48 protein-coding genes and 1 pseudogene (2 of these 49 only partly in view) are annotated in these 57,671 nt (G+C 45.6%); 24 read left to right on the forward strand and 25 right to left on the reverse strand.

What is annotated here, in order from left to right:
- On the forward strand, positions 1-1,252 hold the 3' portion of the coding sequence (locus HB364_RS13390) for an ABC transporter permease (protein ID WP_167288475.1). The gene continues 1,133 nt to the left of window position 1, outside the view; 1,252 of the gene's 2,385 nt are visible here — the last part of the coding sequence; the start codon falls outside the window, past its left edge; the stop codon is at positions 1,250-1,252.
- A 108-nt stretch (positions 1,253-1,360) separates the two neighbouring features.
- Here HB364_RS13390 and HB364_RS13395 read toward each other — a convergent pair whose 3' ends face one another.
- From HB364_RS13395 to HB364_RS13415, 5 genes are all read right to left on the reverse strand, one after another.
- Positions 1,361-2,299, reverse strand: a complete 939-nt coding sequence (locus tag HB364_RS13395; RefSeq protein WP_167288476.1) for a DUF4249 domain-containing protein — start codon at positions 2,297-2,299, stop codon at positions 1,361-1,363.
- A gap of 95 nt (positions 2,300-2,394) precedes the next feature.
- Complete coding sequence (locus HB364_RS13400) at positions 2,395-3,333, reverse strand: DUF4249 domain-containing protein (RefSeq protein WP_167288477.1); 939 nt, start codon at positions 3,331-3,333, stop codon at positions 2,395-2,397.
- A 10-nt stretch (positions 3,334-3,343) separates the two neighbouring features.
- Positions 3,344-5,971, reverse strand: coding sequence for a TonB-dependent receptor (locus tag HB364_RS13405; RefSeq protein WP_167288478.1), 2,628 nt, complete (start codon positions 5,969-5,971; stop codon positions 3,344-3,346).
- A 22-nt stretch (positions 5,972-5,993) separates the two neighbouring features.
- Positions 5,994-7,001 (reverse strand): FecR family protein, encoded by a 1,008-nt coding sequence (locus HB364_RS13410; protein WP_167288479.1) that lies wholly within the window; start codon positions 6,999-7,001, stop codon positions 5,994-5,996.
- 80 nt (positions 7,002-7,081) lie between these two features.
- Positions 7,082-7,663, reverse strand: coding sequence for an RNA polymerase sigma factor (locus HB364_RS13415; protein WP_167288480.1), 582 nt, complete (start codon positions 7,661-7,663; stop codon positions 7,082-7,084).
- Between the two features lie 120 nt (positions 7,664-7,783).
- Here HB364_RS13415 and HB364_RS13420 point away from each other — a divergent pair, with 120 nt between their 5' ends.
- Positions 7,784-9,007, forward strand: coding sequence for a right-handed parallel beta-helix repeat-containing protein (locus HB364_RS13420; RefSeq protein ID WP_167288481.1), 1,224 nt, complete (start codon positions 7,784-7,786; stop codon positions 9,005-9,007).
- 66 nt (positions 9,008-9,073) lie between these two features.
- The gene (locus HB364_RS13425) at positions 9,074-9,418 is read left to right on the forward strand and encodes a hypothetical protein (protein ID WP_167288482.1); all 345 of its coding nucleotides are present in this window, start codon (positions 9,074-9,076) and stop codon (positions 9,416-9,418) included.
- A 12-nt stretch (positions 9,419-9,430) separates the two neighbouring features.
- Here HB364_RS13425 and HB364_RS13430 read toward each other — a convergent pair whose 3' ends face one another.
- The 9 genes from HB364_RS13430 to HB364_RS13470 form a co-directional block, all read right to left on the reverse strand.
- Positions 9,431-10,435 carry a phosphotransferase enzyme family protein gene (locus HB364_RS13430; RefSeq protein ID WP_167288483.1) on the reverse strand — a complete coding sequence of 335 codons (1,005 nt, stop codon included), beginning with the start codon at positions 10,433-10,435 and terminating at the stop codon, positions 9,431-9,433.
- Positions 10,436-10,452: 17 nt separating this feature from the next.
- The gene (locus HB364_RS13435; RefSeq protein WP_167288484.1) at positions 10,453-10,896 is read right to left on the reverse strand and encodes a heme-binding protein; all 444 of its coding nucleotides are present in this window, start codon (positions 10,894-10,896) and stop codon (positions 10,453-10,455) included.
- Positions 10,897-11,047: 151 nt separating this feature from the next.
- The gene (locus HB364_RS13440) at positions 11,048-11,347 is read right to left on the reverse strand and encodes a hypothetical protein (RefSeq protein WP_167288485.1); all 300 of its coding nucleotides are present in this window, start codon (positions 11,345-11,347) and stop codon (positions 11,048-11,050) included.
- Between the two features lie 211 nt (positions 11,348-11,558).
- Positions 11,559-12,275, reverse strand: coding sequence for an ABC transporter ATP-binding protein (locus HB364_RS13445; RefSeq protein ID WP_167288486.1), 717 nt, complete (start codon positions 12,273-12,275; stop codon positions 11,559-11,561).
- 7 nt (positions 12,276-12,282) lie between these two features.
- On the reverse strand, positions 12,283-13,518 hold the full coding sequence (locus HB364_RS13450; protein WP_167288487.1) for an ABC transporter permease: 1,236 nt from the start codon (positions 13,516-13,518) through the stop codon (positions 12,283-12,285).
- 3 nt (positions 13,519-13,521) lie between these two features.
- On the reverse strand, positions 13,522-14,673 hold the full coding sequence (locus tag HB364_RS13455; RefSeq protein ID WP_167288488.1) for an efflux RND transporter periplasmic adaptor subunit: 1,152 nt from the start codon (positions 14,671-14,673) through the stop codon (positions 13,522-13,524).
- Positions 14,670-15,992: a TolC family protein gene (locus tag HB364_RS13460; RefSeq protein WP_167288489.1), complete on the reverse strand. Its 1,323-nt coding sequence runs from the start codon at positions 15,990-15,992 to the stop codon at positions 14,670-14,672. The genes HB364_RS13455 and HB364_RS13460 overlap by 4 nt, the downstream gene beginning before the upstream one ends.
- Before the next feature lie 119 nt (positions 15,993-16,111).
- Positions 16,112-16,873 (reverse strand): LytR/AlgR family response regulator transcription factor, encoded by a 762-nt coding sequence (locus tag HB364_RS13465; RefSeq protein WP_167288490.1) that lies wholly within the window; start codon positions 16,871-16,873, stop codon positions 16,112-16,114.
- Positions 16,874-16,875: 2 nt separating this feature from the next.
- Positions 16,876-17,898 (reverse strand): sensor histidine kinase, encoded by a 1,023-nt coding sequence (locus HB364_RS13470; protein WP_167288491.1) that lies wholly within the window; start codon positions 17,896-17,898, stop codon positions 16,876-16,878.
- Between the two features lie 188 nt (positions 17,899-18,086).
- Here HB364_RS13470 and HB364_RS13475 point away from each other — a divergent pair, with 188 nt between their 5' ends.
- The 6 genes from HB364_RS13475 (at position 18,087) to HB364_RS13500 (ending at position 28,768) form a co-directional block, all read left to right on the forward strand.
- Positions 18,087-20,429, forward strand: a complete 2,343-nt coding sequence (locus HB364_RS13475; RefSeq protein WP_167288492.1) for a TonB-dependent receptor — start codon at positions 18,087-18,089, stop codon at positions 20,427-20,429.
- Between the two features lie 9 nt (positions 20,430-20,438).
- Positions 20,439-21,221 carry a DUF4249 domain-containing protein gene (locus HB364_RS13480; RefSeq protein ID WP_167288493.1) on the forward strand — a complete coding sequence of 261 codons (783 nt, stop codon included), beginning with the start codon at positions 20,439-20,441 and terminating at the stop codon, positions 21,219-21,221.
- Between the two features lie 16 nt (positions 21,222-21,237).
- Complete coding sequence (locus HB364_RS13485; protein WP_167288494.1) at positions 21,238-22,704, forward strand: hypothetical protein; 1,467 nt, start codon at positions 21,238-21,240, stop codon at positions 22,702-22,704.
- 684 nt (positions 22,705-23,388) lie between these two features.
- Positions 23,389-24,750 (forward strand): tyrosine-type recombinase/integrase, encoded by a 1,362-nt coding sequence (locus HB364_RS33515; RefSeq protein ID WP_167288495.1) that lies wholly within the window; start codon positions 23,389-23,391, stop codon positions 24,748-24,750.
- Positions 24,751-25,079: 329 nt separating this feature from the next.
- Positions 25,080-27,104 carry a hypothetical protein gene (locus tag HB364_RS13495; protein ID WP_167288496.1) on the forward strand — a complete coding sequence of 675 codons (2,025 nt, stop codon included), beginning with the start codon at positions 25,080-25,082 and terminating at the stop codon, positions 27,102-27,104.
- Positions 27,068-28,768, forward strand: a complete 1,701-nt coding sequence (locus HB364_RS13500; RefSeq protein WP_167288497.1) for a hypothetical protein — start codon at positions 27,068-27,070, stop codon at positions 28,766-28,768. Before HB364_RS13495 ends, HB364_RS13500 begins: the two co-directional genes overlap by 37 nt.
- Positions 28,769-28,965: 197 nt before the next feature.
- Here the strand turns inward: HB364_RS13500 and HB364_RS13505 are convergent, their stop codons facing one another.
- Positions 28,966-31,797: a tetratricopeptide repeat protein gene (locus HB364_RS13505; RefSeq protein WP_167288498.1), complete on the reverse strand. Its 2,832-nt coding sequence runs from the start codon at positions 31,795-31,797 to the stop codon at positions 28,966-28,968.
- Positions 31,798-32,283: 486 nt separating this feature from the next.
- Here HB364_RS13505 and HB364_RS13510 point away from each other — a divergent pair, with 486 nt between their 5' ends.
- Both HB364_RS13510 and HB364_RS32905 read left to right on the forward strand, forming a co-directional pair.
- The gene (locus HB364_RS13510; protein ID WP_167288499.1) at positions 32,284-32,604 is read left to right on the forward strand and encodes a helix-turn-helix domain-containing protein; all 321 of its coding nucleotides are present in this window, start codon (positions 32,284-32,286) and stop codon (positions 32,602-32,604) included.
- Between the two features lie 285 nt (positions 32,605-32,889).
- Positions 32,890-33,240: a hypothetical protein gene (locus tag HB364_RS32905; RefSeq protein ID WP_208419950.1), complete on the forward strand. Its 351-nt coding sequence runs from the start codon at positions 32,890-32,892 to the stop codon at positions 33,238-33,240.
- Positions 33,241-33,405: 165 nt separating this feature from the next.
- On the opposite strand, the gene HB364_RS13515 is transcribed toward HB364_RS32905, so the two are convergent.
- Positions 33,406-33,657 (reverse strand): hypothetical protein, encoded by a 252-nt coding sequence (locus HB364_RS13515; RefSeq protein WP_167288500.1) that lies wholly within the window; start codon positions 33,655-33,657, stop codon positions 33,406-33,408.
- Positions 33,658-33,993: 336 nt separating this feature from the next.
- Here HB364_RS13515 and HB364_RS13520 point away from each other — a divergent pair, with 336 nt between their 5' ends.
- From HB364_RS13520 to HB364_RS13535, 4 genes are all read left to right on the forward strand, one after another.
- A complete protein-coding gene (locus HB364_RS13520) occupies positions 33,994-34,818 on the forward strand; it encodes a hypothetical protein (RefSeq protein WP_167288501.1) in 825 nt (274 codons plus the stop codon).
- A 6-nt stretch (positions 34,819-34,824) separates the two neighbouring features.
- Positions 34,825-35,262 carry a hypothetical protein gene (locus HB364_RS13525; RefSeq protein ID WP_167288502.1) on the forward strand — a complete coding sequence of 146 codons (438 nt, stop codon included), beginning with the start codon at positions 34,825-34,827 and terminating at the stop codon, positions 35,260-35,262.
- 38 nt (positions 35,263-35,300) lie between these two features.
- Positions 35,301-38,492 (forward strand): caspase family protein, encoded by a 3,192-nt coding sequence (locus HB364_RS13530; protein WP_167288503.1) that lies wholly within the window; start codon positions 35,301-35,303, stop codon positions 38,490-38,492.
- A 232-nt stretch (positions 38,493-38,724) separates the two neighbouring features.
- Positions 38,725-39,096, forward strand: coding sequence for a helix-turn-helix domain-containing protein (locus HB364_RS13535; protein ID WP_167288504.1), 372 nt, complete (start codon positions 38,725-38,727; stop codon positions 39,094-39,096).
- Between the two features lie 165 nt (positions 39,097-39,261).
- On the opposite strand, the gene HB364_RS13540 is transcribed toward HB364_RS13535, so the two are convergent.
- Both HB364_RS13540 and HB364_RS13545 read right to left on the reverse strand, forming a co-directional pair.
- Positions 39,262-40,071 carry an RNA polymerase sigma factor gene (locus HB364_RS13540; protein WP_167288505.1) on the reverse strand — a complete coding sequence of 270 codons (810 nt, stop codon included), beginning with the start codon at positions 40,069-40,071 and terminating at the stop codon, positions 39,262-39,264.
- A gap of 222 nt (positions 40,072-40,293) precedes the next feature.
- The gene (locus HB364_RS13545; protein WP_167288506.1) at positions 40,294-41,973 is read right to left on the reverse strand and encodes a DUF4365 domain-containing protein; all 1,680 of its coding nucleotides are present in this window, start codon (positions 41,971-41,973) and stop codon (positions 40,294-40,296) included.
- Between the two features lie 286 nt (positions 41,974-42,259).
- Between HB364_RS13545 and HB364_RS13550 the strand changes: the two genes are divergently transcribed.
- The gene (locus HB364_RS13550) at positions 42,260-42,877 is read left to right on the forward strand and encodes a hypothetical protein (protein WP_167288507.1); all 618 of its coding nucleotides are present in this window, start codon (positions 42,260-42,262) and stop codon (positions 42,875-42,877) included.
- 91 nt (positions 42,878-42,968) lie between these two features.
- Here HB364_RS13550 and HB364_RS13555 read toward each other — a convergent pair whose 3' ends face one another.
- On the reverse strand, positions 42,969-43,211 hold the full coding sequence (locus HB364_RS13555) for a hypothetical protein (RefSeq protein WP_167288508.1): 243 nt from the start codon (positions 43,209-43,211) through the stop codon (positions 42,969-42,971).
- A gap of 285 nt (positions 43,212-43,496) precedes the next feature.
- Between HB364_RS13555 and HB364_RS13560 the strand changes: the two genes are divergently transcribed.
- Entirely contained in the window at positions 43,497-43,736 is a 240-nt protein-coding gene (locus tag HB364_RS13560) for a hypothetical protein (protein WP_167288509.1), read from the forward strand.
- A gap of 79 nt (positions 43,737-43,815) precedes the next feature.
- On the opposite strand, the gene HB364_RS13565 is transcribed toward HB364_RS13560, so the two are convergent.
- Positions 43,816-44,658, reverse strand: a complete 843-nt coding sequence (locus HB364_RS13565; protein WP_167288510.1) for a hypothetical protein — start codon at positions 44,656-44,658, stop codon at positions 43,816-43,818.
- Between the two features lie 395 nt (positions 44,659-45,053).
- On the opposite strand from HB364_RS13565, the pseudogene HB364_RS33650 reads away from it, so the two are divergent.
- Positions 45,054-45,284, forward strand: a pseudogene (locus HB364_RS33650) (DNA cytosine methyltransferase); the annotation flags it as partial.
- Here HB364_RS33650 and HB364_RS33115 read toward each other — a convergent pair.
- The gene (locus HB364_RS33115; protein WP_246228488.1) at positions 45,195-45,425 is read right to left on the reverse strand and encodes a hypothetical protein; all 231 of its coding nucleotides are present in this window, start codon (positions 45,423-45,425) and stop codon (positions 45,195-45,197) included. The pseudogene HB364_RS33650 and the gene HB364_RS33115 sit on opposite strands and share 90 nt — an antisense overlap.
- Positions 45,426-45,615: 190 nt before the next feature.
- Between HB364_RS33115 and HB364_RS33120 the strand changes: the two genes are divergently transcribed.
- From HB364_RS33120 to HB364_RS13600, 6 genes are all read left to right on the forward strand, one after another.
- Positions 45,616-46,059, forward strand: coding sequence for a hypothetical protein (locus HB364_RS33120; protein WP_167287792.1), 444 nt, complete (start codon positions 45,616-45,618; stop codon positions 46,057-46,059).
- A gap of 846 nt (positions 46,060-46,905) precedes the next feature.
- Positions 46,906-47,490, forward strand: a complete 585-nt coding sequence (locus HB364_RS13580) for an RNA polymerase sigma factor (RefSeq protein WP_167288511.1) — start codon at positions 46,906-46,908, stop codon at positions 47,488-47,490.
- A gap of 181 nt (positions 47,491-47,671) precedes the next feature.
- Entirely contained in the window at positions 47,672-48,856 is a 1,185-nt protein-coding gene (locus HB364_RS13585) for a FecR domain-containing protein (RefSeq protein WP_167288512.1), read from the forward strand.
- 692 nt (positions 48,857-49,548) lie between these two features.
- The gene (locus HB364_RS13590) at positions 49,549-53,097 is read left to right on the forward strand and encodes a SusC/RagA family TonB-linked outer membrane protein (RefSeq protein WP_167288513.1); all 3,549 of its coding nucleotides are present in this window, start codon (positions 49,549-49,551) and stop codon (positions 53,095-53,097) included.
- An 18-nt stretch (positions 53,098-53,115) separates the two neighbouring features.
- Positions 53,116-54,501 carry a RagB/SusD family nutrient uptake outer membrane protein gene (locus HB364_RS13595; RefSeq protein ID WP_167288514.1) on the forward strand — a complete coding sequence of 462 codons (1,386 nt, stop codon included), beginning with the start codon at positions 53,116-53,118 and terminating at the stop codon, positions 54,499-54,501.
- A 10-nt stretch (positions 54,502-54,511) separates the two neighbouring features.
- Positions 54,512-56,065, forward strand: coding sequence for a TlpA family protein disulfide reductase (locus tag HB364_RS13600; protein ID WP_167288515.1), 1,554 nt, complete (start codon positions 54,512-54,514; stop codon positions 56,063-56,065).
- On the opposite strand, the gene HB364_RS13605 is transcribed toward HB364_RS13600, so the two are convergent.
- The 4 genes from HB364_RS13605 to HB364_RS13620 form a co-directional block, all read right to left on the reverse strand.
- Positions 56,049-56,381, reverse strand: a complete 333-nt coding sequence (locus HB364_RS13605) for a hypothetical protein (protein WP_167288516.1) — start codon at positions 56,379-56,381, stop codon at positions 56,049-56,051. The genes HB364_RS13600 and HB364_RS13605 overlap by 17 nt on opposite strands.
- Positions 56,382-56,450: 69 nt before the next feature.
- Positions 56,451-56,750: a hypothetical protein gene (locus tag HB364_RS13610; RefSeq protein ID WP_167288517.1), complete on the reverse strand. Its 300-nt coding sequence runs from the start codon at positions 56,748-56,750 to the stop codon at positions 56,451-56,453.
- A gap of 495 nt (positions 56,751-57,245) precedes the next feature.
- Positions 57,246-57,545: a hypothetical protein gene (locus tag HB364_RS13615; protein ID WP_167288518.1), complete on the reverse strand. Its 300-nt coding sequence runs from the start codon at positions 57,543-57,545 to the stop codon at positions 57,246-57,248.
- 59 nt (positions 57,546-57,604) lie between these two features.
- A protein-coding gene (locus tag HB364_RS13620) for a MauE/DoxX family redox-associated membrane protein (protein WP_167288519.1) crosses the window boundary here: on the reverse strand, positions 57,605-57,671 show its end. Its footprint extends 407 nt past the window's final position; 67 of the gene's 474 nt are visible here — the last part of the coding sequence; the start codon falls outside the window, past its right edge — the gene reads right to left on this strand; it ends in the stop codon at positions 57,605-57,607.

Below are 57,671 nucleotides of genomic sequence, written 5' to 3' on the forward strand. Positions count from 1 at the left end.
TCCCCTCATAGCATTTATCCTGGTGGCCATCATTATGACCACCTTGTTGTCGGGCTTTTACCCCGCCATCATCCTGTCGGGGTTTAAGCCCATCACCGCACTGAAAAATAAATTAACCGGCAGAAGGACAGGAGGGCTTTCTATGAGAAGGGCATTGGTTGTTTTTCAGTTTGCCATTGCCCAGGCTTTGATCATAGGGACATTGGTGGTGGTGAGCCAGATGAATTTTTTCACCAATACAGCTATGGGTTTTGATAAGGAGGCCATCATTACGGTGCCCATTCCCAACAGGTCTAAAATAGATGCCCTAAAAACACAGTTGCTGGCGCAGGCCGGGATAAAAAATGTAAGCGTTAGTGCGTACAGCCCCGCAGATGATTCAAATTGGGGGAGCGATTTCAGGTTTGACAATGCCATAAAACCCACCGATTTTGAAGCTGATCTTAAATGGGCCGATGCTGATTATTTTAAAACGTACAATATTCAGTTCATAGCCGGCCGGCCTTATGAACAATCCGATACCGTAAAAGGATTTGTAGTGAATGAATTGCTGGCAAGAAAATTAGGTTTCAGGGATCCGGAGGATATGCTCGGTAAAAGGATAAACTTTTGGGACAAAGTAGAGGCTCCTGTTGTGGGGGTTATAAAAGACTTTAATGGTCATTCGTTGGAAAATGCCATAAAGCCAACCGTGCTGGGTTCATTAAAGCGGTCGTACCAGTTGATCAACATAAAAATACAACCGCAAAATGCAACACAGACCCTCGCCTCGATAGAAAACCTTTGGCGCCAGGCTTATCCGGATTTTATCTATGAATACCAGTTTCTCAATGATAAAATTGCCGGTTTCTATCAACAGGAACGTCAGCTTTCCCAACTGTATACCCTATTTGCCGGCATTGCCCTGTTGATTTCCTGCCTTGGGTTGTACGGCCTTGTTTCATTTATGGCAGTGCAGCGTATCAAAGAAGTAGGTGTCAGGAAAGTATTGGGGGCCTCAGCAATGAACATCATCTACCTGTTTTCAAAAGAATTTACGGTGCTGGTTGCCCTTGCCTTCTTAATTGCCGCGCCGTTCGCTTATTATTTCATGCACCAGTGGCTCCAAAACTTTGCCTACAGGATAAACATAAGCGCAGGGATATTTCTGTTGACGATATTCGCTTCAGTAATCATCGCCTGGCTTACGGTGGGCTATCAATCAATAAAAGCCGCATTAGCCAACCCGGTAGATAGTTTGAGGAGGGAGTGACACGAAGCAGCGGGAACATAAATTGGCGGGGAAGATTCCCCGCCACTGGCGTAAGTATGCCGCCCAACTTTATGCAACGGCATACTTGTGTCCATCAAAACAATACATTTACGGCCGGTACACTTTATGCGAAACATTGGCCGCCCAGAAAAGCCCCAGTGCGCCGCCGCTGATATTGCCGGTAGGGGAAGCCGGCGTCGGCCGGTATACATTGCCATCATCCAGGAATTGCTTTTCCAGTGCCTTGAGATAGTCGTAGGTATTCCTGGTCAATGAAGACAACCGCACTTGCAGCGAGTCCCCGGGTGTAAACCAGTAAGGCTCCATCCTGTTATTGCCAAAATTATCGGCAAAAATGGTACGCAATTGCATGCCTTCCACATAAGGCGACAAAGTCTTGTCATCGAAAACGTAGAGGGGAAAGACCGAAGTATAACTAAAATATACGCGGGCAGCTTCAAAAGCGGAGTCGGCAATAATATTATGCTGCAACAGGTAATAATTGAGCTCATCCCGCGGTTCTTTAAAATAAGCAAAAGCGGCATCGCCCCGCTGGCCGGAGGGATCGGCGACAGGATCTTTTTTCAACACCACAGAATCAATAACCGGCGCCGTGGCCGGCATATAGGCCGATGCCTGGAACACTTTGCTGCCAATATGCACCTGCAGGTAATACGTATGTCCCGGTATACCGGTCAGCCTGGTGGTTCCATAATACCCACGATCTCCCATATACAAAGGATTATACCGGCGATTACTTTGGGGCACAGGTCTGAGTGTATCCGTCATACCCATATCATCCCTTATAATCACCAGGGCTCCTGTTATCGCTTCGGCATTATCTACGCCGGATAGAGGAGGCATGTCCGTGCCCAGCCTGTTGGCGGCTTTGGTGACCCGTACATAATGGGGTCCCCGCATATTGCTGATCTTTCCTTCAATAACATATTGGGGGGCCGCTTCTCCAGGATCAATATCAAAATCCTTTGTACACCCGGTCGCCAATAAAAACAAAATACCCATTAAATAATAGAAGCGCCTGTTCATAGGGAGTTGCTTAAAATTTGAAGTTTATTTATCCCCGCAGCGTCTCCCAAAGAGCTTGCCCCGCTCTGCGGGGGGACGCTGCGGCTTAACGTATGTTACCGTGGTGCCACCTTATGCGAAACGTTAGCCGCCCAGAAAAGCCCCAGCGCGCCGCCGCTGATATTGCCGCTGGCAGAGGCCGGTGCTGGTTGGTAGACATTGCCATCAACCAGGAATTGCTTTTCCAGTGCTTTGAAATATTCGTAGGTATGCCTGGTCAATGAAGACAACCGCACTTGTATGGGATACCACCAGGGCATAACCCAGTAAGGCGACAGGCGCTTACGGCGATAATCATCGGTAATAATAGTATGCACTTCCATGCCTTCCACATAAGGCGGTAAAGCTTTGTCATCGAAAACATAGAAGGGAAAGACTACCCCATCAGCATAAAATCCGCGGGCAATGTCATTGGAAGAATCCCTGATGTTATTAAGCTGTAGCAGGTAATAATTTTGCTCATGCTGGGGTTCTTTAAAATAAGCAAAAACGGCATCGCCCATGATTCCGGAGGGGTCTGCGATAAGATCTTTTTTAAACACCACTGAATCAATAACCGGCACCGTGGCCGGCATATAGGCGGATGACTGAAACACCTCATGGCCAATACGCACCTGCAGATGATAAGTATGCCCCGGAATACCGGTGATCCTGGTGGTTCCGTAATAACCACGACTTCCTCCAAAGATAGGATTATACCTGGGGTCACGATGATCCACAGGACTGAGCGTATCAGCCATGCCCCTATCATCAGTCATAATGACCAGGGCGTCATTTACTGCTTCGGCATTATGATACCAGAGCGTAGTAACGAACGTATCTAATCCTATCTTGGCGGTTTTTGTGACCCTTACATAGTAAGGCCCCTGCATATTGCTGATCCTTCCGTCAATAACGTATTGGGGAGCTGCTTCCCCGGGGTCAATATCAAAATCCTTCGTACACCCTGTTGCTAACAACACGATACTCATTAATAAATAGAAACACTTGCTCATAGGAAGTTGCTTAAAATTTGAAATTGTAGGATACGGTGGGCAGCATGCCGGTCAGGTATACCATTGAGGCTTTTACCTTGGAAAAATCAAATATGTTCTGGCGTACATATAGGGCGAATACATTCTTCCGGTGATAAACATTATAAACGCTCAACACCCATTCACCCTGCCATTTTCTTTTTGGGTGCGACTTGCCGCTTAAAGTCATACTGAGGTCCAGCCGGTGATAAGCCGGCAGGGTATACCCGTTCCTGGTACTATAATACAGGAAACGGGCATTGTTGAAAACATAACTTCCTATAGGCATCGTCGTGCGTCCGCCGCTCCGGTACACCCAATTGGCCGATAAGCTCCACCTTTTACTGATAGCCTGGTTGTACACGAGGGAAACATTATGCCGGTGATCATAATTGGCCGGGTACCATGCGTTATTATTCACCCCATTGATCTGGCGCGATGATTTGGAATACGTATAGCTGATCCAGCCATGGGTGACGCCCTTGTTCTTTTTCAACAGGAATTCAAGGCCATATCCCTGGGCTTGTCCGGTCAATACCTGCGTTTCAATTTTATCATTCAGAAAAACTTCCGCATTGTCCCTGAAATCAATAATATTTTTCGATTCCCGGTAATACAATTCTACGCTTCCTTCATACATACCGTCGCGGAATGTTTGATAAAAACCGGCGGCAAGCTGATCGGAATATTGAGGTTTAAAATAAGGATCGGAAGGCATCCAGATATCCGTGGGCAATCCAACGGAAGAATTCGTGAGTAAATGCTGGAACTGGTAATTCCGCCCATACGATAACTTCAGCGAAGCCACAGGGGACAATAAAAGGCGGGCAGTCACCCGCGGTTCTGCTCCAAAATAAGCTTTGATCACTTTTCCTTTCGGGTAATAGGTGCTGTCAACAACGGCTGTCGTATCCGCATTATACTGGTATACGAGCGCATCGCCCAGCGCCAGGAAGCTGGTTGCCCGCAACCCATAGGAAATGCTAAGGCTTTTGCTGATCCTTTGCTCATTACTGATATAGGCAAACAACTGCGCGGAACGGCGGTCATTCAGGGATACTTCCTTTGTAACAGCACCGGTATCCATCGGCGTCATCTTGCCGGGAGATACCGCCTGACCGGTGATGCCCGCTCCCCACCTTAACAGGTTATTGGTATTGACCATCCATTCCATGTCTGTTTTTAAGGTGACTTCCTGCAGCTTGCTGTCCAGTTTAAAACGCCCGTTATTATCCAGGTTATAACTGGAGCTCCTGTAATGGCTATACAGCAGCGAAGTATTGGCAAAAAAACGGGCATTGAATACGTGGTTCCACCGGGCGCTGATCGTGGTATTGCCCCATTTCATCTGGTTGGAGGCATCGATAAGGTCAAGAAAAAAATTGTCATGCCCGGTATAAGCCGACAAATAGAGCCGGTCCTTATCGCCTAGAATGGGATTGAACTTGGCATTCAGGTCATAAAACGCCACCTTGCTGCCGGTAGTGTGAAACTTCAAAAAACTGATTTTGTCGGCCAGGTTGAGCAATACGCCCACATTACTATACCGCCCCGACAACATAAAAGATGATCTGTCTTTCTTAACAGGCCCTTCGTACGTCAGCCGGCTGGCCAGCAGCCCGATGCCGCCGGATAGCGTGTGCTCCTTGCTATTTCCTTCTTTCATTTTCACATCTATTACCGACGACAAGCGGCCGCCGTAATGCGCAGGGAATACACCTTTGTAAATCGCTACATCCTTAATGGCGTCTGTATTAAAAGTGGAAAAGATCCCCAGCGTATGGGAGGGATTGTATACCGGCGCTTCATCCAGTAACACCAGGTTCTGGTCATAGGAACCGCCGCGCACGGATAAATTGGTGGTGCCCTCATTGGAAGTTTGGATACCCGGCAAAAACTGCAGGCTTTTTAATACATCCGGCTCGCCGCCTGCCATAGCGATCTTTTTGATCTCGGTTATATCCAGCCGGTGATTGCCCGTGATCGTTCTTCTGATCATACTTTTCTTGCCGGCGGCAGCTACCACAACGGAGTCAAGATGATTGGCCAGCTTTCCGGCCAGCTCGATATTGTTCTTAAATGCCTGCTGTGCAGTTATCTTTTGGTCAAAATCACGGAAGCCGGTATAAGAACAGCTCAGCGAATACGTCCCTTCGGGAACCGTCAGCGAATAAAATCCATAACCATTCGTAACGGTATAGAATGTCTTTTCCCCCGATACACTGACCGTGGCGCCTGGCAGCGTTTCACCAGATTGGCCCGAAGTCACAAACCCATAAATAGTGGCGCTGCGCGACGAGGACTTGTTGATCTTTTTGATCAGTATATACTGTTGCTCCTGTTCAAATTGCAAACCCGTACGGGCCAGCAGGTCGGTCAATACCTTTTTCACCGACACCTTCCGTTGGCGGTAAGTGATGCCTTTAACAGGGGCGATATCTTCCGTCTTATAGGTTATCCTGAAAGGAGTGAGGGATTCTATCTTGTTAAATGCCTCAGCAAGTGTGGCATTTTTCAATTCGATATCGATCATCACCTTACTGATATCCTGGGCATGGGTAGCACTGGTGTTCAACAGGGCACAAAGCAAGAGCACCAGCACTGGTTTAAGTGGGTTCATAAATAATTATATCAGGGATTTTTTATTCTATTGTGTAAATGCCATCCTTCTTGTTCAGCCGGCTATCCGTTGCCCGGCAGAGCATATAGAGCGCCTGTTCCAAACCGTTCTGTTGATCAAACGAGATCGTGAGGCTTGTTTTTTTCAGTGCAGGCGATTGGATGACTATGGAATCTTTAAAAGTTCTTTGCAGGTCGGCCACAATATCCTCCAGCAGCTCATCTTTATACAGCAGGCGGCCGGTTCTCCAGGCGGCAACAGATAAAGTATCAACATCCTTCAGGTAAAAGGTGTCCGGGGATACCTTGATCTGTCGACCCTTCTCCAACACAGCTAATACCCGGTCGCCTGTCTGCACCTGTACCTTGCCACGTTGAACAGCAACCGCCATATTGTTTTGTGGTGGATGCGCCGTTATATTAAAAGCCGTACCCAGTACCGTGGTAGTCATCTTGCCCGAATGAATGCGGAAGGGGATACGATCAGCATGTGCTACATCAAAGAAGGCTTCACCCGACAGCTCCACTACCCGCTCAGAACCGGTAAAAGCAACCGGAAAACGGAGAGAGGAAGCTGCGTTCAGCCATACATGACTGCCATCAGGTAGCACTACAGCGCGTTGTTCACCCGGCGCTGTTGAAACAACACTGTCCCGGTTGTTTGTTTCGGTAATTGCCAATGAAGACCGGTCCTGCTGGTTCATCCATAAATAGCCACCCAATCCGATCAGCAACAGCACTGCTGCAGCGGCAGTCCACCAGAACAATTTGAAGACCGGGGCAGGGGATGTGGCGGGTCGCTCAGCACGGTGCTTGTCGATCTGCACGATCTCCTGTGGCAGTTGTAGCCAGCGCTCTTTATCCGCCGGGAAAGCTGGCGTCTCTTTTGCCATCATTTCGGCCAACAGGTCCCTGGCTAACGTACTGTCGGTACCCGCTTTCAATACCTGTGAAAGCTCCTCCAGTTCGGGGGCTGTGGCTATTTCAGCCAGGTACTGCTCCAGCAAATAGCGCAGGCGTTCTTTTTCCATGGTTGGGTGGCCGCTTTTTAGGTTGGCTACTTTAATAAACGGTTGAGCGGACGGATAGGACTATCGGGATAAAAAATATTTTAGGGAAAGAGGAACAGCTCTGATAAAAAGAAGGTGATGCCATGTTTAACCAGGTAGTCGCGGATAAATTGCAGGGATACAACAAGCGTATTCTTAACCGTATTGGGGGAAAGCTGGAGTTCACGGGCAATTTCCGGGATCGTTTTCCCCTGTTCCCTGCTCATCAGGTATATCTTTTGGCGCTGTGCCGGCAATAATTGTACTGCTTCCCCCACAAGGCGTTTCAGCTCTTTGGCATCGGCTCCTTCATGCGGGGCGCTTGTTATAGCTGTATCTGTGGTGAGGGCGGTAAAAAGCTGATCATTCAGGGCGCGTTTGCGCAGGTAGTCATAACATTGATTGGAGGCTACCCTGAACAGCCAGCCGCCGGGGTTTTCCATCCCGGCAAGTTTGTCCCGGTTCAACCATACCTTGATGAAAGTTTCCTGGATGATCTCCTGTACCGCCGGTTCCGACTTCGTAAGCTTGACAATAAAAGGATACAGCCTGGGCAAATACAAGTTGAACAGCGCTGTAAAAGCCTGTTCATCCCCTTCGGCTATCAGTTGGAACAATAAATGATCGTTATCGGGTAAGCTCATTTGGGCCGCCAAGTAAAACCATTATTCTCATTTGCCCAAACCATTTAACATTGTTTTGATGGCTTCCTGCTCTCCGCAGGTAACTTTTTTGGCCTACTTTTAGGCAAAATGACGGCTGCTATGCGTTTCCTGTCCATCCTCTTGCTCCTTTCCTGCCTGCCTCGTTCCTTATGGGCTATCACGCTGCATACAGGCCACGGACAACGCTATGCGGACATGACTGCTGCTGCGAAGGTGGCTGTTCCGGGTGATACCATCCTCGTGCATAATGGCACTTACCGCGGTGATCAATCCTTGCAGGGCCTGCAGGGCGCACCTGGTAAATGGATATACCTCCTTGCGGAGAAGAGTGGCGCCGTGTTCTTTGAAGGAGGCGCCACGGCCTGGGCTGGTACCGATATCGCCTACCTGCACATCGAAGGGTTTGTCTTTACCGGGCAAACAGGCAATGGCGTCAATCTCGATGACGGGGGCACCTATACTTCCCCGGCACACCATATCGTATTACAGCATTGTATCTTTCGTAATATGGCTGCTACCGGCAACAATGACCTGTTGAAACTATCAGGTGTAGATGCGCTTATCATGCAGCAATGCATCTTTCTGAACGGGTCGCCCGGCGGCAGTGGCATCGATATGGTGGGCTGTCACAACAGTCTCATCCGTCAGTGCCGCTTTGAGAACATGGGCGCCAATGCCGTGCAAATAAAAGGCGGCAGCAGCGATATCCGTATAGAAGCCTGTATATTTAAAAATGCCGGCAGCAGGGCCATCAACCTCGGCGGCGGTACAGGGCAGGCTTTCTTCAGGCCGGCCGATGCTACCTGGGAAGCGACTGCTTTAAAAGTTTATAGCAATATATTTACCGGATCGGAAGTGCCCGTGGCCTTTGTGGGGTGTACCTGGTCGGAAGTAGTGAACAATACCTTCTATAAACCGGGCAGGTGGGTCATCCGCATCCTGCAGGAAAACAGGGATACTGTCCGTTTTGTCAAATGCAGCAACAATACCTTCCGCAACAATATTATTTATATGGACCAGCAGGTGCGCACCATCTGTAGCATTGGTCCGGGTACGGCGCCGGAAACTTTTACCTTCTCCAACAATGCGTGGTTCCATAGCGGCAACAGCGCCTGGCCGGGCCCACAACTACCAGTGCCCGAAAAGGACGGACTGACCGGCAAAGATCCAGGGTTCAGTAATGCTGAGCAGGAAGATTTTTCCATTCCTGCGAGCAGTCCCGCCGCTGCCGCAGGATGCCCGGTGCAACACCCGCAAAACGACCATGCCGGCAAACGGTTCCTCCCAACACGGGCTATCGGCGCGTTGGAAGTAAAACAATGACCGGCTATGGTGGGCGGTCATTAATGTGTATATTTATGTATTAGCTGACATCCTCATCAAAAACATATGAAATATATACTTATCTTATCTTTTGTGCTCTCCCATCAAATCTGTTTTTCACAGACCAGGGATACCTTAAAAAAGCAATCCAACAAGGCATCAGACCTTGTTACTTTCATAGCTAAAGTTGATATTGCCAATGCAACAAAAGACGGGATCTATTTAAATGGATATGTTGTAAATATTGACTACATGCAAGCTGAAAAACTTAATGGCAAAAAAATAAGAGTAACAGGCAAGGTGACAATCGTAAAAGGCCTGAAAAAATCGTCCAATGGCGAAGAAGTCCAGGGCCGGGAAGGCGACACTAAACATATCGAATCACCGAAAATAGAGGTCGTTAAAAGCTGACTTAAACTTATCTTACAAATCACCCTCCTTATCCCAATAAGTGGCTGCTATATGTCTTAAGATCCCGGTAAACAATTTTACTTGCGAAGGCTGGCTAAAAGCATAGAATTGATCGTGGGTAGTATGAAAGCCCATATAAAAAAGCCAGAATCCCAGGGAGAGGTAAGGTACTGCTGCCAATTCCTCTTCACTCACAGGACGGTGTTCACGATAGCCATCCAGGAAAATGGAATAGGCGTCATTGGCTGCTGGTTGTGTCGTCCTTCCGTTATATACATCCAGGATAAGATGTTGCCAAAAGGACATGATGTCATTCACCAGCCAGCCGTAACCCATAAAATCAAAGTCGAAAAAGGTAACCGAATCACCTTCAAAATGAAAGTTTTTGGGGAGGAAGTCAAAATGGCAATAGCCTTTTGAGAATCCGGCTGTGTTTAGTGAGGACAATTTTTTGACTGCCTGTGCCACTGCCTGCCGCAGCCAGGCGTAGCCTTCAGGATCTTCTGCAAAGGCGGGTTTCAATATTTCCAGGGGTCTGAGAAGGGTGGTTTCAGGATCAAAATTCCACCTGGCTCCTCCCGGTCCGATAGTTGATGATACATTATGAAAGCGCGCCATTTCATGACCCAGGGTACGCAGTTGGTTTTCATTCATTATCCTTACTGTACGACCAGGCGCATAATTGAATAGCACTGCATATCTATTCCCTTCAACTGCTTCAAGCTGCTGAATAGCCTCCCCGGAAACATCGGGGATAGGATAAGACACGGATACATCAGCCTGCTTCAACGCCAACAGCAACTCCACTTCCTCTTTTATTTGTGGTAGGTTTCGATGAGAAGAACGGTACACCCGGAGTATAAACCGGTCTTTGGATGATTCAACCAAATAAGTATCGCCTACTCCCCGGACCAGGAATTTGCATTGAACATTTCCTGTTTCGTATTTTTCTGAGATTAACGAGGCCAGGGCTATAGGGCAAAGGGTAGAATAAGTTGCAGGGAAAGCAGGTTTCATGTGATAAAGATAGGATTCTAACCTTCACTTTGTAAAGCCCTGTTAACGATTTCCAGGTCGGTGGCGCTCCGGAGTCCGCTGAACCCTACGGACAGTACCATACCGTTGGGCAAATGAACGGGCTGTCCACCTTCCCATCCTATATAATCGGGCTTTTTAATGCCGAATGAGGCTTCATCAATTGCGCCGGTATAGACAAGCCTTTCAAACTCGCCGGTCCTGATGCCGGTGATCCACACCTGACTTGCTTTCATCCAGGCAGTGCGGTAACGTTCTCTGGCCAGTATCTTATCTTCCCCAAACATTTTCCCATACACACTTCCTTCCTGGTCAATAATACAAATGGCAATGCCGCCTCTTGCTTTCAGGCGTTCTTCCTCCTGCTGCAAATACTGTGGAATCAGTTTCTCTACTTTATCAACGAAGGCAGTAATAATACCAGCCATTTCCAGATGCTCCATATATTCCGTTTTCAATGATTGATGGGGGTGTCGCCAATAAGGAATAGCCCGTACCGGCCAAAGGCAATATACGGCGCTTTTACGGGTTTTTGTGTTTGGACGAGGAGTAAGTGCGGATAGGACGGGATCGAGCCGTAATGCGGCACAAGTGCTAATAACCCATACAATAATCAATCCTGCAGTAATCCGCGTTTTGTGCCATGCCGTGCAACAATGCTTCACAGCTTTCCAATAGCCTGTCATTATAAATAAAAATGACAAGCGTAATGCTGTTGTCGGTGGTATCGAATGAACGCACATCCTGAATGCCATGGCGCGATAGCTGTACCTGCAAATCCTGGTAAATTTTTACCATGTTCCCTTTTTCAGGGGTTACTTCAATACAAACAAAAGCAGGTTCAAAATGCAACGTGCTGAGATGAATGATAATGACCAGCACAATGCCTGCCATCGCATTGGTTAGAAGCCTTCCTAAAGAACAAAATATTATAGTCTTTCTTCCACTGAACATCTGATGCGTCATTCGTGATACAATAAGGAACCGGAAACCTGGACAAGCTCACCCCAAAAGGGCGCTATAAAAACGGGCAACTGTAGATACAGTCGCCCTGGGTGTACCTCGACCTGTGGTCAGGAAATAGGATGTTGGGTGTACTGGACCGCTAGTCTTTAGTTGTAGCATGAAAATCTTTATCATGACTGATGATTTTTCCATCCGCCAGTTCAATCGTCCGGTCGCTGGCTGCTGCAAAATCATTGTCATGGGTTACTGCAATAATAGTTTGCCCAAACTCATGGGATATCTGTTTAAAGATGTCAAATACAATTTGGGTATTCTTACTGTCTAAGTTGCCGGTTGGTTCGTCGCACATAATAATAGCAGGATCATTAATCAACGCCCTGGCAATGGATACCCGTTGCTGTTGACCGCCACTAAGTTTGGAGGCCGGTTTTAAGGCCTGTTCTTTGATGCCTAAAACTTCCAGTTTGTGGTAGGCTCTTTCCTCCACTTCTTTATAGGCATATTTCCCCAGCTTCAAGGCCGGGATCATCACATTTTTAAGGCAGGAAAATTCGGGCAGCAGGTAATGGAACTGGAATATGAACCCGATACTCCTGTTGCGCAATGCTGCCAACTCATTTACTTTTTTTCCTGTTATCCTCTCCTTATTAATAAACAGGTCTCCCTCATAAGAAGTATCCATCGTGCTGAGGCAGTACAATAAAGTCGATTTACCGGAGCCGCTTTTGCCCACCAATGTTAAAAACTCTCCTTTGTAGGCTTCAAAACTAATATTGTCTAACACCTTGAACTTTACAGGGTCGTAAAAATATTTGCCTAAAGATTGAGTGCTTAGTATAACTTCTCTTTTTTCCATGCGCAGCTTATTTTCTGAAAATTTCAACCGGGTCTACGCTGGCTGCTTTCCTGGCGGGGAAATAGCCGGCGCATAGGGTGATAAACAAACCGAGCCCGGCGCTTCTCGCAAAAAGCCCGGGTTCAAAATGGATGGGGAAATAGCCTACCGGGCCGCCCATATATATGTTAGACATTATTTCAATCAACACACCACCAACAACCAGGCCCATGAAGGTGCCAATAAGTCCCATGATCAACGCTTCCAGCAGGAAAATCCTGACGACGTCTTTGCCTGCAAAACCAGTTGCTTTTAAAATGGCAATGTCATTGATCTTTTGGGATATGGTGGAGCTAAGTATATTGTATATCCCAAAAGCTGCTACTACTAAAATAGAGAGCGCGATAGCTCCCATCAAAGTATCCCTTGTCTTACCGCTCGCCAGTACATCTGCATTGGTGGTTTTCCAGTCTTCTACCTTGTAGGGCGTTAATTGCTGCAGCAGGGATGTGTACTTTTCACTGTAATCAGGATCGGGTATATTGATAAAAATATCACTTACATAGGAAGGGCCTTCTTTGATGAATTGCCGGGCTGTACTGATATTCATATAGGATTTGGCATTGTCGGTTAAGCTGTTGCCACTGGTGAAAATGCCGGTGATCTTCATCACTTTTACTACATTGTAGGAGGATGTAACCGTAATATTGTCATTGATGCCGAGGTTTAGTTTTTCTGCGATGCCGCTGCCGATAATGATGCCATTTAAATTGCCCGGCAGCCCGTTCAAACTACCGGCCACCATATATTTTCCTGTTTTAAACATGGCATCATATTCAAATATATCTACGCCATTGCCGGTGCCCCTGAGCTGTGCTTTGCCCCGGTTGTAAAAGGCATCAAAACTTACCTGTGCAATGGCATTGATAACATAAGGCTGTTGCCGGATCCTTGACAGCAATGCTTCGGGGTTAATTATTTTTTTGGAGAGTGTAGTGATTTGAGGGTTTACGATAGCTACTACATGGCCTGAATCCGTGGATGGCGCCAGGGGCTGGCTCAACTCATCGTCTTTATACACCTTGATGTGGGCGCTGTTTTTAAACATTTCATCCTGTGAGAAGGACGAAAAGCCTGATGAAAGCGAATTCATAAACAGGTATACGCCCACACCAAGGGTAACACCCAATGCTGCTACCAGTGTTTGTTTTTTCCTGGTAAAGATATGCGTAAAAGCAATGTCTGTATTGATGCTGCGTTTCATAAATTAACGTTGTAGTTGTGCTCCTGCCTCTGAGGTGGTTATTTTATTGGCAGCCAGGTTTTCAGTAACCAATACCGTATTGTCATTGATGCCACTGACCACCTGTGCCCATTCATTGCTTACAAACTTTGTAACAACTTTTATTTTTTCTTTTTGACCTTTTACCTGTACATATCCTCCAAAGTCAAGGTAATTCCTGGGTATAAGGAGGGCGTTTTTGGTGGTTGCCACTACGATATTGCTTTGTAATTGGGTATTTACAATCGTAAAATCTAAACTGTCGGCAAAGGTTAGCTTACAAATAAATGATTGGGTGGCTTCATCAAAGGCAGGATAGATTTCCGATACCATGCCTTTGTATATTTTATCTTTATTGGTATTCAATTGTATGAATGTCTCCTGGCCCACTTTAACTTTCCCGATATTGCCCTCGTCAACATTTACTTTAGCGTATATATGCTGTGCATTACCAATTAATGCAATCGTTTCACCCCGCGTTACATAATCCCCCTGCTTTTTATACACCTTAAAGATTTTCCCACCCACTGCAGCACTGATATTGTTTTTGCCGGTAATCACTTCGTTTATCTTTTTGGTGGCTGCTGTGCTGATAGCCTGTTGCTCAGCCTGCTGTTGTAATTCCTTATAATGCTCCACGGCGCTTTCATAATTTGATTGGGAGGTTTTGTATTGCAGCTCAGCATTGTCCAGGTCTATTGTGGCAACACTGTTGCTCTTCCATAAATTTTGATACCGTTTCAGGTTCACCGAATCCAGTTCCATCTTTTCTTTGTTAAGGAGGATCGTTTTTTGGGCCTGTTGCAAAGCGGGCGCATGGCGCAGGGTATTACCGCGTGCTATAGCATATAGCTCGGTGGCGCTTTGTTCATTAAAACCGGCTTCTTTATTATCCACAAGAGCCAATACCTTACCGGGAACAACCACATCTCCTTCTTCAAAATTTACCTGCGTAAGATAGCCGTCTGAAGCAGCGGTAAGGTTATACGTATTGTCAGCTTCAAGGATGCCGGAAGCAAATACTGTCTCCGTTACGTCTTTCCGGATGGGCTTTGTTTCTGCTGTCTTCTTGCCACAGGAAGAAAAGAGTGCGACTGAAAACAATAATGGTATGGCCGGAATTAGTGGTTGATTCATTGTAGGCGGTTATTGATATCAATTTTTGTTTGGGCAGCCAATACGGTTACCTGCGATGAAACAAGGTTATAATGGCTGCTTACCATGGTGTTAAAACGATCAAGGGTCTGTTCAAGGTCAGCCAGGCCTTCTTTGTACAGGTTCAGGTATTTTTCATAATTCTCTTTGCTGAGTAGAAATATTTCCTGGTTGCTGGCAGCCTGGCTGAATGCTTTATCATAGTCCGTGCGCAGTTGCTGCAGGGTTAAGTCCGATTTTATTTTCTGCTGCTCGGTATCTTTTTGAGCCAGTAAGTAGTCGTATTTAGCTTTTGATACCTGGGTGATGGTTGTAGACGAAGGTATCTGAATGCTCAGCCGCAGGCCAATATAACTGCTGGGTATCCATTTTACGCTATTGTCAAATAGTTTGCTGCGGGTATTATTTTGCTGTGTGGTATAACTCTGAAAGAAGGAAAGGGTGGGGTACAGGGAATACTTTTGCTGTTTCCAGGTAGATAAAGCTATCTTTTCTTTAAAAAGGCTATTGGTTAAAGCAATAGTATTGGCGGCTACAGACGGATTGGCGTTGAAGGCTGTTAAGGGCGACCTGTTCACAATCGTTATTGCTTCTGCTGCCGGAATGTCACAAAGTATCTTTAAGGCTATATATTGTTGTTTGATAAGATACTCAAGCTGGGTTTTGTTTTCCTTAGTAGTAATATAATTGATGTTGGCATCATTTACATCCTGCTGTTTTACCAGGCCAGCCTTATATTTGTTTTGCGTAATGGCCAATAAGCTACTGGCAGTAGTTACGTTTTCAATAGTACTGGTAAGTTGTTCCTGCAGGGATACAATGTTATAATAGGCTGCGGCAACATTTTCCAGCAATTCTTTCAGGGTAACCTTATTTTCCGAAATACTGCTTTCCATGTTAAGCTTATACAACTTCAGGTTTACCCACCCCTTCAGGCTGAAAAGCTTAATATCTACATTTTCGTTGGCATTGGTAACGTATGGAATGCCCGACTGCACTTCTTTAAAAGTGCCGGGCTGGCCGCCAAATACTTCTGCCGGGAAAAGGTTGACGGGCAATTGGGTATTTTTCGTATAGCTGAAAGAGGCATTGCCTGTTACATCAGGAATGCTAAGTATAGCGGCCAGCCTTGCTTTTTTGGCCTGGTCCAACCGGATATAGCCCGATTGAACGGAAATGCTTGTTGAGGCTGCGTATGCCAATAAGGAATCAACAGATGTAAAGATCTTCTGCGATTGGAGGGGGCCGGAAAGAAAAAGGCAGGCCATCAAAATGCCTGTACGGATACCTGGTGGCGCCATATTCATTAGTTATGGCCCAAAGGTTTATACATATTAGGTACGCTGCAATTGAATATAACCTGAAATGGACAAATTGGCGGGTGAAAGGGAGCAGGGCAAAATGAAGCCTGGATGAGTGTTTAGTACTGCGAAAGCCATTCCACAAATAAGCTGGTCTTTAATTTGCCTACCAGTATTTGCTCTTTATACGGCACACTAAGGTTCACGATCATCTTACGGTTAAAAAAATGAGTGGCGTCTTTTACCGCTTTCCGGTTCACCAGGTATTGCCGGTTGGCCCTGAAAAAAGAGGGAGCAAAAGAATTTTCAAGCTCTTCCAGGTTTTCGTTGACGATAAACTTTTCCTGGCTAAAAGTGTAAGCAAATGTATAGCCATTGTCAACAAAAAAAAGGGCTATCGCAGCAGCTTCCAGCGGGATGATCTTATCCCGTTGCCGGATGATCACAGCGTTCTTTTTGGGCGTGATTTTTGTTTCAAGCAGACTTAATTGTTCTTTATAAGTATCCTTATTTCTGGTAAACCATTTCTCCAGCGTATCATACTTTTCCAGCGCTTTTTCTATGGCTGCTTTACTAAAGGGCTTCAGGATATAATCAATACCAGTTGCTTCAAAAGCCTCTGAAAAATAAGTGTTGTAAGCCGTGCAGAAAATAACCGGCACCTGGTTATCCATTCTTTTGAATATTTCAAAACTAAGCCCATCGCCTAATTGGATATCAGAGAAAATAAGGTCCGTATCTGCATTGTCTTTAAAATATTCAATGGCTTCTTCTACGGAATGCAACAAGGCGCCAATGGTGGCACCCGGTTCTGCTGCAAGAATGGTCCTTTTCAGGTCCTTGGCAGTAGGCTTCTCATCTTCAATAATGACAACTTTCATAATTAATGGCCATTTAGCAGGTGTACTTTAGCGCTAAACGCGTCTTTGGTATCCGTCACCTCTATCTCCTTATTGGCGATAATTCTATAGCGCTGGTTCAGGTTTTTTAAGCCGGTGCCGGTAGTTTCCACAGCTTTTGCAAACATTTTATTGTTGCTTACCAATATTGCATCATCATCTATACAATGAATGCTGATGCGCAAAGGCCTTTTTTCTGTAAAGGCATTGTGTTTAATAGCATTTTCCACCAGGGTTTGAAGGGCATAGGCCGGTAGCTGCATCTTATATACCGTATACGGAATATTTACATCAAAGATCACCGAGCTTCCAAAACGTACTTTTTGTAAATCAATATAGTCGTTGGTAAACTTCAACTCCTGTTCTACTGATACCAGGTCGCTTTTGTGTACTTCTACAGAATAACGTAGAAATTCTGACAGCTTTATGGAATAATTCTCTGCTTCGTCTGGGTTCTCTTTTATTAAAGATTTTAATACACTAAGGGTATTAAACAGAAAATGGGGCTGGAGTTGTTGCAATAGCACTTGCTTCTGCGCTTCGAGATTACTTAGTTTAAGTTCCTGGATTTCAATTTCTGCACTTTTATTCTTTTGAGTGGCCAATATGGAGTTACAGATGATTAAAATGATGGTGTTCATAGCCAGCATCGAAAAAACAGGATATGCAATTAAGATATCTCTTTTGAAAGACAATTCAGCTTCGGCAATAAAAGATGGGGGCTGCAAAATGGGTCTTAACAAAATTAGAAGACCATGAAAAGTAACCACAAAACCATAACTGAAAAGATACCATTTCCATCTTTTTTCTACTCCTGCATAGCGGATGATGGCAATGTTAATACACCAGAAGATGAACACATTCAGCATGATAACAAGGCCTGACACCAAAATAAAGAAGGGCGGAACTTTATTAAAGACATAAAAAGGAGTGGCGCCGTATAAAGCAATGATCGGCGTCGAAATAAGGGCAGTTCTGATGAGTCTTTTATATAAGGCGCTGTCCATATTGTAGCAAAATTAAATGATTATCAATTAAACACTTGACATAATCAACACCGCTCAACCCCGCATTTGTCCTTTGTTTTACAGGTATTGCCCGTTGGGTTCGCTTTTTGTCCACTTCAGCAAAGCTTGGCTATTTTGTTTTCTGCCCATGCCGCACTTTTGGCGCATTATCCAGAAAACGATCTTCAATGAAAATCAGAAACGGGGCTATTTTTTCTTCCCTAATTGTTCTAGCGGGCCTTTTGTGCAGTATAAGAATAAATGCCCAGCAACGGTTCGTTTTAAGCGGTACCGTCAAAAGCAAAAAGAACGGTGAAACCATTATCGGGGCTTCTCTAAAGCTGTTGAATAAACCAGGCGGCGTTACCTCCAACGAATATGGTTTTTATTCAATCACACTTGCTTCAGGCACTTATGATATAGAAATAAGCGCCGTTGGTAAGAAAAGCGACACGCTGACGGTATCAATGACGAAAGACATTGTACAAAACATTTATTTACTGGAAGAACCCAAGGGGCTGGAAGAAGTGATTGTAAGCGCCCGCACCCGGGGAGGGAGGAGCATAAGCGGCACACAAACCGGCGTTGAGAAATTAAGCACCAGGGAGATAAAAAACATACCGGTATTGCTGGGCGAAAAAGATGTGTTGAAAACCATCCAGTTATTGCCCGGTATTAAGTCCGCCGGGGAAGGCAATTCCGGCTTTTTTGTCCGGGGAGGATCATCTGACCAAAACCAGATCTTATTGGACGAAGCCAATGTGTACAACGCATCGCACCTGTTGGGCTTTTTCTCCACCTTTAATTCGGATGCAATAAAAGACGTAACGGTATATAAAGGCGGAATGCCGGCGCAGTATGGCGGCAGGCTGTCATCTGTATTGGACATCAAAATGAATGATGGCAATAACCAGGATTACAGTGTCAGCGGCGGTATTGGTCTTATATCTGCAAAGCTGAATGTGGAAGGGCCCATACAAAAAGATAAATCCTCCTTCCTGGTTACCGGGCGGCGTACCTATGCCGATGTCTTTTTAAAGGCTTCGTCCGACTCTACAGTGAACAAGAGTAAGTTATATTTCTATGACCTGAATGCCAAAATGAGTTATGAACTGGGCAGTAAAGACAGGCTATATTTTAGCGGCTATTTTGGCAAGGATAAATTAGGCGTTGGCGATCAGTTTGGCATTGACTGGGGCAACACTACCGGCACGGTAAGGTGGAATCATATTTTCAGCAAAAGGCTTTTTTCCAACACTTCTTTAATATATAGCAATTACGATTATAAGCTGAGGATAAGATCAGGTTCCAATGATTTTAGTATTTTTTCCCAGATCAGGGACTGGAACCTGAAACAGGATTATCAACTGAACGCCGGCGCCAAAAACAACATACGGTTTGGCTGGAGCAGCATTTATCACACGGTAAGACCCGGTGAAATAACTGCCTCTGAGACCTCCAGCATCAACAGCAAAACGCAGCAAAAAAGGTTCTCGCTTGAAAATGCCTTGTATGCTACCAACACCTGGAAAGTCTCCCATAATATAGACCTCACTTACGGGCTCCGTTTAACCAATTTTATGGTATTGGGCAAAGGCGATTTCTATAACCTTGATAGCAAAGGGGAGATCATGGATACCCTTACCTACAAAAATGGGGAGGTAGTAAAAACATACTGGAACCTGGAGCCAAGGCTGGCCATTGGTTACCAGTTTAACGCCAGTTCATCCCTGAAAGCATCGTATGTACGCAACACACAAAATATGCACCTCATCACGAATAGTACCAGTAGTACGCCTACCGACAAATGGGTCAGCAGCACTAACATCATTAAGCCTGAAATTTCCGACCAGGTATCTCTTGGCTATTACAAAAATCTGGCAGGTAATAAATATGAACTGACGGTAGAGGCATACTATAAGAGCATGCAAAACCAGATTGATTACCGGGATGGGGCCAATGTGTATACCAATGAGGCTATTGAAACACAATTATTGTATGGTAAAGGAAGGGCTTATGGCATAGAGTGGATGTTAAGGAAAAAAACAGGAAAGCTCACAGGCTGGCTAAGTTACACCTTATCAAAAACAGAACGAAAAATTGAAGGCATCAACAACAATCAATGGTATAACGCCAGGCAGGACAGAACGCATGATATCGCCATCGTGGGTATTTATCAACTGAACAAAAAGTGGACATTGTCAGCCAACTGGATCTATTATACCGGTAATGCGGTTACCCTGCCTAATGGTAAATATACAGTGGGAGGTCAAACGGTTTATTACTATACAAACAGGAATGGTTACCGTATGCCGGCTTACCACCGGTTGGATTTTGGAGCAACCAAACAACTAAAGCAGCGAAAGAAATGGAGCAGCGAAATTGCTTTCAGCCTGTATAATGTTTATGGACGAGAAAATGCCTACTCCATCACTTTCAGGGATAATGAAGACAATCCTAATAAAACCGAAGCAGTACAAACTTCTCTTTTCCGATGGGTGCCTTCTGTTTCTTACAACTTTAAATTCTAATTGTTTAACATGAAAACAATATTTTCAGTATTGGTAGTAATTGTATTGGGTACTTCATGCGAAAAAGTAATAAACGTTGACCTGGAGGAGGCAGAAAAAAAGTATGTGATTGAAGGGGAGGTATCGAATGTGCCTGGTGCAGCAAGCACTGTGAAAATTTCACAAACCAAAAAATTTGAGGAGGAAAATGTTTTTGCGGGAATAACCGGCGCCACCGTTACGATACAGGTAAATGAAGGAATAACTTATCCATTACCCGAAACCTCAACCGGTATCTATACAACAACTGCTTTTACCGGTACGCCGGGCTCCCTGTATAAACTGACGGTATCATTAAATGGTACTGTTTTTACGGCCACCTCTACCATGCCTGCCCAGATAGTGTCGCTGGATACGCTTAGGGTGGTTGATTTCACCTTTGGTGAAACCCTTAAAACTATTGAGCCTGATTACCAGGATCCTTTGGGTTTGGGAAACAGTTACCGCTTTATTGAATATGCCAATGGGGTACAGGTGAAACGTGTTTTTGTGCAGGATGATGAGGTCAGTGATGGGCTACGGATCACAACACCGCTGATCAACCCGGATGGAGAACTGGAATCAGGTGATGTGGTAAAGGTGGATATGCTATGCATTGATACGGATGTTTATAAATACTGGTATAGTTTAGACCAGGCTGCCACCGGCAGCAGCAATGTTACACCGGCTAACCCGGTTAGCAACATCAGTGGGGGCGCTTTGGGATATTTCAGTGCCCATAGTGTAACAAGTAAAACAATTGTTGTTCCATAGTTATAACCGTCAACAAATGTCTCCATCTATTAAGAGTTACCTGCTCTTATTATCCCTTTCCATTAACGGCTACGCTGTTTTGGGGCAAGATCTGTTCCAGGGGCCTGCACAGGATACTATCCAAAAGATTGTAGTGCTTGAAAAATTGAATTCCCCTAAAAGAGATACCATTTACCAGGGCGCCTATGTGAAGTTGTGGGTCAGGTCAGAGAAAAAGCATAAAAAGTTACAGCCGCTGACCAAGATGGATTTTAACAGGCATACTGTTTATTATGAATCAACCTTGTTTGCTATTAATGATAGTTTGTTGGTCCTTTTTAAGAAGCCAGGATTACCTTTTGTAAAAAAGAAAATACTATTTGATACAATTCCACTTAAAGAAATAGTAGGGATCCGTGGATTTAACAAAAATGTGGAAATGGCAATGACCAGTGGTGTAACAATGCCTGCAATGTCAGTGATGCCTGCCAGCTTACTTACGTTTCCCTGGATGTTTGTAATTATGCCTGTATCGCAAACTGTTACACAAGCCGGCAGCAGTATTCTTGACCCGGTGAGGTGGATAAAACGAAGGGGCAGGCAATACTACAGGCTTTCTGTAAGTGAAGAAAAAATAGATAGCATCTATTATATAGTAAAGGCTCCGGAACTGGGAGAAGGACAATATGAATGGGAAATAAATAAACACGAGCGATGGGAAAAGAGCTATAAGCGTGCAGGCAGGATACTTGATCAAAGGCTGATCGCCAATAATTCCGGTAACAGGGTGCTCAGCTTTACCCTCGGCAGTATGTTCTTTCCCGGATATGTCAGAGGGCCCGCTGATCAGAAAACAAAAATTAATATACCTGATAATGCCTTTGTTTTTGGGGTAACATCTGAAAGATATATTTCTCCGAAAGACAGGATTGGCCTCGAAATGCAATTCAATATTCCTCCCCGGGCAGTCTCCATAGGAGCTAATTCATTTTCAGCCGGCGCCGGGTACATTAATTCCTTGTCTTCTTTTGTGAAGATAGGGATAGGTGGTGTTTATGGTAAAAAGGGGCGCAGCAAATTGTTGCAGCGGGCGCTTTCCATAAATCCTGATACAACTGATATAGATGTAAGCCGGACCCTGACGGCTACCAATGCCAAATTAAGGTTGGAGCCAAAGGCCTATTTTCTTTTTGGTATAGGCGCCGTGAATACTACCTTGCTAAGGATCAAAGGCAGTATGGCAACAGGCTCTATATCCACTACAGACTATTCACAAAAGCAATTCTCTATTCAGTCAGGGTTCGGCATTGCAAGCCGGTTAAGCAAGCGGTTATTGTACGACATGTCGGTAAAATACGTCTGGAGCCCCAACTACAGTCCTTCAATAGGAGGATTAAATAGTTATAGCGGTATTAAGATACAATTTGCGCTCGGCTACCTGTCCGGCCCCGGATTTGCGCTCAGAAGGAAAAGGCTACAGGAAGTTTCCCAAATGGTAAAATAACAATCACTCCATAGGGGCTTACCGCGGTGATTAGTCCTTGCAGGGCGTCAGCTACCCTGCTGTTTTGTGGTGGAAACTGCTGTTTTTGCTGAAATGGGTCAACTATAGCTTAGGTATAGCGTAGGTATAGCTTAGGTATAGAGTTCCCATAGTCCAGGTATAGAGTATCTATAGGTGATGTATAGCTGATCCATGGTTTGCCGTGCTTCTTTCTCTACTTTTTTTACTTCTTTTTTTTGCTCCTTTGCTGCCGGTAGTAACATCACGACATAAATGTACGTAGCAGAGCAGGTGGTTTCCAAGTGCGGGTGATGAGTTATGTAGCGTTTTGATAAAAATGATAATAATGAAATGGCTGCGAGGCACGTGATAGTAAAGCTGGCTGATAAAACAAAAAAGAGCCGCACATAACCTGTACGACTCTTTTTGTACCCGGGAAGGGAGTTGAACCCTTACTCGCCTTTCGGCAAACAGGATTTTAAGGCGGAAACCAGGTTAATTTGGTTTAATCTATTTGAACCTATTTTAACTGTAAAATTCAGATAATCAATATGTTGCGACATTTCCTTAACTTCGATGTAAGGCGCAAATATATGCTTTAACCGGCTTTTTAATAGAAAATTGTTTGAAAATTTTCTAAAGCAGAGTTAGGAAGCACATGGACAAAGGCACAAAACTTTTACCATGGCTATCCAATTTGAAATTTTTTTGGACGAACGCAGGATCAAGCAAAAGACCCAGTGTTTCTCAGTAAAACTAAAGGTGACCCACGAACGGGTACCAATGGAATTCCAGACCATCTTTGAACTTAATCTGGAAGATTGGGATAAACTGAAATATCCCCATTTGGGCCCCAAATTGCAAACCGTAAAAGATGGGATCCGGAAAATTGAGGCAGAACTTTATCCTCATATACGGCACCCGGAAACCTTCGATTTCTATACTTTTCACCGGGATTTTATCGATGGGAATCCGCTATTTGTCAAACGCAAAAGGAAATTTGAAGCGCCTCCCCCAATTCCGACCGCTACCACCTTTGATTATAGTAAGTACCACAAAGACTTTCCAATCCTAAATATGGATCATCCGGAAAATGGGGTGATTTCGTATGTTTTTTGTCATAAAATTAAAGAACTGATCCGCGAAGAAAGGATTGGAACAGCATTTAAATACAGGGACAACTATAATTATATTCATAAGTACATGGGTAACATCAGGTTTGTGAACATAGATGTTCCCTTGTTGAGGGCATTTGAAAAACGCGCATTGACATTAGGTTATAGTAAATCAACGCATGGTATGGCTCTCAGAGATCTAAGGTCTGTATTCAACATAGCCGCTAGTACACTTGGTATTATCAATAAGGAGAAATGCTACCCCTTTGGGCGAGGAAAATATATGATCCCTATTTCTAAAAAGAGAAAGGTTGCCTTGGACAGGGCCGACCTGATAAGGATTTGGAATGAACCAGCGACCTGCGCTAACGAAGCATTTGGGAAATCCCTGTGGTTTTTCTGTTACTGGGGGAACGGGATGAACCCCAAGGATCTCTGTTATCTTAAGTATCAAAATGTTGTTGGGGACTACCTCATTTTTGAACGGGCCAAAACACAGCTCACAGGCCGGCATGATCCAAAACAGATAAAAGCGTTTATAAATGAGGATATGAAAATAATCATGAATACCTGGGGCAACACCGACAAAGGCCCAGGCAATTATATATTCCCATTAGGTATGGAAGGTTTAGATCCTCTTGATACGGTAAAAAATATCAAACGGGTTACACGGTTTATTAATGACTGGATGAAACGCATCGGACGAAGGTTAAAAATTAAAATTCCAGTAATTACTTCAACTAACAGGCATAGTTTCGCAACCCATCTTAAGAATGCAGGAGTGGCTACAGAAGTGGTACAGGAAGCATTAGGGCATCACTCCAAGGATACTACCGAAATTTACTTCGGTACTTTCGAGAACGCAACGGTACGCGATGTATCCGGTAATCTGGTCTCTTTCAACCAGGGATTAAAAGGGGAAGGTGTATAAAGATCCTTTAATATAATGAAGAAAGGGTAGGACCTAGCTCTACTCTTTCTTCCAAATTTGTAATTTATATATCCTTCCGGGACGGAGCCTGGGGTAAATCTTTTTCTGAGGCGTTGCAGCATTTTATAACAATTTGAACGAGAACGTGTGTGCGTTATGTTTTGCAAGTTTGGGTGGAATGTCATTGACTACCAACTTTTTGTCCCAGAATATTTTTTACGAAAATAATCCTACATTAGACTAATAAGACAGTGTTAACTGTTTGATTTATAACAATAATCTAACCAAGGCAATCCCTTTATTCCTGAGTTTTTAATGCAGAGCCCCTCATGAACGATAATTTTCTACAGTCCGGTTTTGAAATGGACAGCCCCCTCAGCCGCGAGATCGGGGCATTTGTCCAGACACTGGCAGACAACAAGCGGTTACGATTCGACCTGGCAGCGGCAAAGAATGATTACCCGCAGATGGTTGCGGAAGGGCTGATCAAAAAGGCCTCCTATTTCTCACCGGGGCTGGAAGGAACCTTTACCAATGATGCCCGGATCATGCACGCGTTTTATACTCGCTTCAGCGCAGAGTACAGTTTTTCGTTGTCTGCCGATGTTGCTGCCATACAAGCCTTTGTCCATCAGGTGGGCAACTACTTTCATGTCCATGCCCCGCAGGGTGTTTCAGAACTGAGCAATTCACTGGTTCGCTATCTGCTCGACAATGCGCGGAAGGAATATGGTCTTGAGCTGAGCGAATATGCCTGCTCTTTGGAACGGGCTGACAACAAGGAACCTTTCATTGAATTCTTTAACGCATATCTCGACATTATTGGCGCTGGTGAAGGTTTTGCGTCCGTTTGGAAAGTGTGCAGTCATTTCGCAGTACAACTTGGACCGCCATTAACCCATGACATGCCATGGCGGAACCTGGGCATCTTTGTCAATAAATTGGTCGACTATTACCGGGAACAAATATCAGAAATTCGCGCCATAGCTGAACAGGAGCAGACCGATCCCGCCCTGAAGATGCTTTACCTTGAATTGCTGCTCAAAGTTTGCAAAGAAGGGGCACTACCTGTCGAAGAAATCGTAGACTGGCTCGATCAGGAAAACACGCAGGAACGGGCCATCCGGTTGTTAATTCCCCTAAAGGTTTCCGGGGAGCAATTGCGGCAAAAGTTGCTTACAAAACTGGTGGGGTTAAAATTGAGTGAAGAATTAAAAATATCACGGCTGCATTTATTCCTGAAAATGCTCGTAGACTCTGCCGAAGATGCCCCTGCTTTTAAAGCGCAAATCATAGCGGAAATTGCAGCCCACTTCCAAGATCCCGACATAACGGATTTGTCCGTGTCGTTGCGGCTACTCAGCCGGTGCAATGCGGAATCGGAAGCGCGGTATCAAATTTTGGAAGGGGTGTTGATGGGCCCGCAATTCAAGCCGGAGTACCTGGCAAGCTGCATGGATATATTTTTTATTATCCATCGGGATGTAAAGCTGTGCTTTCAATTTATGAAGGCCGCCTGTTTGAAATTGCGTTCTGCCAAAGAAATAGAACAGGCCTTTGATAGTCCTATTGAGATGTATCGCAGGGAGGTGCGGGAGGATTTCGAACGGGAAGCGATTTTGCTCTGCATTGACAGCGAAGGCCCTTGCAGGCTGTTAGGCCACGGGCTGCTGTTCAGCGGCTTCCAGCTTGGAAAACCTGCATCGCTGACCTATGATATCCTGCAGCTTGACCTGCTCCAGCAATACAAGCTGGTGATGATCCTTCTGACGCTCTTTCATCCGGCTAATCATACAGTCCCAGTTGTTTCCCGGTTACTGAACAGCCCTTCTGGCATCGTCAGGGAACTGGTCGCCTGCAAGTTCGAGGAATTGATCAATTCCTATCAAAACGAGGTGATTACGCTGGTCAAAGCAGCATTACCTGACACGCATCCAGAAAAGCCCGCGCTGCTGGCAAGGCTGGAGGCAGCCTTGGTGGAACTTGTCAAAATTCTCGATAAAAAAAGATCGATCAAGGAACTCGACCCTATGTTGGCCGAGACCGAACAAATGAGAGCTTATAGCCGCGCGCAGATGGGTGTTACGCGCAAAGCCTTCAAAAAATCAAAAGCAGAGCACCGGGGGATCACCAGTATAGTGACTCCGACACAGGTGGCAAGAGGCGGTGGTACGGTATTGCCGGATGCCACAGTTTCATCGATGATGTCGGCGAGTGTTTCTTTTACGCTGCCGCGGACCATGTTCATCACCCCGGAACGCAAAGATTATGAAATGCGACTTTTATTTTCCTCTAACTGGGATAAAGAATTTGAAGAATGGGAACAAATAATATTATCGTCCGGGAATATTTAGAAAGCCTGGCGGAAAAAAATGAACTGGATTATATCTTCCCACTACTGCTCAGCCTGAAAGGGTTTAAGATTATTCGAACCCCCAAGGAAACGCAGGGCCTTCAACAGTTCGGCAAGGATGTCATTGCGGTGGGCAAAGATGGAGATGGCGTGACCAAACGGTTTTACTTCGAATTAAAAGGGGAGTCTGATCAGGATATCACCAGCGAAAGCATTTATAAAAAAGACGGCATTAACGACTCCCTTCTGGAGATGAGCTATGTTCCGTTTAAAGACAGTGCGATTCCGGGATTTAATACGCTGCCATCAAAGTGCATTCTTGTGCACAATGGTGTGATCAGGGCCAATGCCTTACCGGTATTCGATGGGATCGTTGACAGAATATTTCCGAACGGTGGATTTGAAAGATGGGACATTCACCGGCTGACTACGGAGTTCAGCGATCATCTGTTCAATGAATACCTGCTGACAGATGCTGAAAACATCAAGCTGTTCAAAAGAACGCTGGTACTTCTCAATGCACCGGATTATGATCTGCAGGACTGGTCGATGTTGTTGGACCGGCTTTTAGGAAACAATGCCGATATTAAAAAGAGAGCGTTCTCGAAAATGTTCGCGACCCTGAATCTATTGGGATATATTATTCATCATTACAGTGCCGAAGAGCACAATCTGGAACCGGCCAGAAAGGGAGTACACATGCTGGTCCTGAAAACATGGGCATGGGTGCTTAAGCACGGACTTGAAAAAAAACCAGCCGTGCAGAAAGTGTTTAACCACCTCCTGGACACACAGTATAGGGTGCTCAATGATTATTTCAGGAGGACTCTACCGGTGGCGCGATTAATAGACGGGATCTTCTCCGAAAAAGGGGGGCCTTATGAAAATGTCGGGTATTCCCTACGGTCGATGGATTACCTGGGTAACCTGGTGTATTTTTTCCTGCTTCGGCACCACTTGCCGGCAGGTGGAGGCAGGATTAGTCCATTGGATAAAAAGCGGCTGGAAAAAGTGCAGAAGAAACTAATGTTTGAGGTGATTGATGCCAACATAGGTTGCCGGCGACCGCTGCTTGACAGGCATTCCCGTCCCATCCTGCTGGTAGCACTATTTATACTTCAATGCGAGGAGGTGACCAAGGCAGACAAAATAAAGCTACATAATTATCTGGCAGATATCTTCAACAACATCATCTTACTGAAGGCGATGCGCGGGTTTTTTCCGGAGTTCACAGATAATCTGGGGGCGCTGATTGAGCACATGGCCACCAACGAGAGGCCTGATGAGTATATCGATAGTTCCTCCATGCTGATTATGATCCTGTTTGAACTGTTGACACTTTTTGACACGGATTCATTTTACAAGAGTGCCCTTTCCGAGATAGGCGAGCTCCCTGACCTGCAAACGGCCTATCCACATGCCCCCGGGCAGGACATAGAATTGCTTTTTTTCTCCGGAGTTATTCATGACCATATGGCGGTGGAAAGCCGTATCAAATTGCCGGAGAAGTTGTCGGATTTCAAAGCGTTTATTCTTTCAAGGCCCACATTTCCGGTTACCTTCCGCACGGATTTGGCAGGCTATCCTTTTTTGAAATGGTTGCCGGTGCTGTATTATCACAATGATATTTTCCCACAGTTCTGGCGACAATATATTCAACCATGAGTCCTATCGCAGCTAAATTCTTGCCTTCCTTTCTAAAGAGCAATACTCCCATGCAGTACCCGCTCGATGATTTAAGGAACGCCTCCACCGGGACCTGGCGTTGTTTTATCATGAGTGCAATGATTTTTTGCAGAACGTTATGACTACATTCAAGCTGTTGAGGACCTGGTTTACCTACAACCGCATAAAGCAGTTGATCACCCAGACACAGAAGGGCGAACCATTGTCTTCGGGTTTAAGGTCACCAGGTATTTGGGAACAATCTGTATAATGGAATATGGCTGGCCACTTATTATAATCACTTGCTCAACTGTCTTACCCATCAGTGCCTTTCCAATTGGCGATTTTTCTTGATGAGAAATTCCCGTAGTTGGTGTGTTTTCAATGATGACCTGCACAATATTGCCATTTGCAGATTGAAGTTGTACAAAACAATTATTTGCTATAATAGATTTTGGTTGGAACTCCCGGTATCCTTGGTTGTGAAGTGCGCGAACGTAATCGATGTAGGCTTCGCCAGCTAACTGGTCATCGGGATGCTGGTGCCGAAATTCATAGGCTAATTCCAATGCCAGATCGATTGCTGCATGCCCCGCCCACAGTTGCGCATTTTGGATTAACATTATTTTGTCCGCGCCGTCAAAGTCGGAAGGGAGGGATCCTAGAAAGAGGGTCGCATTTTGCCTGTCATTCCTTCTCAACAGGCCGGCAAGTAGTTTAGTTTGCAGGTGCCTATCATTAGGGAAGAATTTTAGGGTGTGGACTGCAATTTTTTCAGCAGCATCGAAATCTCCCAATTGTTCATGTTTATGTACCAGCACCTGGGCAGCGACTACTTCAGGACTGGATTCGCTATAGAATTTTTCAGCAAGTTGGAATGCAGGCTCATATTGGTGGGTCTCCATCAGTGCCATAAGTAACCAACTGCTGTAAACACTAGGTACCATTTTGACCTCCTCAATGTTTAGCAATCCGACCACAGATTCAAAATCACCCAATTTCATAGCTAAATGCGCGAACATAAACCGAAATACTGGTTGGTGGTCTGGCGTTAAATGTGAGATAGCTTCCTCCAAGCTGCTCTGGGCGGATGGGACATCGTCTAATATGCAGTAAATGTCCGCAACCTGGAAATGACCGAATGCATCGGCAGGTTGTGTAACTGCAAAATTGCGGGCGAGTTCCAGCGCAGCTTTCGGATCTCCCTTTCCCAGTAATACCTGGACCTTGAAGTAATTAATTTTTCCCTCAGCTTCCGGATCAGCAAATTCACGGGGACGATCAATAATTTCCAGAATCTCATTATAACGATGAAGTCGGAAAAGTTCTGATAACTCCAGGAAATACAATTCATCGCTTTCATCGGCTGAAAGCTGGATATTCTTACGTATGGTTGCGATTAGTTCCAAATTATCCCTATCCGTTTCATATCGAAGCAGTGCAAGATGGCGGTAGGTAAAATATTCCTGCTTTACCTCCAGTGATAGTCGGAAATCATGTTCTGCGCCTTCAAGATCCGCCATAAGTTTTCGGGCGACACCTCTATTGGTCAATACATGCCATTTAGTAGTACGCAAGTCATTACCGCTATAATATGCCCATGCCTCTGAAAACCAGGTCACTGCCTTCGCTGCATCTCCTTTCATTTGGCTATCAACGATTTTACCCATTTTAATGCTTTCGGATAATAATCGTGACGTGATAATAATCGCCTTGAGCTCGGTCGCTTCATAATATGAAAGTGAACCCGGCGTAAATGATGCCGTGACCCGCTCCAGTAGGGTAAGCGCCTCGACCTTATAACCAGCCGGGTGAGCATTTAAGTAGGTAACCGCCGCCAGCGCGACCATTGGGTTCTTGAGTAGATCCTCATGGGTAATTGCTTCTAAGTCGTTGATAGATGCATCCCCTTGCAGGCACCTAATACGGGCTACCGCTGCATGACCTGACAGCGGATCTATCTGCACGGCACGTATCGCCATTTTCTCCGAAGTCTTACAGTCCCCCGTAGAGGCGTAACCCATAGCCGCAAGACCGAACGCCTCCGCAGTTTCTGGGCGAAGGTCTGGGAGTTGGATAAAGTAGGGAGCGGCCTCCTCCTCACGACCCAGCTCAAAGTAAGCAACGCCAATATGGGCCAGAATTATATATCGTTGATCGTCTGAGAGTTGTTCCCATTTGCGAGCCTTGTATTTTTCCAATTGCGTGATCGCTGCCAGGTTATTCTTTGTATCGATCAATCCAATAATATCTTTAATTTCGCCATCAAAGTCCTCCTGTCGGAGCTTTGTGTTCTCTGCGAGTGTAATCGTGGGTGGGGGTAAAGGACCTGCCAATTTCCCCTGGACCAAGTCTGAGATTGTTTTGGCCTGATAGGCAATAACCGTGTCCTTCTCCGATAGGGTATTACGTAACTCCTGATTTTCGAGTTTCAACTCTTGGGCATGGCCTTCCCTTGCCTGGGAAATTGATTCTGTGATCATACTCAGCGACCCTTTTATGCCCTCCAGGCCTGCTCCGGCGAAAGTCTTTATATCTGCAATTCCCTGCAAGGTAAGATCCTGCTTTTCTTGTAAACCATCAAACCGCTCCTCCTGGTGTTGTTCCTGAGGTGTAAGGCTTTCTAATATTTCCTTTTGCAGCAGTTCGCGGAACCTCGATTCAGTGCCATCAATACTTTTACGGTACGGATGAAGTCGTTCATTGAGGTGGATCTGTACTCCAAGGGTGGAGCGGACACCGTCTTTGAGTCCCTTTTTTTTGGAGTCATCTTTATATGCTTCCCTGACCTCCTTAAGTAAAAAAAGCCCATGCAGATCACCGGGAACCTCTTTTTCAAATTTTTTTAAAGCGTTAAAGTAAAGCACTTCAAAATTTTTTTTCTCCGAATCAAGCCCCATTGATTTCATCCAATGATAAAAAGGGTAATGGTTCTTCTCCCATCGGTCCCGCAACCATTTACCAACGGTAGTAGCCGGACCAAACAATTTGAGTGCCCAAGTGAGCCATAAAGGTTCAGTACCTGTCATAGATAACCACGTTTAGCAGTTTAGAATTACCACACCGGTACTAGCGCCTGGCAGGTAATGGGACCAAAATGTACAAAAATATCCCAAGTATTAGCAAGATTTTGCTGGATGCCGGCCGTAAAATTCCCTTGTAAGTTATTGCTGGCTGTACCCAGGTGGATGAATAATGATGAATTCCGCACCAAATTGGGGAAATGTTGCGGTTTCCAAACTTTTGCTGCTTTCTTTCTGTTCCGACACTAAATTGCCTATATAGTATTAGGTAGCATTTTTCATATCCCGTTTGGCTTATTTTCAATTACTGATAGCCCAGCCTCTTCCCATTAGCTTCTACCATGAGGGTTTACACCGATCAGTGAATTTGATTTTTCAAAACGTTATGCTTCGGTGCCCACCATATATCCCACCTCAAAATCCCACTATCATTTTTTTGATTGGCATGCCGTAGATAACCTCAACTACGGTAAGCCGGAAAAAGAAGGTGTTATGGACCGGATTATCATTCCTAGTGAAGACGACTTCAAGCGCTGGGTGAAGGAGGCATGTCAGGAAACATTGTCTCAATGGTTGGAGAAGTTGCAGCGTGCAAACTCCGGCCCCGAGGGTGCAATGGAACCATTGCTGTCCAGAAAGGACGCCGCCAAGATACTGGGAATTTCCCTGGTTACCCTGCATAGTTGGATGAAAAAGGGCTTGCCACATCATCGGCACAGGGGAAGGGTGTATTTTGTCCGAAGCGAAGTGTTGCAGTTCCTCAACATTGGATCCCGTGAAAAGATTAATAATGATTCAAATGGGCATCCATAAATGGATTGGTTTTCCTTATGATGCCATTGGCACTCCTTCGTTTCCTGTTGTTTTAAGGAGTCAGCTTGTCAAATGAGCAGACAGTGGTGATTTATTATATAATATAAAAGGTGGGACATCAGGTCCTCCAATAACAAATGGACAAGCAGCAGCCGAGTAATCTAATTGAAAAGAGAAGGAGGGGGGAACTGAAATGTTACCTACTAAAATGATTGGTTCATTAAATCGTTTCTTCTCCCAACTTTGATATCTTTATTTCAAGTAGTCACACCTAAAACACATAGGATGAAAAGGCGGTTTTTGTACGTCCCGATATGGAAAAGATACCTGGACCAAATAAAAAGTACGGTTGAATTGCGCGGAGGGCAAGGATTCACTATTCCTTCAGGTCGTTTTAAGAAAGCCGGCAAGCGAAAGTATTATGGCTTTAGGCTTGAAATCAAGAATGGTAAAATGGTCAACAATATATCCAACTCTGCCGTAGCCAGGGATCTGGCCTATCTTTTACTGGATGATCCTACCAATAAAAAGCTGTTGAGCCGAGAACATTTTTTTGTTAGGATGAACGCGTCTTTTTATTGCGAGGTGTACGATGTGAAATTGCATAAGGGGATTCAGGCAGGTATAATTAACTAAGGCTTTCCAGGTTTATCGAAGCCCTGTTGCCTACATTTACCTGCCGGGTAGGAATGATCAACTGTATGGATCCGGTCAGCTTGGCTTAATACCAACCTGGGTAAATAGGATGCCACTTTCAGGCTCAGCACCACCGACACCCAGTATTGCCCTGGCGGTATTGCTTTAGGTTGCCAGGATGGCCTGGTTAAAGTCTTTTGTCAATGCCCGCACTTCATCTGGGATCCGATCAGGATCGGTGATGACAAATTCCTTGCCATTCCATTGCAAGTGGAAACGGGTTTCTGTCCCTTTCTGCTTAAAATAAACCTGGTAAAGCTGTTTGCTTTTAATGTTGATTGGATGGAAGCTGAACGAGAGGGGGGTGTCGCCTACCTGAAATACTTGCTCGAATCTTTTGATGACCGTTTCTTTCATGGGACAAAGGTAATAAAGCCCGACCAGAGGCGGGCCTCAAATAGCATAGGTTTGATGATGTAAGCAATCATCCCGTATCGAAGCATGGTTGCAGGACAATGCAGAAATAGCGAACGGCGTAGAAAATAACGACGACATGGCAAATTGGTGATGAACCTTGCCCGGAGTATGACATCAATGATTGTCTATTCGATTTCCGCCGGAAAGGTAAACACTTCTAACTCCCTTCTTTTTTTTAGCTAGTCTGATATACTATTAGCCGTGATCACATTGTGTTTTCCTTACAAAATACACCCTACTCTAAATCCTGGGTAACGGTACCTGGACCTAAAAACCGTGAAAACCCCTGTTTTTTTACTGGCGAAATTCTTACATTTAGAAAAAGTTAACTTGACCCCTAAACCCTTTACCGTTATGCATAAACTTTTTCTTCTACTGAGCATCGTTTTCTTGGGGCATCATTTGCTGGCGCAAGACACGTTGAAGAGGCCATCTGGAAATTATGGTGATACATCTCTGGTGAAAATATTGGGTGTTATTGAAAAGACTACCAGCAGCGGTAAGGTGCTCAGAGAAGTGACTTTTAGCTACGATTTTCAGGGCCAATCTGATGTGTACATAAGTGGGTTAGGGCGTGTGCCATCGAAAAATAGCTATACCTACTTAACGACAAGTTCCGAGATCAAGTTTTTAAGTAAGGACAAGAGCTATGTTATGGCCAGGTTTGATTTAAACAACACCGCGGAGCCAATGGGAGCTGAATCCGTTGATCTTCCCAAAGAAACAGACTTCCCGCCACAGTTTAGAAGTGATAGTTATGCACCTGATACGGCATTTACGGAGGTGTTGCTGACAGTTATCCAAAAATACTTTCCATCCGGATTTTTACCGAGTCAGAGTGGGCCTATCAACAATTGCGTGACGACATATCGGAATTTGGCCGTACAGGATCCCAGCCTGCGGGGTCAGTTGGCATTGAAAATTTCCCAACCTTATGACGTGAAGTCCCATAAACTCACCTATCGCATACAGTTTATTGAACGGGACCGGCCACGACTGAGTGATACCTGGCGATATGGTACGAAAGTTTCCAAAGCCACATCGGAGGCTTCCGCATTGTTTATTGAAACTTTTTTAAAAGAATTGCACAACGCTCAATAGGCTAATATGAAAATCTCCAAACCCCAAAATATCCTGATCGCTATATTCCTGCTTTCCTTTTTGATACAGCTTATTATCGGACTTTTTGGTTTTTCGAAAACAGTGATCAGCGGCGATGACCTGATCAGTATCTTACTTAAGCTCTTCGCGGTTTATTCCATCCATTTGTCCATGATTACAGCAGGCATTTTTGGCCAGAAGGCCCAACCGGGTGCCAGAAAACCCTCCAATGCTAGATCAGTATTCCGTTTAGCGGTGATATTATCTCTAATTTGGAATATAATTCTTCTGTGGCGATTTTTCGTTTTTTTTACCGCTATTATTAATCCCGCAATGGAAGATAGTGTTGGAGAATTAATCGGTTACGTTGATAAAATTGCCACGGCCAGTTCATTTTTAGTCACCGGGATGTTGGCTTATTACTTTACCTCGCAAAGCAAGTAAAGTCCGTTGCGTGGTTGCGGCACATAAAAGGATTCTATATGAGGAATGCTATCTTCTGTTTATTGCTCCTGGTTTTAGGACCAGGCCAAACGGTGGCTCAACACCCATCGAAGAAGGTACAGCGGGATACTACTTCGGTCCAAGCCCCAGAATTGGTTTTACAAACTGGTCATAAAACCCTGCTTAATTCGATTGTGCTAAGCCGGTCTGGTACAATGATCGCCTCCGGTGGTGCCGATGGGGTGATCAAGTTATGGGACGCGCAGACCCATACCCTGCTTCGCACCTTTTTTGGCCATTCGGGCTGGGTGAACGGCATGAGTTTTATGCAAAATGACGAGCAGTTGCTGTCCTGCGGATGGGACGGAGATATCAAGATATGGGATGTGCAAACAGGAGAAGAAATTGCCGGCCAACAAGGGGTGGGTGAAATCAGGGCCATGGCCCTCGACTCTGCAGAAAAAAACCTTGTATTAGTGGGCAATGCCTGCCAAGTCTTTAAATTGTCACCGGGAAAACTTACACCCCACTGGCGATTTGAGACAGGAAGTTTGATGACAGGTGTTTGTTTTATCCCTGGGACTGCTAAGTTTGCTGTTGGCGGTTGGGATAGCAAAGTGCATCTTTATAACCTGGAAGAAAAACTGGAAGAGCCCAGCAACTATGAGGTAGATAAATGGATTTTTGATGTGAGTATAACCCAGGATGGACAATATCTATGTTCTGTGGGACATGAGGTGGCTGTATGGAATACACGAACCGGCCAAAAGCTCAAAGTACCCAGGGATGTTGGATTTTGTTGGGCTGCCGCATTCCACCCCAGGTCACATCTGTTAGCATTGGCATTTGAATACGACTCTGTGCTGGTTTGGAATTTGGATAGTGGTCAAATAACAATAGTGCCAGCCTCCGAAAAATCCAGTAGTATCGTGTTTAACCCGGAATATCCAGCGGTGTTATTTGGTGGAGAGGATGGTACAGTCAATATTTTTGATTTGTTGACCTCCGAAACGGTTCGCCTTACAGGTGAGGCCCATTTTGCGGCAGGGTTGGGTTTTAGTCCTAATGGACAATGGCTGGCCATTGGCTGGGGGTATCAAAATGGTTACATCGGTGGAGAACAGCGACCCAATGTACGATTGTGGAATCTTATTAGTGGACAGCAGGAAGCCCCTTTGCATTCCAGACAGATGGAGGTTAAACTGATCCGGTACAATCAACGCGGGGATCTGCTTGCTGTTGGCGATGAAATGGAAATTGATATGTGGTCGTTGCCCAGCAGGAATAAGTTTGCCCATATTGACTGTTGGGCTGATGATTTCGGGTTTTCGGGTGACCAGCATATTTATGCTAAAACCAGTAGGTATGCATTTGAAAAATGGAACTTTTTCAAGGCATTATCTAAGGATAGTTCTCAACAATATTATTGGGCAGGGTTTAGTAAAAATGGACAATGGGCCGCACTTTTTAATAGTGATTACCATCTCACTATGAAGAACTTAAAAACCGGTAACGATGTAGTTCGTGGATTGCGAACTGGTGGCATGGGACCCTTAGCCATCAGTGAAAATGGGCAAATGGTGGCTTATGGGGATGTAGGAAGCACGGTTACTGTACTGGATGTTCCCACTCATAAAAAAATTCACAGCTTTCCCCTATACGAGAGTCATGAACAATCCGCACCAGCTGAATGCATTACTTTTAGCCGCACCGGTAAGATCCTTGCCTGCGGTGGAAGTAATCGGGCCACTATCTGGAATGTCAGGACGGGTAGGAAAATAGCCGTGATGCGTGATCATCCAGGAAAGTTGTTGGCATTAGACATATCACCTGATGAGAAACTGCTGGTAACCGCTGCTGATGGGGAAAGTGGTATTGTGCGATTATGGGACATGCAAACCGGGAAACTATTGGCTTCGCTGGTGTCCATCCAGGCTGGTAAAGACTGGCTGGTAATTGCCCCGGATGGGCTCTTTGACGGGACCTGGGAAGCTATTGCTAAAGTTGGCTGGCGAGTGGGACTGACCACAAATGTGAACCGTATTGAATCCTTTTACAATGATTATTTTCGACCTGGTTTACTTGCAGATCTGGCAAATGGGCTTCGTCCAAAGGCCACCGTGGATATTGCAACAGTACTACAACTACCAGGATTGCGGGAGATGATGAAAAGTGGCATGGCCAAAGTGGAGCGGGCCAACGGGAAGACCATTTTATATCTCACCCAACGACCCACTGCCCGTTCACAGGTTTATGTCGATGGTCACTTACTGGATTATTTACCTGAAGAAATGCTGCAGACCGCCGATCATCAATGGCGGTATAAAGTAGAATTACCAGGTGATGTTCAATTTGAACTGGTACACAAAACCGATCAAACCATTACCAATAAAGATCAAATTCTCCGAAAACATACTACAAGCAATTTAGGGGACGCCACGATGCATGTGCAGCTCGTAGGTGTCGATAAATACGATTTAGCCCGTAGTGGATTCAAACCCCTGAAGAATTCCGTGGTCTCAGCTCAACAAGTTGGTGCGTTTTTTAAAGCACAAGGGGCAGATGGCAATTCGTTGTATAAAAAGATCAACCTATTGCCTCCGCTATATGATTCGTTGGCAACCGTTCAGGCGATCCGAACCCGCCTGATCGAAATAGCAGACACTGCCCATGCTCAGGACGTGGTAGTGTTGTTTTTTATCGGCCACGGGATTGTACCTGTGGGGCAGGAAATGTTTTTCTTTGGTTGCTACGACATGAAAGGTCCCAATCCAAAGGATCAGGTCAACACCGGATTTAATACTGCCATGTTGGTGGATGCAATTCGGGCGATAAAGGCCCGACGCATTGTACTCATCATTGATGCCTGCCAATCCGGCGGGGCGATTGAATCGCTGCGCAAAATCGCGGACCTGAAACGAAGTGCTGCCCCTGGTGACAGTAACAACCGGACAATTAGCCCTCATATTTCGGTAATTGTTTCTTCTTCGCCTCTTGAGCAGGCCTTGCAGCCCACGGGCGCGACCTCGGTGTTAACACAGAGTTTACTGGAGGCATTAAGCGACTCCTCACCCAACAACACTGGTTCAATATGGATCAGTGATATCGTACAGACAATCAGTCTCAGGATCCCTGCCTTATCAGCCCATGCTGGCCAAACCCATACTCCAATGATTATTTCCAGCGGGGAAGATTTCCCCATCGCCAAACCGGTGTCGCGGCAACGATAATATTCTCCGCTTTCCCACCCTACACCATAACGTCTTTAGTTGAATGATGAAACAGCAAAATTTGGATCTTTGGATTACCTATTCTTTACTATATAAGCCTTTAGGTCAATTCATCTTCGTAGTATTGTAATCATCTGGTTTGCTTGATAGCATTTGTGTTATTACTGGCATTAGAATCCAATAATGATGCCTTCTCGTATGGGGCTATCTATCCGATTGAATATATTGAACCATGAAGGACAACAGCCTGAAGCTTTCTGAGGTTGATCTGGCAGACCTTGCCCGTGTGCGGCAAAGGATCGATGATCACCCTGCAGCCAAAAATGATCATTTTGAACTGGCCGAAATTACCTTAATGGGCCCGAATCGTTTATACCTGGCTTTTATTCAATTATACAAGGTAAGTATTGCTGAATATCGGGATACAAAAAGAATAGAACTGGCCAAATCTATGTTGGGTGATCAAAACCAGACACTGCCAGCTATTGCCGAAAAATGTGGTTATCCCAGTGAGGAATCATTGCGGAACGCCTTTAAAAAAGTGTATGGCCGACCGCTGCAGGTATTCGCCCCTGCCCGAGACGGCAAGTCAAAAAGAATTTAAAGCCGCTATTCGATTGGATATGATCGACAGGAGTCGATGCCCTGCATTTGAATATTGTGGTGGTTTTGATCGAAGGGATGATACTGTTCAAAATATCCGCAGACGAAGCCACCATCACCACTCTCCAAACACAGATCCTAGCCGTTGACGTTAATTGCAACTATCCTATAAGCGCATTCTGGGAACGCTTTCCCCAACTATTCTGGACCTTCGCGCATCCTCGTCCAGGGACTTTGCAGGGCTGCTTTCGGTGACCAGACCTGGAACAGTTTGATGGACGCGTACTTTATCAGCCGAATTCAGTATTGACAGCAACAGCGCCAGCTCTCCAGGCAGGAGTTTCTTTCTGAGCACCTGAAGTCCTTTAAACTTGGCATTACGGACAGCTACCTCACTCATCCCCATTTCTGCTGCGATTTGTGCTGTGTTTAAGCCCTCCATATGCAAATGGAAGATTTTCCTGCGGTCCGGGGTAAGTTGCGCTATCTCCCGATGCAGTTTTTTGAGCAGCTCTACTTCAATTATTTGTGCCTCGCGCAATTCGCCGGTACTCGGCACTGAGATGTTGCCAAATTTTTCCTCGACATCTCCCACAGGGATGAGCTTCTGTTTTACCCTGAACCTGTCATTTACTGCGTTAGTGCATGCGGTGTACATGTATTTTTTGAGGGCAAAAAGATGGTCGAATTTCTCCTTCTTTTCCGCTGAGGACATTTCCCACAGCTTCACAAACACATTGTCAACAATGATTTCGGATTCATGCCAATCACCAAGTTTTTCATGCGTGAAATATATAAATGGAAATTTTGTCTCCGTGTAAAACTGGCTGAAAGCTGGCGTATGGTTTAGAATAAGGCCAGATAATAAATCCATATCATTAAGGACAGGTTTCATTGTGTTTGATTTCAGGTAAACCTTTAAAAGACTGGTTTGTTTATTTTCCTTTTGCCCTGGTGTTTTGATGTACTGTTCCAAACTTTTACTGGATCTTTTCTACAGACATACAAATAACCTTCCAAGCGAATCCGGTTTTGAGCTTTCCCCTAAGCCGGATTAATAAAGGTAGGGTTTTTATTCATGCCAATGTCCTACATAGGGCACAAGATCATGGCTCATCAAGTAGGTTAAAAAAGGGTCGTGGAGTCAGGATAAGAAGTATTACACCCAGATGGTAGAACGATGGCCATAGCGTACATATCAGAATCCGGAGGTTGCATTATTGGTATTAAATTGTTCGATCAATAATGGGGCTTGCAGCTCATATTCTGGTAGTTTCAGCATATCCCGCAATTTTTCAACATTTGCATTCAATTCCTCATCGGAGAATTCCAATTGATGATGACAGAGTCTAATGATCGATAAAAACTCAAGTGCATTGCAAAAGGTGCAATAGGCTTTGATATACTGGTGGGCCTTGATGAAATGGTTGCCCGCTAAAATGGAATTATTAAACTGATCAATCAACCTTTTACCTGTTTTGTCAATGGCAATGCTTCCGTTGATCCCTTGTGTGAAAAGAATAGCAAATTCAGATCCTAGTGTATAGCGGGTCAGCACCGTTATCGCCTGGGCCTCCATATACTGGTCTTTCATTTGTTGGGCGGTTGTAACAAGCTCGTTGATTATATTGCCGAATTTCTTCCCAAAGGATGTGATTTTCTCGATGGATTTTTGTTTGAAGTATGTTGTATTTGGATGGCCTTTGCTCTCCAACCATTGAATCTTCTGCAAATGGTGATCGGTTAACCGGTGCATAAATAAGCCAAAGTTTTCAGCATTCATTATTTTCAAATTATGTTTGTGACCCTCATCCGTATTAAGTTTGTTTATATCGGCGTGTAGGTCAAGTATAGTTTTATCTATATCCGGGGGAATTGAGGCTGTAAAACTTTGTCCCTGTAACCGTTCTGTGATGATTTTGATGTCAAATAAAATCTGGTTTGCCCGGTCGTTTGGATCCAATGTATTTCTGAATTCTTTTGTTCGCTCAATGTATGTTTGCCGGTCCGTTTTGTTGAGCAGATAGTCGTTTTTGATTTTTGTCCATGCGGCTGATTGTATGTAAAATGGTGGCAGATCTTTTTTATGGAGCGATTTGGACAAAAAATACTCCGCATCAATGTACTTGCCCATTTCACAGTAGGTCATTGCCGCAATTACTGCAATTTCCGGATTGTTCACAACGACCTGGTTTGGGACCTGGCTTAATAGTTTATCCAGGAAACTGATCTTTCTTTCCTGGAACAGTTGCATGCCTTGATGACGCAGGGTGTAGGCGGCTCTTTCAGGTAGATCTTTACTATTTACTGCACTTTGAACCGGCTCAATACTAGGCAAGCTATAACCGGACGCCTGCTCCTGGTACATTTGATGATGGCGCGCAAATATTTCCATCATTCTTCCATGAATGCGCTGCCTTGCATGGGTGGTCAATTCATTTTCGATAGGTATATGGATATTAGCCTTGTCCTGCTGCTGCCAGGCATCGTCAGGGTGCAGATCCTTTAAGCGGTAGTAAATTTTTTCCGCGTATTCAAAATAAAATTTATCCTCCCTCACTGCGTAAAAGACAATAAGGCCCACTACTGGCTTATAGTCCAGTAAATATTTCAGCCTTGATAACTCAAAAGGGTAGGAGATATACCTGCCCTCCTGAATAGTCACAGGATTTTCGATGCTTTTTAGCTGGACAGGAAACCGCCAGTTGGTGGATTGCTTTTTGGCTATGATTTCCATCATAAAGTCACAGCCCTTATCGGGAATATCCTCGCGGGCGATAAACCCATTGGCTGCCTGGAAGTGCTGGCGAAGTGCATTTACACTGCGTTCAGAATTTTCCGCCGCCGTATCAATAAGTGGCCTGTCATAAAAACTCATTTCGGTTGTTTATGTTGGTCGCTGAAATTACTATTTTTTAGCCTAATTGCCGAAAGCCGAACATACAGCGGATCTTTTACATTTATAGCGCTAATTCATTCCTACATAGTAATAACTACCCCGTATCGCCATCCTAAAATACTATTTTGAATTACCGTGCTAAAGTTCCACCCAGGTATTGGCGCTGAACGGACCGCAACTTTCATTTAAGTTTATAACATAGTTCATTGTTCAACGTTTAGGGGAGTCTTTTAGTCAATTTTTGTGCCTGCAAAAAACTATTGAGATGGATATTACTTTGAAGAAAATTAAGGTGGTCGATGAGTTCAGCGAGGAAACCATTGCCTTCACCGCTGACGTCATTATTAACCGGGTAAAAGCAGGGATTGCCAGAAATCATGGCCGGGGCGGCAACACTATGGTAACCTCTTATAATGAACAAGGGGTAAAGCTCATTCGTGCCGCTGAGAAGTGGGTTAAAAACCAAAAGGATGACGATGGCCGATCCTTTGACTCATTAGGAGATTACGTGGACGACCTCCTTTCTCCCCATTTGAAAAGTCTGGATCAAAAGGACTATTTAAACACCATCAAGAAATTAGAAGAGCGAAATATCCTTTTCGGCCCGCCCTTCGGCGAAATATTTAACCTTACGCTTAAATATCCGATTTCTCTGATCCAGGCCTCTCCTAATGGCGTGGAAAGGCTGGCCGAAGTGATCCGGAAGGATATTTTACCGCAGCTTACAGACGGTGCGGTCATTCTCAACGGCAACCTACTGGAAAGTATCAAGGAAAAATTCGATGCGGCCCTCTTTTTTAAACCTCCCATTACTTCCAAGCAAAAGTCACCGCGCAAGCGGATAAGCGAGGATCCAGGTCGGCAACACCGCAAGAAATCATGATTAACCCGACGGCGAACGCTGGGCTTGTGTTATCCTGGGATGGGGCATTTCATGCTTTATTCCCTTTCCATTGTACCGTTCCATCCAATGCTTATATTTCCGGATGGTCACCTCCCAGGTCCGGTATTCGTAATAAGCAGGCATGCAAGGCGGATTCTTTGTTTGCGTGAAAATCCAGATGTTTGGCCAGCAGATCTCTGTCGATAGCATCTACAGCAGGCAAAGGATAGACCTGCCGCCAGTCGTCCCACCTGTTGCGTTCCTCCTGGCTTAATGGTATGTTTTGATCCAATTTGCTACGTACCGCTACCAATTGCTCAAATGTTATATCCATAAGATTGTTTTTTAACATCCTCCACCCATAGAACGACAAACCTGCTGACAAGTACTAATTGGATCCAGAAAATTATTTTTCAAAAAATATTTAGCCCCTCGATAGGTATTTCGCCATGTTCGATAGTTGTATAGGTAACCTGCATGTAAGACGATCAGATTATCCATAGTTGCGGAGCTTATTTGTGACTGATCTGGTGTGGGTTGGGACGGTATTGTTTATTGTTAACCATTTGTATCCACGTTGATTTGAACACTCTATTTATTCAAGAAAACGAAAAACGGTATGTTTTTGACTTTACCAAGAATGTATGAATTGGCCCAAAAGCTAATTATAGAGGGTCTATCGCTGAAGGAAATAGCCGAACTGGAAACCATCATTGCTGGGTCAGAGGAAATGCCGGAGCTTTTTTTCCAATTTATGACTGACGAAGCAGATCGGCTAGGACTTTATACGATGGATGACATGGAGTTAGAAGCTGAATGGCTGATTTTTTCTACCAACCTAAACTGGAGCAAGGATTAATACTGCACCAGATTATTGCATTGATTACCTCCATGTTTGATGTGACATTTCCAGGATCATTATCTGCACAACATAGAAGCTATACTGGTTGGAAGTTGCCCTTGCTGAGTACATAATTCTGTTCGTATTGTTTTTGGTGCTCATCCCGATAACTGATTCGTAATGTCATTCCTTCCATCCGTGCAGGATATGGGTGCAATAGTAGTGGGTCTGCTTCCTCAGCCGTGCCTTCCATATATTCGATAGATAAAGCAGACATTGTAATGCCTTTCAGGGGTGGTAGGTTATTGATCTTCTCTAACTTGCTGAGTTCTTCAAAGCCAGGTTTTCCCACCTCAACACTTACATTAAACATATGTTGCAGGGAATTATTGAAGAGACATAAATCGTAGTTCCAACTTAGCCGCCAATGGATAATTTGCGGTCCATCAGCTTGTAGTTCGATGGTTTCCCGTCCGTCAATTACTTTGGTCGGGTTTTTCTTGCTGTATCCCTGAATAAACCTTCCACCAAACTTCCAGTGTAGATCGATGTCCATATGTGGGGTTGGTTGACTGCCCGCTTTTCCTGAAATCATCCTTTGATTCATTTCCTGCTCGGCATCTCTTTTCCATTGCTTGAGCAACTCAACCGGATAAGCAGCTGCATCTTTATCAATTAAGGTTGCGCAGTTTTCGCAGAGCCAAATGCCATTTGCAATGCTACTTCTCTCTGCTGGGGGCATATCGGGATCATACCTGGGGCCTCCGGTGGCGGCGGCGGTAATGTGCGCAGCACTTCCAATGCGGGTCACCTTACCGGGTTCCGTATGAGGGCCAGTGGTATGAACCCGACACTTAGGGTTGGAACAGAGCGTGCCAACTCTAAATTGTAAGGTTGCAACAATTGCTGGGGCAAATTCATCCCGCTTTGGTCTTGCCATAGAAGTTTCAGGTTTAGGTAATAAATGTTGGCGAAGATATTATTTTTTTTAAAGTCGCTATCTGGGTGACCTGATTCCCATGATGTACCCATTTTTGATTATGCCGATAGCAAATTTTGCTTTTCCGACAAACGATAAGATGACGTATTGACAACCAACCATCAGCTTACAATCAAGGTAATTTCTCCCGCCAGAGCTTTATTCGTCCATCATAGGATATTGTCGCAGTTTCCGTAAACATGCATATCGAATGTTGTGATGTTATTTGATTTGTAACAGCCCAGGCCCATCACCTCGACCTGCTGGCCGTAAGGCGCAGGCCGGCAAACAAATGGGACGTGACACACGCAAGTTTATTCTCAGGTATCGGCGGATTTGATTTAGCGGCAGCATGGATGGGTTGGAAAAATATTTTCCAGGTGGAAATAGATCCTTTTTGCCGGAGGCTGTTGGCGCATCATTTCCCACAGGTAACACAGTATGCGGACATACGAAAATTCAAAGGAGGACCTTACCATGGATCAGTTGACCTTATTTCAGCCGGATTCCCCTGCCAGCCCTTCAGCCTCGCCGGGCACAGAAAAGGCCGCAGCGATGATCGCTATCTCTGGCCAGAAGCTTTGCGGGTTATTACAGAAGTCCGGCCCCGCATACTTGTTCTTGAAAACGTTGCTGGCCTGCTCTCCATCCTGGAACCCGAGGGTATGCGTGAAATGGAAACACAGGCGGCTGAGCTTTACGGTAAGGGCCAATTTGCAGGGGACCACGCCGCCGAAGCTGGGATACGAAGAAGAATTATCGGAACCATCATTAGTCAGGTTCGGGCAGCAGGATATTTATTCCCCACACTTAGCGATGGCACTCCAGTCCTTTTGTCTATTCCAGCTTGCGCCACAGGCGCCCCCCACAGACGGGAACGGCTCTGGTTTGTTGCCTACGCCGACAACGATGGACCACATGACCCCCAAAACGGGCAAAGCCCTGCTAAAGGAAATGACCATCACCCGGCCGGGCCGCAAACAGTTGTGCAACCTGCGGGACGTGATAGCCTGGCAGCCGGACCGGTTGCTTCCCACCCCAACCACCAAGGGGGGCAACCGGAAACTGGATGCACATGGCCGCAACATCAATTCTCAGGGCATCCACTTCGGCGTCAGCCTGGAACAATTGGCCAGGGCGGGGCTGTTACCGCATCCGGAAGACCACCAGCCGCCGAATCCGGAGGACGCAGCATCTCAACAGGCGCCTACGGCCAGGCCTGGGACTTTGAAAGCCCATGGGCGCGATTCCCAGCTGAACCCCCAATTTGTGGGGGAAATGATGGGCTTTCCGCCCGGTTGGACAACGTCACCTTTCCAAAATGGCGCAGGGAATGCATCCGAGGCTATGGTAACGCCATAGTCCCCCAGGTGGCCTATCGCATTTTTTCGGCTATTGTTTCACCGTAATCAACCTGCAGTGGGGTTATGAACATTTGCACATGCCTGTCGAATTTTTTATCCCTACATAGCAATATGTCATCCGGATGCGCATTACTTTTGATTTTCGGATTTGTCATGACCCATGAAAACCTACCAGGCCATTCCATCTTGTATCATCTCCCCATGAAAATTACCTGTACCTAACTACTTTAGTTGGAACGGGAACAGCCTTCTTCGACATTTCCGTGCCCGTATGACATTTGATTGCGATGTGATCCCGCCATATAAAATAGGGGAAAGACAGCATCACAAAAAAGCAACTGATCCATTATCCGGTGAAAAAATGACGCTTCTGAATTCATGTACCTTAGAGAATAACTAACTATTTTGGATAGCCGCAACCGCTCTGTGGCCGCGGGATTGCCGCTCCAACCCAAGCCCAAAACGGATAATTGCCGTTGTTCCAATTTGATGTCGCACTTTGTTAAATTTTTATTACTTTTATGCAGAATAAATGCTTCCATTCGGTTATCGATTTCGACAGGACAGAGGGTTCTATAATTGAGATTATAACCTGTTTTAATACAAAAAAGCAGGTATATATTTTGGGAATCAATACGATAACACTCCGATTTTCTGCCATTAACCTTATCACGTTTCACTATCCAATCATTTCTTTTTTGACGCCTGGTCCAATGACCGTCTCTTGGTGTTCGAGTGCTTAGACGGCGCATTTTAACGGCCCGCCACGGAATGCTTAAAAATTCCCTGCTGGGTTTTAAACCAGGATATCATTACAGGTATTGCACAATTAGGTATGCTGATTATGGAAATTTCGGAACATATTATTAAACAGTTAAGCACAGGAAGTGAGGATAGTCGCGCCGCCGCATTTAGGGTGATCTTTAAGTTTCACTTTAAATCCCTGCTCCGTTTTGCCATCCACCTGACGCAGTCCCCGCAAACTGCCGAAGAAATCGTCCAGGACGCTTTTTTGAAGACCTGGCAGCATCGCGTATTCAATGATGCCAATCACGTCAAAGCCTACCTTTACCTCACCACCCGCCATATGGCCATCAACTATCTCAGGCGCCAGAAACCCAATGAAAAGAAAGCGCTGTCTGTTGATTTTAGTGCCAGCCCGGATCTGACGCTGCTCGCACAGCCTGACCATGCGAAGGGACTCATCGCAGAAATTGATCAGGAACTGGCACACTTATCCCCGGCTCATCAAAACATTTTCCATTTAACCTGTGTGGAAGGCTATAACTCCAAAGAAACCGGCATCCTGCTGAACATGGGAGCGGGCACCGTTCGCAATAAAATGGTTGAAATCAAACGCTTCTTGCGCGGATCCAAGCGTATCCTGGGCGCCAGCCAGATCATCCTTTCATTTTTGTCTTTCCTTTAATTGATTTGAAGATCAGTAGCATACCATCCTTCGGAAAAAACTTTTTTCAAAAAAAAGTTTCTTTTCCAATGACAGTCGTCTCCAGTTATGTGTTTTCATTTATAGAGGGCGTCAGAACAGAGGGACAAGAACGGGTGGTTTGCATTTATTCACGTAAAAAACACCTTGTTAAATGGACCGGATGGGTGAATTAGCAGGCCTGCTGCAGAAGTTTGTAGGCCGGCACGAAGAAATTATATCGATAACAGGACACGAACGGCGTTTACTGGAAAAGTGGCTTGCCGCTGATGAGCAAAATCAGGCGGAATTTGAACGCATAAAATCCGATCCGGCATTTGACCCGATGGAATTGTATGAGATCGATGCGCAATATCGCGTCTGGAAAAATCTCCAGCATAAGATTACTCCGGTACGCAACACGCTGCCGGTGATCAAATGGGTGGCCGCCGCCGCTGTTATTTTCGGCCTGCTGGCTGTGGGTTATTGGATGATCAGCCCTGTAGATTCAACAAAGGATATGGTTCAACACGGCCCAAAATTACCCAGCCTTCCCGGTCTGCCTTCCAAGGACCAGGTGGTGCTGACACTGGCTAATGGTGAACAGGTGATCATGTCCGGCAATGCCACCATACCTGCGCAACGCGGTGTATCCCTTGACCGGCCGGATAGTTCACAATTGATTTATACCGCAGACGGACGGGCGCGGGATGAGCTGGCCTATAACACCATTCATACACCCAATGGCCGGCAGTTCACCGTAAAGCTGGGTGACGGCACCAAAATATGGCTGAATGCCGCCAGTGTGATCCGCTTTCCTGTGAGTTTTAATGCGGCTGTCCGAACTGTTGAGCTAACCGGAGAAGCCTACTTTGAAGTAGCACCCGACAAGGAAAAGCCTTTTATTGTGCAGGTGCGTTCCGGGCAAAAAGAGGATATGCAGGTAAAAGTACTGGGTACTCATTTTAATATCAGCGCCTACAATGAAGATGATACCATTAGAACAACCTTGCTGGAAGGAAGTGTGCAGGTGGAAAAAAGTGGTGCCCAAATGAGACTGGTACCTGGCCAACAGGCCAGGCTGGCGGAAGGTAATACCCAGTTTTCGTTGCTGCGCAACGTGAATATGAACGAAGTGATTGGATGGAAAGAGGGGATGTTTTATTTCCGCAATGCCGATCCGAAAACTGTATTGCATACCATTTCGCGGTGGTATAACCTGACACCGGTGATTAAAATGGATCCTTCACGGGTTGGGGTATTCAATGCCGAAGTGAAACATACCACACCCTTACCAGTGATCCTCCATCTTTTAAAAGAAAGTGGATTTAAAATACGACTGGAAGGCGGCACGCTGATAGCGGAATAAATGAGAAAATAAGTCTTGCATGTTCTGATTATATAGGTTGGCTATCGTTGCAAGCTAACACGCATTTGTAACCGCCAATCCCCGTATTTGCGGGAAAGTAATATACCGTAATGACGATGCATAAAATGAGAATAGGTTCTCCTCTTCTCAGACTTTTTACCAAAAGTGGTAAATGTATTGTCAGGGATCAAGGCGAGTGTTGATGGCTGTTAGCCGGATAACGTTTTAGTCAGCAGGTGCATCTTAAGGGAATATTTTAGTGCTTATCCAAGGATACTGTAGCACTCTGTATAACGAATGTTCGTCTGATTGCATACATATGAACGTTTCCATGAGAAACCACAAACAGGAAAAAACAATTCAGGTTTCCAGATTTTTCTATGTCGACACCCGTTTTACTGGGAGAGGTAGTCCTGCCGTACTCCTGCATGGTATAGAAGTAATCTGGAAACACTGAATACTAAAGGGGATCTGATTACAATGTAGCAAGAATTTATGTATCAGTACAGGTCTGCCGGCCTGGCCTTTTCCTATAACTCCCCGTTCTTTCCTTTGAGCGAACCCTGTTATATTTCGTTGCCTTTAAATCATCCGCCGTCCCTTCTGGGATAGCAGGGAGAAAGTGTGATGAAACATCAACGATCCTGGTTGCCCAGTGAATTTTTCAACCTTAACTACAAACAACAAACGGTATGGAGATTATGCACCACAAAGGCTTTCGGGCAGACACCAAAGGCCACGCATTCAGAAGGCTACGAGGGACAATTACATTCTTATTGTTTCTTACTTTTTTCACCGTCTGCAGTGCCGGGCAAAGCGCCGGGCAACAAGTAACCTTTAACTATAAAAATACGCCCCTGGCTGATGTGCTGATTGACATCGCCAAACAAAGCAAACACCAGTTTTTTTACAATGCTTCCTGGCTCAAAGATGCGCCCGCAGTTACCCTGCAAGTAAGTAACATGCATTGGGAAAAGGCTCTCACCACTGTGTTAGCTGACCGGCCCTTTGTGTATAAAATCATAGGCGAGTTCGTATACCTTAACCGCAGGGATGAAGCAAATCGAAAACCCGGTTCTGACTCTACCATCCAGCTGCAAGGCAGGGTCCTGGATGACCAGCAAAGACCACTCCCAGGCGTGACGGTAGGGGTGAAGGGAACTTCTAACTTTACCAAAACGGACGATCAGGGTGCTTTTTCGATCCTGGTGCGCTCGGCCGATGATATCCTGCAATTTTCCAGTATCGGTTTTGAAAGGCGGGACATGCGTGTGGATGACCAGACCTTCATCGTTGTGTCCCTGAAACTACAGGTCACCAACCTTGAAGAAGTTGTGGTACCCTTCAACACCGGCTACCAAATCATCGCCCGGGAACGGGCAACGGGGGCCTTCTCCCAGGTCGGTGAGAAACTATATAATCGCAGCGTGGGACGTGACGCCCTTTCCCGTATAAATGGCCTCGTCCCAGGCATCTATTTTAACCCAGCATCGACTTCCACATCCCGCACTGGCATCAACATCCGCGGGCAAGCCAGTCTTTCCGGCTTCGTGAACTCGGATCCCCTTATCGTATTGGATAACTTCCCGTATGAAGGCGACTTGTCCAACATCAATCCCAACGACATCGAAAGTGTAACCATTTTGAAAGATGCCGCCGCCGCCAGTATATGGGGCGCCCGAGCGGGGAATGGCGTAATTGTACTGACCAGCAAGAAAGGTGCTTATAACCAAAAGATGCGTGTAGGCGCCAACGTGAACTTTACCGTTGGCCAAAAACCTGACCTGTACTATGATCAGCGGTACGTTCCGACCAGTCCCTACATGGAGGTGGAGAAAACGCTTTTTGATAATGGCTACTTTGATCAGTTCCTACAGGATAAATTTACCTATCCCGCAATATCCCCGGCTGTAGAAATTTGGGCAAAACAACGGGCAGGTACCCTTACTGCAGCAGAGGCCAGCCAGCAATTGAATGCCCTTACCGGCATCGACCTGCGGCAGGAGTATAACCACCACCTCCACCAACGGAGCACACAACAACAATATGCCGTTAATGTCCGCGGTGGTGGCCCGAACCAGGCATATTACCTGGGCGTTGGCTATGACAAGGAGGTGGCCAACCTGGTTAGAAATGATAATAACCGGTTTACCATCCGTTCAGAATACCTGTTTACTCCGATCAAAAAGCTGGAAGTTTCCGCCAATTTATACTTCACACAGCAGGTAGCCCATACGCCCAATAACCTGTCCTGGGGCAACATGAGAGCTGTTTATGCCAAAAGCTATCCATATGCACGATTAGCCGATGAGGCCGGCAACCCGATGGCCATCGCAAGGGAACATAATACTGCCTTTTTAGATAGTCTTGAAAAACTGGGTTTCTTAAACTGGCGCTATCGGCCACTGGAGGAAATAGGCCTTGCAGACAGGACCAGCAAACTCCAAAGTTTAATCCTTCGGGGAAACATCCGCTATAAAATCACCCCTTACCTCAATATAGAAGCGCAATACCAGCGTGAATTTCAGGATATTGATACCCGGAACTTGCAGCCAGAGGGTATGTTTGCCGTACGTTCGCATATCAATGGATTTGCCCAGTACAACCCCACCAATAAAACATTTAAGTATCCCTTCCCACGGGGTGGCATTCTTGACCTGTCCAATAATGAACTTGAATCCAACAACTTTCGGACACAAATCAACCTGAATAAAGGTTGGTCAGATCATGAGATCATCGCCGTTGCCGGTGCAGAAATCCGGCAAACAAAAACGGAGGCTTACACCAGGACTTCGCTTGGGTATGACGATGAGGTAGGAAGCGCAGCCAGGTCTATCGACTACGTGACGAGCTTTCCCATCAACGGTGGTTTCAATGCCTATATTCTGGCTCCCTCCGGGGATGTAACCGGGACGACCCAACGTTTTCTATCTTACTTTGCCAACGCCGCTTATACGTATAAGGGGAAATACACCCTGACCATTAGTGGTCGCCGTGATGGCGCCAATATTTTCGGCGTAAAAACAAACGACCGGATCACCCCATTCTGGCACACCGGTATCAGCTGGGATTTTTCCAAGGAAAATTTCTACCATATCGCCTGGATGCCCTCGGCCAAACTTCGGGCTACCTATGGCTATAATGGCAACGTATATCCCGGAGGTGCCTATCTGACCGCCGTTTTTGGCCGTACCAGTACCGTGACCAACCAACCTATCGGCTCTATTACTACTGCCCCGAACCCGGAACTCCGATGGGAAAAGATCGGCAACCTCAACATCGGCCTGGACTTCCGCTTTAAAAAGGATATCCTCTACGGCTCTATTGACTGGTACGAAAAAACAGGCAAGGATCTGCTGGAAGAAATTCCACTGGCCACCTCCACCGGTTTTACCAGTTTCCGGGGCAACGCCGCGTCCTCCCGTACCAGGGGCATTGACCTTGCGTTGAATACCACCAACCTGCGTGGAGCACTCGGGTGGACGACCAATCTCGTCTTTAGTTTCCTAAAGTCAAAAATCACCAGCTACAACGGAGGACAGCGTGACGCAGCCTCCATCACCAGCAGCTCGACCGGTGCTAATGTGCAGGGCCATGAAATCCTTAGCCTTTATAGTTATCGATGGGCGGGCCTCGATCCCGTGAACGGGGATCCGCAGGGATACCTGGGAAAATCAGTTTCTAAGGATTATTCTGCCATAGTATTAAGCAAAAATCTGGACAGCCTCGTTGATCATGGTAGCACCCGGCCTCGGTACAGTGGCGCTCTGCGCAATAACGTTACCTGGAAAGGGTTAACGCTATCTGCCAACGTGCTGTTTAAATTCAAATATGTTTACCGCCGATCCACTGTCAACCCCAACTTACAGGACCTGCTCACTTCCGGTGACGGCCTTCACCTTGATTATTTAAAACGTTGGCAGAAACCGGGAGATGAAGCCCATACTTCTGTTCCATCGATGGTCTATCTCACAAATTTAAACAGAACGACCTTTTACCGAAACTCGGAAGCCACGGTCAGCAAAGGCGATCACATCCGGTTACAGGACGTGCGGTTGAGTTATGACCTGGGCGCATCCCTATTACAGAAAGGCAGTGTATTTACCAGCCTGCAAGTATACTTCTATGCAAATAACCTGGGCATTATCTGGAAAGCCAACAAGGACGGACTGGATCCGGATTTTGTCAATGGCCTGGTAAATCCTAAAACTTATGCTGTCGGCGTATCGCTCGGGCTTTAACAAATAAATATTACAACCATGAAACGACATATTTATACGCTTTTAGCAGCCACTTGTATTATGCTGTTGCTGGGCTGTAACAAGGAGGATGAATGGCTGGACGTAAAGTATAACAAGGGAGATGTGGTCCCTAAGGCTTTAAAGGATTTCCAAGCCTTGCTGGACAATGAGCCCATCATGAACCAGTCACATATTCCGTTGGGCCTTTTTTCGACAGATAATTTCTATTATACTCCCACCAACCTGCAGACCATTGGGGTGGTAGAGCGCAACGCCTTCCTTTGGGAAAAGGAGATTTTCCCCACCGATATTAGTGGAGATTGGCAATTGACCTACACCAAAGTATTTTATACCAATGTTGTGCTGGAAGGACTGGCAAAATTAACACCCGGCCCTACTGATCAGGGGCAATATAACCGGCTCAAAGGCGGCGCCCTGTTTTTTCGGGCTTTCCAGTTCTATACCTTGGTGCAGACCTTCGCACGACCTTATACGGCCTCTGCTGCCACAGACCCTGGTATCCCGCTAAGGTTGACCACAGACGTTCATGAAGTATCCGTCCGCGGGACAGTGGCTGGTACCTACGAACGAATCATCCAGGACCTAAAAGAAGCTGAAGGTTTATTGCCAGTCATGGATGAATTTAAAACCCGTGCCAGCAAAACGGCTGCTCAGGCGCTCCTGGCGCGCGTATACCTGTCGATGGGGAATTATCCCCAAGCCCTGGACTATGCCAACAGGGCATTGGGTGGTTACAACACCCTGATGAACTACGCCGACCGTAATCCTGCCGCACTGTTACCCTTCCCCAACTTCTTAACGGTGCAGCCGGAGAATATTTTTAACTGTTACAATACCAATTATTCCGCCATTCGGCCGATAAATATCGCTTTTGTTGATACCCTGTTTTATGACAGTTATCACGCCGATGATCTACGCAAGGTGCTTTATTACCGGGCGGATCCGCCACCCTCTAAAAAGGTAGTCTTCAAAGGCTCTTATAGTGGTGCAGTATCACTGTTTGCGGGACTAGCCAGCAATGAACTTTATTATATTAAAGCCGAATGCCTCGCCAGGGACGGCAAAGCGGCAGAAGCCATCGATGTACTGAATACTCTTTTGCCCAAACGATGGAAGGTCAATTCCTTCGTGCCACTGGTGGCCACTACAGCGGAAGCCGCGCTTGCAACGGTATTGGAACACCGCCGCAAGGAGTTTCCCTTCACCGCCGTCCTGCGCTGGGATGACCTCAGGCGCCTAAACCAGACGCCGACCACCGCCATCACACTTTATCGCAATGTCAATGGCACTCTCCTTTCGCTACCACCCAATGATAACCGGTATGTGTTTCCCATCCCGAAGCAAGAGCAGAACATCTATGGCTTATCAGATAATCCACGCTAATCGTTACACCATGTATAAAGCCATTTTGAAAGCCTTAACGATTTTGACACTGATACTTTCCAGCGCGATCTGTACAATTGGATCCCATCGGCCAGCAACGCCCATATACCCACAGGATGCCGAGATAGAAATCGTCCTGGCGGCAGGGGTAACCTTTCCAAAAGATTCGGTGATCCTAAGCCTCTACGAAGGCGCTATTTTTAGTGGTACTTATTACGATGGCGGGAAACCCTACCTGCGGGGTGCCAAAATAGTGAATGGCAACTGCAAAATCAAAGTGCCCATGCAGCAGCCCATTGCCTATTTTTCCTTAATGGCCCTTCCTGATAGCACACGCCAGGACGATTTCCAGGATTTGCTTTTCGCCCAATTAATAGAGACTGGTGATAAAATCAAAATCAATATAGCAAGAGAGGATCATCCCAAAATGCGTAAAGAAACCTTTCGATTTTCATTTTCCGGGGCAGGCTCTCAGAAACTCGTCTGCCTGCGAGACATGCAACTGGCCGCTTATCAAAGCCAAGGAGATGCCAGGGTAGTGCTGGGCGATTCGGTGATCAATGATTTCAACCTATATGCCATCGGGCGGGATAATCAATTAAAGGTCCTTGAGCAATATAAGCCCCACCTATCTGAGAATGCCTACCTTCTAATTAAATTGGATGTCCAGGCATTTAGCAATTCGCAGATCTATGAAATGTACCGCCAGCAGTTAAAAGCTGCCAGAGCCGAAACGGTACGTAACAGGATATGCTCTTTACACAAAAAGTTAAAACTGGCAGATTTACCCTTTAGCTCGGAAGTCAAGCAATGGTCAAAATACTATACAGACATGATCTCAGGTGGGCAGGTGGTTTCATCGCTGGTAGCCTCCCCCGATTGTAAAACGCCGGATTTTCGACAAGTATATACCCGGCTGTTCAATGACTACAAAGGTACACTACGCGATAAAATGCTGGCAGATTTTATCATCAAATATTACCCGGTGATAATAGATTTGGATACGCTGGTACGTTTTGCCATGAAGGATATGTCTGAGCCAGCCTATAGCCGCGCAGTTGCGCCTTATCTGCATTTAAAAGGCGGCAGCCCCGCTTTTTCATTCTCCTTAAAAGACGTTAAGGGTCAACTGCGAACCCTGGATGAGATGAAAGGAAAGGTTGTATTTATTGATTTCTGGTTTACCGGTTGCACACCTTGCAAAGCCTTATATGAGTTCCAATTGAAGAAGGTTAAAGCCGCGTTCGCAGACAACCCGGCAGTAGTCTTTGTCACCATCTCCATTGATAAAAACTTTGAGTTGTGGGTGAAATCCGTGGATAAGGGATTATATACTGATGCGCATGCCATCAACCTGTATACAAACGGGGAGGGGCGCGATCACCCCATCATAACTCATTATGGGATCAAAGGCTATCCAGCCACTTTGCTCATTGATCAGGTGGGCAATGTGGTTGCTGCTGAGACCACCAATGATCTAAAAAGCGCAGCCACCATCACTAATTATATTAAAGCGCTGTTGGTAAAAGGACAAAGCCAGGTTAACGTCAATAAAAAGGATTAAGGTCGTTGAAATAAGTTCCACTGACCAACGTGATTGCGTACGCTCTTGGGATGCGCCCCAATGGGTCTGGCAGGTAATCTGAGGAAATCGTGCAGATCGAGTAATAGTTCATGTTACACTCATAGTCCATGTCCATGACCTCCCCATCCAATTCCTCTGCGATGTAAAAATAATAGGGATCAAAGCTGAGAACGCCATAAGTATGCTGGCCTATTTTTTTGCCTGTGACGTGCGCGGTGACGGCCAGACAAAGTGCGAGCAAGATCACCGCATAGGCGAATTTGAATTTGTCGCGGTGGATGGTTTGGGTTGGCATATAAACAATTCTGGTAAAGAAAAAGATAGCGGCCAACACGGTTGGCCGCTATCAAATTTAAAAAGCCAATTACGGAAGGTCTGTAAATACCTTGGATGATATTTCTGGCGTACCATTGTTGTAAGGAATGGTTTGACCAACTGTGTAAGCTGTGTTAGATTCTACAGAGCAGTCATCAGTCCTTGTATCACCGCAAACATAACCAACGCCTTCAGATTCACCAGTGATAACGGCCTGCACTACCCAGCCTGTTGCGTTTTCAGAAGAAATACCATACTTGAAATTCAGGTTAGGCTGTGGCTTGAATGCGAAAGCACCAGCAATCGCGATTGTCACTACCAGGAGGACAGCGAAATTTTTGATTTTCATAAAAAGATAAGTTTTGAAAATTAGAGAATCAATGATTCAGCAATTCCCACATGGGAACGCATATATCCTTTTTCCTTTTTGCAGAAGGAATAACTGATCTCTGGCCAGAAATATTTTTAATTGGTTTGGTGTATTGCCTTGTCATTATTAACTGTTTGGCTTGCTTTGTTTTTTTGCCTCCAACCTGACCACACATGTATCAGGGGAGATCCAAAAATTCTCGTTGTGCGCCTGAGGAAATTCCATTTGCATATGGAATCGTCTGGCCAACCGTATACAACGTGTTGGACTCGACCGTACAGTCGTCTGATCTCGCATCTCCGCAGATGTAGCCTACTCCCTCTGTTTCACCAGAGATGACTGCCTGTACCACCCAGCCAACTGAATTTTCGAAAGCAATGCCATATATGCAATTTAATTTTCCCTTCGGGCGAAATGCCACCGCAGCCAACAAGGCAGACGATACCAACAACCCCCTTGTTGAATTATGCATCGTTATTGATTGGGATTTAAATCTACGATTGCCTGGTGGTCAATCAGGATGTTTCCGTTTGTGTAAGGAATGGTTTGACCAGGGGAATAAACGCCATCGGATTCCACGGTGCATGGCGGTGTTCTTGTTATGCCGCAATCATAATCGATGCCCTGAATTTCACCATCGATTTCCTCGGTTACCACCCAGCCAGTGGCAGTATGGGAAGAAATGCCATATTTATGGGCCAGCAATGGCGGTGGTGAAAAGGCCAGGCTCAGGACAAATGCAGGGCAGATGACCATTACGTTTGGGGTTAACATTTTAGTGCGCATTTTTTAGGATAGGTTTAATGGTTGTGAATTTGATAGATCTCCAGTCTTTAGGCGCCAGCACCCACCATGTCAGAATATCGGTTCGTGACTTTACCACCAGAACCACCAGGACGG

This window comes from Paraflavitalea devenefica (assembly GCF_011759375.1).
GTDB lineage: Bacteria > Bacteroidota > Bacteroidia > Chitinophagales > Chitinophagaceae > Paraflavitalea > Paraflavitalea devenefica.

What these genes read in the sequence shown, in the direction of transcription:
- HB364_RS13395 (WP_167288476.1), bottom strand. Translation starts at nt 2,299, where the DNA reads ATGAACAGGCGCTTCTATTATTTAATGGGTATTTTGTTTTTATTGGCG.
- HB364_RS13400 (WP_167288477.1), bottom strand. Translation starts at nt 3,333, where the DNA reads ATGAGCAAGTGTTTCTATTTATTAATGAGTATCGTGTTGTTAGCAACA.
- HB364_RS13405 (WP_167288478.1), bottom strand. Translation starts at nt 5,971, where the DNA reads ATGAACCCACTTAAACCAGTGCTGGTGCTCTTGCTTTGTGCCCTGTTG.
- HB364_RS13410 (WP_167288479.1), bottom strand. Translation starts at nt 7,001, where the DNA reads ATGGAAAAAGAACGCCTGCGCTATTTGCTGGAGCAGTACCTGGCTGAA.
- HB364_RS13415 (WP_167288480.1), bottom strand. Translation starts at nt 7,663, where the DNA reads ATGAGCTTACCCGATAACGATCATTTATTGTTCCAACTGATAGCCGAA.
- HB364_RS13420 (WP_167288481.1), top strand. Translation starts at nt 7,784, where the DNA reads ATGCGTTTCCTGTCCATCCTCTTGCTCCTTTCCTGCCTGCCTCGTTCC.
- HB364_RS13425 (WP_167288482.1), top strand. Translation starts at nt 9,074, where the DNA reads ATGAAATATATACTTATCTTATCTTTTGTGCTCTCCCATCAAATCTGT.
- HB364_RS13430 (WP_167288483.1), bottom strand. Translation starts at nt 10,435, where the DNA reads ATGAAACCTGCTTTCCCTGCAACTTATTCTACCCTTTGCCCTATAGCC.
- HB364_RS13435 (WP_167288484.1), bottom strand. Translation starts at nt 10,896, where the DNA reads ATGGAGCATCTGGAAATGGCTGGTATTATTACTGCCTTCGTTGATAAA.
- HB364_RS13440 (WP_167288485.1), bottom strand. Translation starts at nt 11,347, where the DNA reads ATGGCAGGCATTGTGCTGGTCATTATCATTCATCTCAGCACGTTGCAT.
- HB364_RS13445 (WP_167288486.1), bottom strand. Translation starts at nt 12,275, where the DNA reads ATGGAAAAAAGAGAAGTTATACTAAGCACTCAATCTTTAGGCAAATAT.
- HB364_RS13450 (WP_167288487.1), bottom strand. Translation starts at nt 13,518, where the DNA reads ATGAAACGCAGCATCAATACAGACATTGCTTTTACGCATATCTTTACC.
- HB364_RS13455 (WP_167288488.1), bottom strand. Translation starts at nt 14,673, where the DNA reads ATGAATCAACCACTAATTCCGGCCATACCATTATTGTTTTCAGTCGCA.
- HB364_RS13460 (WP_167288489.1), bottom strand. Translation starts at nt 15,992, where the DNA reads ATGGCGCCACCAGGTATCCGTACAGGCATTTTGATGGCCTGCCTTTTT.
- HB364_RS13465 (WP_167288490.1), bottom strand. Translation starts at nt 16,873, where the DNA reads ATGAAAGTTGTCATTATTGAAGATGAGAAGCCTACTGCCAAGGACCTG.
- HB364_RS13470 (WP_167288491.1), bottom strand. Translation starts at nt 17,898, where the DNA reads ATGGACAGCGCCTTATATAAAAGACTCATCAGAACTGCCCTTATTTCG.
- HB364_RS13475 (WP_167288492.1), top strand. Translation starts at nt 18,087, where the DNA reads ATGAAAATCAGAAACGGGGCTATTTTTTCTTCCCTAATTGTTCTAGCG.
- HB364_RS13480 (WP_167288493.1), top strand. Translation starts at nt 20,439, where the DNA reads ATGAAAACAATATTTTCAGTATTGGTAGTAATTGTATTGGGTACTTCA.
- HB364_RS13485 (WP_167288494.1), top strand. Translation starts at nt 21,238, where the DNA reads ATGTCTCCATCTATTAAGAGTTACCTGCTCTTATTATCCCTTTCCATT.
- HB364_RS33515 (WP_167288495.1), top strand. Translation starts at nt 23,389, where the DNA reads ATGGCTATCCAATTTGAAATTTTTTTGGACGAACGCAGGATCAAGCAA.
- HB364_RS13495 (WP_167288496.1), top strand. Translation starts at nt 25,080, where the DNA reads ATGAACGATAATTTTCTACAGTCCGGTTTTGAAATGGACAGCCCCCTC.
- HB364_RS13500 (WP_167288497.1), top strand. Translation starts at nt 27,068, where the DNA reads ATGGGAACAAATAATATTATCGTCCGGGAATATTTAGAAAGCCTGGCG.
- HB364_RS13505 (WP_167288498.1), bottom strand. Translation starts at nt 31,797, where the DNA reads ATGACAGGTACTGAACCTTTATGGCTCACTTGGGCACTCAAATTGTTT.
- HB364_RS13510 (WP_167288499.1), top strand. Translation starts at nt 32,284, where the DNA reads ATGGACCGGATTATCATTCCTAGTGAAGACGACTTCAAGCGCTGGGTG.
- HB364_RS32905 (WP_208419950.1), top strand. Translation starts at nt 32,890, where the DNA reads ATGAAAAGGCGGTTTTTGTACGTCCCGATATGGAAAAGATACCTGGAC.
- HB364_RS13515 (WP_167288500.1), bottom strand. Translation starts at nt 33,657, where the DNA reads ATGAAAGAAACGGTCATCAAAAGATTCGAGCAAGTATTTCAGGTAGGC.
- HB364_RS13525 (WP_167288502.1), top strand. Translation starts at nt 34,825, where the DNA reads ATGAAAATCTCCAAACCCCAAAATATCCTGATCGCTATATTCCTGCTT.
- HB364_RS13530 (WP_167288503.1), top strand. Translation starts at nt 35,301, where the DNA reads ATGAGGAATGCTATCTTCTGTTTATTGCTCCTGGTTTTAGGACCAGGC.
- HB364_RS13535 (WP_167288504.1), top strand. Translation starts at nt 38,725, where the DNA reads ATGAAGGACAACAGCCTGAAGCTTTCTGAGGTTGATCTGGCAGACCTT.
- HB364_RS13545 (WP_167288506.1), bottom strand. Translation starts at nt 41,973, where the DNA reads ATGAGTTTTTATGACAGGCCACTTATTGATACGGCGGCGGAAAATTCT.
- HB364_RS13550 (WP_167288507.1), top strand. Translation starts at nt 42,260, where the DNA reads ATGGATATTACTTTGAAGAAAATTAAGGTGGTCGATGAGTTCAGCGAG.
- HB364_RS13555 (WP_167288508.1), bottom strand. Translation starts at nt 43,211, where the DNA reads ATGGATATAACATTTGAGCAATTGGTAGCGGTACGTAGCAAATTGGAT.
- HB364_RS13560 (WP_167288509.1), top strand. Translation starts at nt 43,497, where the DNA reads ATGTTTTTGACTTTACCAAGAATGTATGAATTGGCCCAAAAGCTAATT.
- HB364_RS13565 (WP_167288510.1), bottom strand. Translation starts at nt 44,658, where the DNA reads ATGGCAAGACCAAAGCGGGATGAATTTGCCCCAGCAATTGTTGCAACC.
- HB364_RS33120 (WP_167287792.1), top strand. Translation starts at nt 45,616, where the DNA reads ATGACCCCCAAAACGGGCAAAGCCCTGCTAAAGGAAATGACCATCACC.
- HB364_RS13580 (WP_167288511.1), top strand. Translation starts at nt 46,906, where the DNA reads ATGGAAATTTCGGAACATATTATTAAACAGTTAAGCACAGGAAGTGAG.
- HB364_RS13585 (WP_167288512.1), top strand. Translation starts at nt 47,672, where the DNA reads ATGGGTGAATTAGCAGGCCTGCTGCAGAAGTTTGTAGGCCGGCACGAA.
- HB364_RS13590 (WP_167288513.1), top strand. Translation starts at nt 49,549, where the DNA reads ATGGAGATTATGCACCACAAAGGCTTTCGGGCAGACACCAAAGGCCAC.
- HB364_RS13595 (WP_167288514.1), top strand. Translation starts at nt 53,116, where the DNA reads ATGAAACGACATATTTATACGCTTTTAGCAGCCACTTGTATTATGCTG.
- HB364_RS13600 (WP_167288515.1), top strand. Translation starts at nt 54,512, where the DNA reads ATGTATAAAGCCATTTTGAAAGCCTTAACGATTTTGACACTGATACTT.
- HB364_RS13605 (WP_167288516.1), bottom strand. Translation starts at nt 56,381, where the DNA reads ATGCCAACCCAAACCATCCACCGCGACAAATTCAAATTCGCCTATGCG.
- HB364_RS13610 (WP_167288517.1), bottom strand. Translation starts at nt 56,750, where the DNA reads ATGAAAATCAAAAATTTCGCTGTCCTCCTGGTAGTGACAATCGCGATT.
- HB364_RS13615 (WP_167288518.1), bottom strand. Translation starts at nt 57,545, where the DNA reads ATGTTAACCCCAAACGTAATGGTCATCTGCCCTGCATTTGTCCTGAGC.